Source organism: Microbacterium soli, assembly GCF_039539005.1.
In the GTDB taxonomy this organism is placed as follows: Bacteria; Actinomycetota; Actinomycetes; order Actinomycetales; family Microbacteriaceae; genus Microbacterium; species Microbacterium soli.
Genome location: NZ_BAABCP010000001.1, coordinates 2,330,238 through 2,386,323 on the forward strand (window position 1 = coordinate 2,330,238; position 56,086 = coordinate 2,386,323).

At 70.6% G+C, this 56,086-nt stretch carries 57 protein-coding genes and 1 tRNA gene (2 of these 58 only partly in view); 48 read left to right on the forward strand and 10 right to left on the reverse strand.

Going from position 1 to position 56,086, the window contains the following annotated elements; translation table 11 throughout:
* The 5 genes from ABD770_RS10990 to ABD770_RS11010 form a co-directional block, all read left to right on the forward strand.
* Positions 1–1,427, forward strand: the 3' portion of a protein-coding gene (locus ABD770_RS10990) for a glycoside hydrolase family 3 protein (RefSeq protein ID WP_344819602.1). The gene continues 76 nt to the left of window position 1, outside the view; 1,427 of the gene's 1,503 nt are visible here — the last part of the coding sequence; its start codon lies off the left edge, out of view; its stop codon occupies positions 1,425–1,427.
* 22 nt (positions 1,428–1,449) lie between these two features.
* Positions 1,450–2,304, forward strand: a complete 855-nt coding sequence (gene murI, locus ABD770_RS10995; RefSeq protein ID WP_344819603.1) for a glutamate racemase — start codon at positions 1,450–1,452, stop codon at positions 2,302–2,304.
* A gap of 43 nt (positions 2,305–2,347) precedes the next feature.
* The gene (gene rph, locus ABD770_RS11000; RefSeq protein ID WP_344819604.1) at positions 2,348–3,106 is read left to right on the forward strand and encodes a ribonuclease PH; all 759 of its coding nucleotides are present in this window, start codon (positions 2,348–2,350) and stop codon (positions 3,104–3,106) included.
* Positions 3,103–3,696 (forward strand): RdgB/HAM1 family non-canonical purine NTP pyrophosphatase, encoded by a 594-nt coding sequence (gene rdgB / locus ABD770_RS11005; protein WP_344819605.1) that lies wholly within the window; start codon positions 3,103–3,105, stop codon positions 3,694–3,696. Before rph ends, rdgB begins: the two co-directional genes overlap by 4 nt.
* Positions 3,697–3,792: 96 nt before the next feature.
* On the forward strand, positions 3,793–4,713 hold the full coding sequence (locus ABD770_RS11010; RefSeq protein ID WP_344819606.1) for a cation diffusion facilitator family transporter: 921 nt from the start codon (positions 3,793–3,795) through the stop codon (positions 4,711–4,713).
* Between the two features lie 12 nt (positions 4,714–4,725).
* Here ABD770_RS11010 and ABD770_RS11015 read toward each other — a convergent pair whose 3' ends face one another.
* Positions 4,726–7,134, reverse strand: a complete 2,409-nt coding sequence (locus ABD770_RS11015; protein WP_344819607.1) for an ATP-dependent DNA ligase — start codon at positions 7,132–7,134, stop codon at positions 4,726–4,728.
* A gap of 57 nt (positions 7,135–7,191) precedes the next feature.
* Between ABD770_RS11015 and ku the strand changes: the two genes are divergently transcribed.
* Positions 7,192–7,998: a non-homologous end joining protein Ku gene (gene ku / locus ABD770_RS11020; RefSeq protein WP_344819608.1), complete on the forward strand. Its 807-nt coding sequence runs from the start codon at positions 7,192–7,194 to the stop codon at positions 7,996–7,998.
* A 39-nt stretch (positions 7,999–8,037) separates the two neighbouring features.
* Here ku and ABD770_RS11025 read toward each other — a convergent pair whose 3' ends face one another.
* Both ABD770_RS11025 and ABD770_RS11030 read right to left on the reverse strand, forming a co-directional pair.
* Positions 8,038–8,817, reverse strand: coding sequence for a DedA family protein (locus ABD770_RS11025; protein ID WP_344819609.1), 780 nt, complete (start codon positions 8,815–8,817; stop codon positions 8,038–8,040).
* An 82-nt stretch (positions 8,818–8,899) separates the two neighbouring features.
* Positions 8,900–8,981: transfer RNA gene (locus ABD770_RS11030), tRNA-Leu, on the reverse strand.
* 110 nt (positions 8,982–9,091) lie between these two features.
* On the opposite strand from ABD770_RS11030, the gene ABD770_RS11035 reads away from it, so the two are divergent.
* The 7 genes from ABD770_RS11035 to ABD770_RS11065 are packed head-to-tail and all read left to right on the forward strand — an operon-like array spanning position 9,092 to position 13,524.
* Positions 9,092–10,234, forward strand: a complete 1,143-nt coding sequence (locus tag ABD770_RS11035; protein ID WP_344819610.1) for a TadA family conjugal transfer-associated ATPase — start codon at positions 9,092–9,094, stop codon at positions 10,232–10,234.
* Positions 10,231–11,091: a type II secretion system F family protein gene (locus ABD770_RS11040; RefSeq protein ID WP_344819611.1), complete on the forward strand. Its 861-nt coding sequence runs from the start codon at positions 10,231–10,233 to the stop codon at positions 11,089–11,091. Before ABD770_RS11035 ends, ABD770_RS11040 begins: the two co-directional genes overlap by 4 nt.
* Positions 11,088–12,026, forward strand: a complete 939-nt coding sequence (locus tag ABD770_RS11045) for a type II secretion system F family protein (RefSeq protein WP_344819612.1) — start codon at positions 11,088–11,090, stop codon at positions 12,024–12,026. Before ABD770_RS11040 ends, ABD770_RS11045 begins: the two co-directional genes overlap by 4 nt.
* 26 nt (positions 12,027–12,052) lie before the next feature.
* Complete coding sequence (locus ABD770_RS11050) at positions 12,053–12,238, forward strand: hypothetical protein (RefSeq protein WP_425562753.1); 186 nt, start codon at positions 12,053–12,055, stop codon at positions 12,236–12,238.
* A gap of 5 nt (positions 12,239–12,243) precedes the next feature.
* On the forward strand, positions 12,244–12,645 hold the full coding sequence (locus ABD770_RS11055) for a TadE/TadG family type IV pilus assembly protein (protein ID WP_344819613.1): 402 nt from the start codon (positions 12,244–12,246) through the stop codon (positions 12,643–12,645).
* Positions 12,638–13,093, forward strand: coding sequence for a TadE family protein (locus ABD770_RS11060; RefSeq protein ID WP_344819614.1), 456 nt, complete (start codon positions 12,638–12,640; stop codon positions 13,091–13,093). The genes ABD770_RS11055 and ABD770_RS11060 overlap by 8 nt, the downstream gene beginning before the upstream one ends.
* Positions 13,090–13,524: a pilus assembly protein TadG-related protein gene (locus ABD770_RS11065; protein WP_344819615.1), complete on the forward strand. Its 435-nt coding sequence runs from the start codon at positions 13,090–13,092 to the stop codon at positions 13,522–13,524. The genes ABD770_RS11060 and ABD770_RS11065 overlap by 4 nt, the downstream gene beginning before the upstream one ends.
* 28 nt (positions 13,525–13,552) lie before the next feature.
* Here ABD770_RS11065 and ABD770_RS11070 read toward each other — a convergent pair whose 3' ends face one another.
* On the reverse strand, positions 13,553–14,776 hold the full coding sequence (locus ABD770_RS11070) for an MFS transporter (RefSeq protein WP_344819914.1): 1,224 nt from the start codon (positions 14,774–14,776) through the stop codon (positions 13,553–13,555).
* A 102-nt stretch (positions 14,777–14,878) separates the two neighbouring features.
* Between ABD770_RS11070 and prfB the strand changes: the two genes are divergently transcribed.
* The 4 genes from prfB to smpB are packed head-to-tail and all read left to right on the forward strand — an operon-like array spanning position 14,879 to position 18,478.
* Positions 14,879–15,988, forward strand: a complete 1,110-nt coding sequence (gene prfB / locus ABD770_RS11075) for a peptide chain release factor 2 (RefSeq protein ID WP_344819616.1) — start codon at positions 14,879–14,881, stop codon at positions 15,986–15,988.
* 57 nt (positions 15,989–16,045) lie between these two features.
* Positions 16,046–17,041, forward strand: coding sequence for a cell division ATP-binding protein FtsE (ftsE, locus tag ABD770_RS11080; protein WP_344819617.1), 996 nt, complete (start codon positions 16,046–16,048; stop codon positions 17,039–17,041).
* The gene (gene ftsX, locus ABD770_RS11085; protein WP_344819618.1) at positions 17,038–17,952 is read left to right on the forward strand and encodes a permease-like cell division protein FtsX; all 915 of its coding nucleotides are present in this window, start codon (positions 17,038–17,040) and stop codon (positions 17,950–17,952) included. The genes ftsE and ftsX overlap by 4 nt, the downstream gene beginning before the upstream one ends.
* Positions 17,953–18,001: 49 nt before the next feature.
* Positions 18,002–18,478, forward strand: coding sequence for an SsrA-binding protein SmpB (gene smpB, locus ABD770_RS11090; protein ID WP_344819619.1), 477 nt, complete (start codon positions 18,002–18,004; stop codon positions 18,476–18,478).
* Between the two features lie 138 nt (positions 18,479–18,616).
* Here smpB and ABD770_RS11095 read toward each other — a convergent pair whose 3' ends face one another.
* Complete coding sequence (locus tag ABD770_RS11095) at positions 18,617–20,479, reverse strand: S9 family peptidase (protein ID WP_344819620.1); 1,863 nt, start codon at positions 20,477–20,479, stop codon at positions 18,617–18,619.
* A 141-nt stretch (positions 20,480–20,620) separates the two neighbouring features.
* Here ABD770_RS11095 and ABD770_RS11100 point away from each other — a divergent pair, with 141 nt between their 5' ends.
* Positions 20,621–21,571, forward strand: a complete 951-nt coding sequence (locus ABD770_RS11100; protein WP_344819622.1) for a methylenetetrahydrofolate reductase — start codon at positions 20,621–20,623, stop codon at positions 21,569–21,571.
* Entirely contained in the window at positions 21,568–23,880 is a 2,313-nt protein-coding gene (gene metE / locus ABD770_RS11105) for a 5-methyltetrahydropteroyltriglutamate--homocysteine S-methyltransferase (protein WP_344819623.1), read from the forward strand. The genes ABD770_RS11100 and metE overlap by 4 nt, the downstream gene beginning before the upstream one ends.
* A 67-nt stretch (positions 23,881–23,947) precedes the next feature.
* On the opposite strand, the gene lexA is transcribed toward metE, so the two are convergent.
* Positions 23,948–24,634 carry a transcriptional repressor LexA gene (gene lexA, locus ABD770_RS11110; RefSeq protein WP_344819624.1) on the reverse strand — a complete coding sequence of 229 codons (687 nt, stop codon included), beginning with the start codon at positions 24,632–24,634 and terminating at the stop codon, positions 23,948–23,950.
* A 304-nt stretch (positions 24,635–24,938) separates the two neighbouring features.
* On the opposite strand from lexA, the gene ABD770_RS11115 reads away from it, so the two are divergent.
* The 6 genes from ABD770_RS11115 (at position 24,939) to ABD770_RS11140 (ending at position 29,366) form a co-directional block, all read left to right on the forward strand.
* Positions 24,939–25,337, forward strand: coding sequence for a LysM peptidoglycan-binding domain-containing protein (locus tag ABD770_RS11115; protein WP_344819625.1), 399 nt, complete (start codon positions 24,939–24,941; stop codon positions 25,335–25,337).
* A 61-nt stretch (positions 25,338–25,398) separates the two neighbouring features.
* Positions 25,399–26,490: a histidinol-phosphate transaminase gene (locus ABD770_RS11120; protein WP_344819915.1), complete on the forward strand. Its 1,092-nt coding sequence runs from the start codon at positions 25,399–25,401 to the stop codon at positions 26,488–26,490.
* Entirely contained in the window at positions 26,487–27,110 is a 624-nt protein-coding gene (gene hisB / locus ABD770_RS11125) for an imidazoleglycerol-phosphate dehydratase HisB (protein ID WP_344819626.1), read from the forward strand. The genes ABD770_RS11120 and hisB overlap by 4 nt, the downstream gene beginning before the upstream one ends.
* A complete protein-coding gene (gene hisH, locus ABD770_RS11130; RefSeq protein ID WP_344819627.1) occupies positions 27,107–27,745 on the forward strand; it encodes an imidazole glycerol phosphate synthase subunit HisH in 639 nt (212 codons plus the stop codon). Before hisB ends, hisH begins: the two co-directional genes overlap by 4 nt.
* A gap of 102 nt (positions 27,746–27,847) precedes the next feature.
* On the forward strand, positions 27,848–28,594 hold the full coding sequence (gene priA, locus ABD770_RS11135; RefSeq protein WP_344819916.1) for a bifunctional 1-(5-phosphoribosyl)-5-((5-phosphoribosylamino)methylideneamino)imidazole-4-carboxamide isomerase/phosphoribosylanthranilate isomerase PriA: 747 nt from the start codon (positions 27,848–27,850) through the stop codon (positions 28,592–28,594).
* Positions 28,578–29,366: an SseB family protein gene (locus ABD770_RS11140; RefSeq protein WP_344819628.1), complete on the forward strand. Its 789-nt coding sequence runs from the start codon at positions 28,578–28,580 to the stop codon at positions 29,364–29,366. The genes priA and ABD770_RS11140 overlap by 17 nt, the downstream gene beginning before the upstream one ends.
* A gap of 10 nt (positions 29,367–29,376) precedes the next feature.
* Here the strand turns inward: ABD770_RS11140 and ABD770_RS11145 are convergent, their stop codons facing one another.
* Positions 29,377–29,766: a DUF1844 domain-containing protein gene (locus ABD770_RS11145; protein ID WP_344819629.1), complete on the reverse strand. Its 390-nt coding sequence runs from the start codon at positions 29,764–29,766 to the stop codon at positions 29,377–29,379.
* 210 nt (positions 29,767–29,976) lie between these two features.
* Here ABD770_RS11145 and infC point away from each other — a divergent pair, with 210 nt between their 5' ends.
* From infC to ABD770_RS11200, 11 genes are all read left to right on the forward strand, one after another.
* On the forward strand, positions 29,977–30,621 hold the full coding sequence (infC, locus tag ABD770_RS11150) for a translation initiation factor IF-3 (RefSeq protein WP_344819630.1): 645 nt from the start codon (positions 29,977–29,979) through the stop codon (positions 30,619–30,621).
* A gap of 86 nt (positions 30,622–30,707) precedes the next feature.
* Positions 30,708–30,905, forward strand: a complete 198-nt coding sequence (rpmI, locus tag ABD770_RS11155; RefSeq protein WP_087133207.1) for a 50S ribosomal protein L35 — start codon at positions 30,708–30,710, stop codon at positions 30,903–30,905.
* A 33-nt stretch (positions 30,906–30,938) separates the two neighbouring features.
* A complete protein-coding gene (gene rplT / locus ABD770_RS11160) occupies positions 30,939–31,325 on the forward strand; it encodes a 50S ribosomal protein L20 (protein WP_344819631.1) in 387 nt (128 codons plus the stop codon).
* 84 nt (positions 31,326–31,409) lie between these two features.
* Positions 31,410–32,216 (forward strand): TrmH family RNA methyltransferase, encoded by an 807-nt coding sequence (locus tag ABD770_RS11165; protein ID WP_344819632.1) that lies wholly within the window; start codon positions 31,410–31,412, stop codon positions 32,214–32,216.
* A 10-nt stretch (positions 32,217–32,226) separates the two neighbouring features.
* Positions 32,227–32,904, forward strand: a complete 678-nt coding sequence (locus tag ABD770_RS11170; protein WP_344819633.1) for a response regulator transcription factor — start codon at positions 32,227–32,229, stop codon at positions 32,902–32,904.
* 2 nt (positions 32,905–32,906) lie between these two features.
* Positions 32,907–34,283 (forward strand): sensor histidine kinase, encoded by a 1,377-nt coding sequence (locus ABD770_RS11175; RefSeq protein ID WP_344819634.1) that lies wholly within the window; start codon positions 32,907–32,909, stop codon positions 34,281–34,283.
* The gene (locus ABD770_RS11180; RefSeq protein ID WP_344819635.1) at positions 34,280–35,242 is read left to right on the forward strand and encodes a TAXI family TRAP transporter solute-binding subunit; all 963 of its coding nucleotides are present in this window, start codon (positions 34,280–34,282) and stop codon (positions 35,240–35,242) included. The genes ABD770_RS11175 and ABD770_RS11180 overlap by 4 nt, the downstream gene beginning before the upstream one ends.
* Positions 35,243–35,408: 166 nt before the next feature.
* Positions 35,409–36,155: an amino acid ABC transporter ATP-binding protein gene (locus tag ABD770_RS11185; RefSeq protein ID WP_425562754.1), complete on the forward strand. Its 747-nt coding sequence runs from the start codon at positions 35,409–35,411 to the stop codon at positions 36,153–36,155.
* Positions 36,156–36,200: 45 nt separating this feature from the next.
* Positions 36,201–37,097 carry a glutamate ABC transporter substrate-binding protein gene (locus ABD770_RS11190; RefSeq protein WP_344819636.1) on the forward strand — a complete coding sequence of 299 codons (897 nt, stop codon included), beginning with the start codon at positions 36,201–36,203 and terminating at the stop codon, positions 37,095–37,097.
* Positions 37,098–37,160: 63 nt separating this feature from the next.
* On the forward strand, positions 37,161–37,817 hold the full coding sequence (locus ABD770_RS11195; protein WP_344819638.1) for an amino acid ABC transporter permease: 657 nt from the start codon (positions 37,161–37,163) through the stop codon (positions 37,815–37,817).
* The gene (locus ABD770_RS11200; protein WP_344819640.1) at positions 37,814–38,734 is read left to right on the forward strand and encodes an amino acid ABC transporter permease; all 921 of its coding nucleotides are present in this window, start codon (positions 37,814–37,816) and stop codon (positions 38,732–38,734) included. The genes ABD770_RS11195 and ABD770_RS11200 overlap by 4 nt, the downstream gene beginning before the upstream one ends.
* A gap of 97 nt (positions 38,735–38,831) precedes the next feature.
* On the opposite strand, the gene ABD770_RS11205 is transcribed toward ABD770_RS11200, so the two are convergent.
* Complete coding sequence (locus ABD770_RS11205; protein ID WP_344819641.1) at positions 38,832–40,364, reverse strand: gluconokinase; 1,533 nt, start codon at positions 40,362–40,364, stop codon at positions 38,832–38,834.
* A gap of 79 nt (positions 40,365–40,443) precedes the next feature.
* Here ABD770_RS11205 and ABD770_RS11210 point away from each other — a divergent pair, with 79 nt between their 5' ends.
* The 9 genes from ABD770_RS11210 to argH all read left to right on the forward strand — a co-directional run bounded on the left by ABD770_RS11210 (position 40,444) and on the right by argH (position 52,418).
* On the forward strand, positions 40,444–41,847 hold the full coding sequence (locus tag ABD770_RS11210; RefSeq protein WP_344819642.1) for a GntP family permease: 1,404 nt from the start codon (positions 40,444–40,446) through the stop codon (positions 41,845–41,847).
* A 49-nt stretch (positions 41,848–41,896) separates the two neighbouring features.
* The gene (gene pheS, locus ABD770_RS11215; protein WP_344819643.1) at positions 41,897–42,946 is read left to right on the forward strand and encodes a phenylalanine--tRNA ligase subunit alpha; all 1,050 of its coding nucleotides are present in this window, start codon (positions 41,897–41,899) and stop codon (positions 42,944–42,946) included.
* Positions 42,946–45,453 (forward strand): phenylalanine--tRNA ligase subunit beta, encoded by a 2,508-nt coding sequence (gene pheT / locus ABD770_RS11220; protein ID WP_344819644.1) that lies wholly within the window; start codon positions 42,946–42,948, stop codon positions 45,451–45,453. Before pheS ends, pheT begins: the two co-directional genes overlap by 1 nt.
* Positions 45,454–45,763: 310 nt before the next feature.
* Positions 45,764–46,816: an N-acetyl-gamma-glutamyl-phosphate reductase gene (gene argC / locus ABD770_RS11225; RefSeq protein ID WP_344819645.1), complete on the forward strand. Its 1,053-nt coding sequence runs from the start codon at positions 45,764–45,766 to the stop codon at positions 46,814–46,816.
* A complete protein-coding gene (gene argJ / locus ABD770_RS11230; protein WP_344819646.1) occupies positions 46,813–47,970 on the forward strand; it encodes a bifunctional glutamate N-acetyltransferase/amino-acid acetyltransferase ArgJ in 1,158 nt (385 codons plus the stop codon). Before argC ends, argJ begins: the two co-directional genes overlap by 4 nt.
* The gene (gene argB / locus ABD770_RS11235) at positions 47,967–48,866 is read left to right on the forward strand and encodes an acetylglutamate kinase (RefSeq protein WP_344819648.1); all 900 of its coding nucleotides are present in this window, start codon (positions 47,967–47,969) and stop codon (positions 48,864–48,866) included. Before argJ ends, argB begins: the two co-directional genes overlap by 4 nt.
* A complete protein-coding gene (locus ABD770_RS11240; protein ID WP_344819649.1) occupies positions 48,863–50,068 on the forward strand; it encodes an acetylornithine transaminase in 1,206 nt (401 codons plus the stop codon). The genes argB and ABD770_RS11240 overlap by 4 nt, the downstream gene beginning before the upstream one ends.
* A complete protein-coding gene (gene argF / locus ABD770_RS11245; protein ID WP_344819650.1) occupies positions 50,065–50,997 on the forward strand; it encodes an ornithine carbamoyltransferase in 933 nt (310 codons plus the stop codon). Before ABD770_RS11240 ends, argF begins: the two co-directional genes overlap by 4 nt.
* Complete coding sequence (argH, locus tag ABD770_RS11250; protein WP_344819652.1) at positions 50,994–52,418, forward strand: argininosuccinate lyase; 1,425 nt, start codon at positions 50,994–50,996, stop codon at positions 52,416–52,418. The genes argF and argH overlap by 4 nt, the downstream gene beginning before the upstream one ends.
* Positions 52,419–52,433: 15 nt before the next feature.
* On the opposite strand, the gene ABD770_RS11255 is transcribed toward argH, so the two are convergent.
* Positions 52,434–53,024 (reverse strand): DNA-binding protein, encoded by a 591-nt coding sequence (locus ABD770_RS11255; RefSeq protein WP_344819653.1) that lies wholly within the window; start codon positions 53,022–53,024, stop codon positions 52,434–52,436.
* 78 nt (positions 53,025–53,102) lie between these two features.
* Between ABD770_RS11255 and ABD770_RS11260 the strand changes: the two genes are divergently transcribed.
* Positions 53,103–53,624: a Pycsar system effector family protein gene (locus ABD770_RS11260; protein WP_344819654.1), complete on the forward strand. Its 522-nt coding sequence runs from the start codon at positions 53,103–53,105 to the stop codon at positions 53,622–53,624.
* Between the two features lie 101 nt (positions 53,625–53,725).
* Here ABD770_RS11260 and ABD770_RS11265 read toward each other — a convergent pair whose 3' ends face one another.
* Positions 53,726–54,307 (reverse strand): hypothetical protein, encoded by a 582-nt coding sequence (locus tag ABD770_RS11265; protein WP_344819655.1) that lies wholly within the window; start codon positions 54,305–54,307, stop codon positions 53,726–53,728.
* Between the two features lie 74 nt (positions 54,308–54,381).
* On the opposite strand from ABD770_RS11265, the gene tyrS reads away from it, so the two are divergent.
* Positions 54,382–55,683 carry a tyrosine--tRNA ligase gene (gene tyrS, locus ABD770_RS11270; RefSeq protein WP_344819656.1) on the forward strand — a complete coding sequence of 434 codons (1,302 nt, stop codon included), beginning with the start codon at positions 54,382–54,384 and terminating at the stop codon, positions 55,681–55,683.
* A gap of 3 nt (positions 55,684–55,686) precedes the next feature.
* Positions 55,687–56,086, forward strand: the beginning of a protein-coding gene (locus tag ABD770_RS11275) for a DUF4184 family protein (protein WP_344819657.1). Its footprint extends 404 nt past the window's final position; only the first 400 of its 804 coding nucleotides appear in the window; its start codon is at positions 55,687–55,689; the stop codon falls past the right edge of the window.

Genomic DNA, 56,086 nt, shown 5'->3' on the forward strand with positions numbered 1-56,086 from the left:
GCTGGCTGGCCGACGCGCTGTCCGCGGGACTCGCCGGGGCGGTGTACTTCGCCCAGAACCTCGGCGGTGACACCGCCGCGCTCAGCGCGCGGATCCACGCCATCGCCCCGCACGCGCTGATCGGGATCGACGAGGAGGGCGGCAGCGTCACCCGGCTGGAGACGACGACGGGCTCGACCCTCCCCGGCGCGGCGGAGCTCGGCGCGCTGGACGATGTGGAGGCCACCCGCGCGACGGGATATGAGATCGGCCGCCGGGTGGACGCCATCGGCGCCGACGTCGTGCTCGCACCGGTCGCCGACGTCAACACCGACCCGCGCAACCCCGTCATCGGTGTGCGGTCCTTCGGCTCGACGCAGCAGCTCGTGTCCCGGCACGTGGCGGCCGCCGTGGAGGGCATCCAGGGCACCGGGCTCGCCGCCTGCGCCAAGCACTACCCGGGTCATGGCGACACGCACGTCGACTCGCACCACGGCCTGCCGAGTCTCGAGATCGGCCAGGACGAGATCGAGCGCGTGCATCTGCCGCCGTTCACCGCCGCCGTCCGCGCCGGGGTGCGGGCGATCATGACCGCACACATCCGCGCACCGCAGTGGGGACGCGACCCCGCCACGCTCAACCCGGCTGTGCTGGCGCGACTGCGCGACGCCGGATTCGACGGGGTGATCATCACCGACGCGCTGGACATGGCCGCGATCCGCGAGACCGTCGGGATCGGCGGGGGAGCCGTGCGCGCCCTCGCCGCCGGTGCCGACCTGCTGTGCATCGGCAATCCCACCAACCCCGGCGAGGCGATGCTGCCCGACCAGGACGAGCACGACTACCTCGAGGCCCGGGATGCCGTCGTCGCTGCCCTCCGCTCGGGTGCGCTGCCGCGTTCACGGGTGGAGGAGGCCGCGCGTCGCGTGGTGGAGCTGGCGGCGGTCGTGCGCTCCCGTGGCCCGGTCGCCGACCGTCCGTTCGACGGGGATGCCGTCTCCGGCCGTGCCCTCCGCGTCGACGGGGTGCTGCCGGCCTTCGCCGATGCGCCGACGGCCGTGCTGGACCTGCGCCGCGCCTCCAGCCTCGCGGTGGACAGCGCGGCCGCGCATGTCGCGCAGGCGCTCGCCGCCGGAGGGGAGATCATCCGGCTCCACGCCGACGACGCGTCGGACGCGTCCGAGGCCGAGATCACCGCAGCCGTCGACGCGACAGGGAACGGGCAGGCCGTGGCGCTCGTCGACCGCATCGACCCCGGCACCGCGCAGCGCGCCGTGCTGGACCACCTGCGCGTCCGGCTTCCGGGTCTGGTCGCCGTCAATGTGGGACTGGCGGCCGACGATCCGGGCCCCACCATCACCGCATCCGCGGCGAGCCTCGTCGCCGCCCGCGCCGCCCGCCGCGCGCTGACGCCCCGACCCGCGCTCGGTGCGGGCTCGGCCCGATAGCGGCCGAGTAGGCTGGGGGATCATGAACGACGCGCCGATCGGGATCTTCGACTCCGGAGTCGGAGGACTCACCGTCGCCAGGGCCATCCGCGCGCAGCTCCCGCGGGAGTCCTTCGTGTACGTGGGTGACACCGCCCATTCGCCGTACGGCTCCAAGCCCATCGCCGACGTCCGCCGATACAGCCTCGAGGTGCTCGACACGCTCGTCGACCAGGGCGTGAAGATGCTCGTGATCGCGTGCAACACGGCATCCGCCGCGATGCTGCGCGACGCGAGGGAGCGCTACGAGGTGCCCGTGGTGGAGGTGATCGGACCGGCGGTGCGCCGTGCCGTGTCGACCACGCGCAACGGCCGCATCGGCGTGATCGGCACCGTGGGGACCATCGGTTCGCGCGCGTACCAGGACATGTTCGAGGTCGACGAGCGGCTCGAGGTGTTCACCGCCGCCTGTCCGCGCTTCGTCGAGTTCGTGGAGGCCGGCATCACGGGCACCCCGGAGGTGCTCGCGACGGCCGAGGACTACCTGGCGCCGTTGCGGGACGCCGGCGTCGACACGCTCGTGCTCGGTTGCACGCACTATCCGTTCCTGCGCGGCGCGATCAGCTACGTCATGGGCGACGGCGTCTCCCTGGTCTCCAGTGACGACGAGACCGCCGCCGACGTGTACCGCCAGCTGGTGCGGCGCGACCAGCTGGCCTCGAGCACGGCCGTGGCGTCGTACACCTACGAGGCCACCGGTGCCTCCGCCGACGAGTTCACCGTGCTCGCCAACCGGCTCATGGGCCACGAGGTGCGCGACGTGCAGCTCGTGCAGACCGGCGTCATCACGCTGCCTGACCTGTCGGGCTTCGAGGACGTCGACGCACTGCGCCCCTGAACTCCCGAGAACCCGATCTCCAGACACTCTTCGAGAGGACACCATGTCAGACATCGTCCGGGCCGACGGCCGCCGCATCGACCAGCTCCGTCCGGTGACCATCGAACGCGGCTGGTCCGCCCATGCCGAGGGGTCGGCGCTGATCAGCTTCGGCGGCACGAGGGTGCTGTGCACGGCGTCGTTCACCAACGGCGTGCCGCGCTGGCTGACCGGCAAGGGCAAGGGCTGGGTGACGGCGGAGTACGCGATGCTGCCGCGCGCCACCAACTCCCGCAACGACCGGGAGAGCGTCAAGGGCCGCATCGGAGGGCGCACGCACGAGATCTCGCGCCTCATCGGCCGCGCGCTGCGCGCGGTCGTCGACACGAAGGCTCTCGGCGAGAACACCATCGTCATCGACTGCGACGTGCTGCAGGCCGACGGGGGCACCCGCACCGCCGCGATCACGGGAGCCTACGTCGCGCTGGCCGACGCCATCGAGTGGGGCAGGGAGAAGAAGTTCATCGGGAAGAACTCCACGCCGCTGCTCGACACCGTCGCCGCGGTCTCGGTCGGGATCATCGACGGGGAGCCCATGCTCGACCTGGCATACGTCGAGGACGTGCGCGCGGAGACCGACATGAACGTGGTCGTCACCGGTCGCGGACTGTTCGTCGAGGTGCAGGGCACCGCCGAGGGCGTGCCGTTCGACAAGCGGGAGCTGGATGCCCTGCTCGAGCTCGGCGTGAACGGCTGCGCGGAGCTCAAGGAGCATCAGCTGGGCGCGCTGGGGGCCGAGACGGATGCCGGGGGCCGGGCGTGAGGATCGTCCTCGCCACGCACAACCCGCACAAGGTCGCCGAGTTCCAGCAGATCGTCGCCGCCACCCGGCCCGATCTCGAGGTCGTCGGCTACGACGGCCCCGAACCCGTCGAGGACGGCGTGACGTTCGCCGCCAACGCGCTCATCAAGGCGCGTGCGGCCGCCGCGCACACCGGGCTGCCGGCGCTCGCCGACGACTCCGGCATCTGCGTCGATGTGCTGGGCGGCTCGCCCGGCGTCTTCTCGGCGTACTGGGCAGGACAGCGCAAGGACGCCGCGGCCAACCTCGAACTGCTCCTGGACCAGCTGCGCGACATCGCCGACCCGCACCGTTCCGCGCAGTTCCACTCCACGATCGCGCTGGTGGGCTCCGACGGCTCCGAGCGCACCGTCGAGGGCGTCTGGCCCGGGCGGCTCGCGCACGAGGCATCCGGATCGGGCGGCTTCGGCTACGACCCGATCTTCATCCCCGACGGCCAGGCGCCGGGAGTCGAGCGCACGGTCGGCGAGTTCACGGATGCCGAGAAGCAGTCGCAGTCGCACCGCGCCCGCGCCTTCCGCGCCCTGATCCCGCTGCTGGCGGAGCTCTAGCATCCGCTGTCTCCAGCCCCCGCTGTTGAGAACCGTTACCGTTCCCGACTGGGCAGAACCCGCGCGAGGGGCGTGCTTCCGGCCTAGCCTGGAGGCATGCACGATCACGCGCCCGCCGCAGGCGGCATCCGCGACGCCGCTCACCGGCGTCTGCTGGCGGTGTCGCTCGCGCTGACGGCCACGGTCATGGTCGTGCAGGTCGTCGGCGCCGTGCTGTCCGGCTCACTGGCACTGCTGGCCGATGCCGCGCACATGTTCACCGACGCCTCCGCCCTGGTGATCGCGCTGATCGCGACGGCCGTGGCCGCGCGGCCCGCCGATGACCGGCGAACGTTCGGCTACCAGCGCGCCGAGGTGTTCGGCGCGCTCGTGAACGCCATCATCCTCACCGTGCTCATGATCGTCGTCGCGGTCCAGGGCATCGGACGGCTGATCGACCCGGGCGAGGTCGAGGTGGCCGGGCCCCTCATGCTCACCGTCGCCGTGATCGGCATGATCGCCAACGCCGTCTCGATGTGGCTGCTCAGCAGGGCGCAGCGCACCAGCATCAACGTGCGCGGGGCCTACCTGGAGGTCATGGGCGATCTGATCGGCTCGGTCATGGTGATCGTCGCGGCCGTCGTCATCGTCGTCACAGGATGGATGCCCGCCGACGCCATCGCCTCGCTCGTGATCGCCGTGATGATCCTGCCGCGGGCGATCTCGCTGCTGCGGGAGGTCTTCTCGGTGCTCGCCGAGTCGGCGCCGAAGGGCACGTCGGTCGACGACATCCGCACGCACCTGAAGGCGTATGAGGGCGTCGTCGACGTGCATGACGTGCACGTGTGGCAGCTCACCCGCGGTGCCCCCGTGTTCACCGCGCACGTCACCGTCGAGGCGGCCGTGCTCGCCTCCGGCGGCTCCGCGCAGCTCCTGGCGAGACTGCAGGGGTGCCTCGTGGATCACTTCGACGTCGATCACTCCACCTTCCAGCTCGAGCCCGCCGGGCACGACGACTGCGAGGCCGCGCACGCCTGACCGCGCACGCGGTCACGCCTCCCGTCGCACCTCCTCGGGGGACTTGTCCGGCCGCAGGCCCCGCCAGCGGGAGTGACGGAGGATGCCGCCGGGTGTCCACCCGGCGAACTCCACCTCGCCGACCAGCTCGGGCCGCACCCACTGGGCGTCCGCGGCGTCGGCGGCCGGGACATCCCGCACGATCGGCTCATCGATGCGCAGCGGCTGCAGGCGTGCGGTCAGGTCGCGCAGCATCCGGTCGGTGAAACCCGTGCCGACCCTGCCGATGTAGCTCAGGCCCGGGACAGCCGGATCCGCGGCGCCCTGCTCGTGCACGGCCAGCAGCAGCGAGCCGAACGTGCCCGCACGGCCACCGTGGCCGGGACGGATGCCGACGATCACCACCTCCTGCATGCGGGTGTGCTTGATCTTCAACCAGGAGGAGGAGCGCTGCCCGGAGCGGTACGGCGACCGCGGGTCCTTCACGACGACGCCCTCCAGGCCGTACCGGGCGCTCGCCTCGAGGGCGGCATCGAGGTCGTCGAACACGGGCGGCACGAGGAGGGGCCGGTCGAGTCCGAGCGCCAGCTGCTCCAGCAGCTCGCGACGCCCGCGCAGCGGCATCCGCGTGAGATCCCGACCGTCCAGGCGCAGGAGGTCGAAGAGCACGTAGACGACGGGCGTGCGCGTCGCCTCCGCGCGGACCTCGTGCTCGCGCGTGAGGTGCATGCGGTCCTGCATGTGGGAGAAGCTGGGTCTGCCGCCGGAGTCGAAGGCCACGATCTCGCCGTCGACGACGGCGTCTGCCACGGGCAGGCGCGGCGCCCGGTCGGAGGCGATCTCCGGGTAGCGGGCGGTGATGTCGGTGCCGCTGCGCGCGCGAAGGCGCAGACGCCCGTCGGACCACGTGCCGATCGCGCGGACGCCGTCCCATTTGATCTCCGCCCACCCGTCCAGCCCGCGCGCGATGGCGGGGGTGGCGGGCTCGGCGAGCATGGCGGAGATCCGGGGCGGCGCCTCTCCGGCCGTGGGGGCGTCGACGGGCGCGGCGGGCTCCTTCATCCGGTGCAGCAGCCACTGCGACTTCTCGCCCTCGCCGTTCGTGCGGATGAGCGCGAGGCGCGCCGACCCCAGCCTGCCGCCGGGCTGTCCGGTGAACGTGCCGATCACCTCGTCGTCGCGCCATTTCTCCACCGCCACCGTGCCGGTGTCCCACACCGTCATCGACCCCGCGCCGTACTGTCCCCGGGGGATCTCGCCCTCGAACGACAGGTACTCCAACGGGTGCGGCTCGGTCATCACCGCCAGCCGATTGCGGGCGGGGGACTCCGGGACGCCCTTGGGGACCGCCCAGCACACCAGCACCCCGTCGCGCTCGATGCGCAGATCGAAGTGCAGGCTGCGGGCGTGGTGCTCGTGGATGACGAAGCGCGGCGGTCCGGCGGCACCGGCCACCGGAGCGGCCGCCGCGCCCGGCATCGGCTCGGGCGTGCGCCGTGCGTCGCGCTTGGCGAGGTAGGCCGCCAGCGCGGGGCTGGACGAGGCGAGGCTCGCCAGCGGGTCGATGCCGGCCGCGACCCGACCCAGCACCTCGTCGAGCTCCAGGTGCCGCAGGTCGGCATCCGCCAGCTCCGCCCAGGTGCGCGGTGCGGCGACCGTCGGGCGGGGGCGCCCCCGCAGCGAGTACGGGGCGACGGTGGTCTTCGAGGCGCTGTTCTGGCTCCAGTCGATGAACACCCGCCCGACGCGGGCGGACGCCGCCATGCTGGACGTGGCGAGGTCCGGATGGTCGGCCTCGATGTGGCGGGCGAGCTCGCGGGCGACGGCGGAGATCTCCTCGCTGGTGCGCAGCCCCGTGCCGTCGGGGGAGACCGGCAGGCGCGCGTACAGGTGGATGCCCTTGCTGCCGCTGGTCACGGGGATCGGGGCCAGCCCCATCCCGGTGAGGATGCCGCGCGCGATGCGCGCCACCTCCGCGCACTGCGCGAGGCCCGTGCCGGGGCCGGGATCCAGGTCCAGTACGAGCCGATCGGGCAGGCCCCGGCCGCCGGAGTGCGTGAACCGCCACTGCGGGACGTGCAGCTCCAGCGCCGCGATCTGCGCGAACCAGGCGAGGGATGCCGCATCGTCGGCCAGCGGATAGTCCTTGCTGGACCGGGAGTGCTCGATGGGCATCCGTCGCACCCAGTCCGGTGCGCCCTGATCGAGCTGCTTGGCGAAGAAGCCCTCAGCCGGGGCGTCCGCCGTGCCGACGCCGCCGACCCAGCGCCGCCGGGTGATCGGACGTCCGCGCAGGTGCGGCAGCATGACCGGCGCGATCTGCGCGTAGTACGCGATGATCTCGCCCTTGGTGGTCCCCGACTCCGGGTATACGACCTTCTCGAGGTTGGTCACGCGCAGGCGGCGTCCGTCGATCTGAACGACCTGCCCGCCCGTCACCATGGGGACAGAGTAGTCGGCCCTCTGGCCGTCATGGCGTTCACTGGTGATACTGGGGTGATGAGGAGCATCTGGAGGGGATCGGTCGCCTTCGGACTGGTGAACGTGCCGGTCAAGGTGTACTCGGCGACCGAGGACCACGACGTGCCGCTGCACCAGGTGCATGCGGCCGACGGCGGGCGCATCCGCTACCAGCGCACGTGCGAGGTGTGCGGGCAGACCGTGGCGTATGCGGACATCGACCGCGCCCACGTCGACGACGAGGGGCGCACCGTCGTGCTCACGAAGGACGACCTGGCGGCGCTGCCGGCCGAGAGGAGCCGTGAGATCGAGGTCGTCGAGTTCGTGCCCACCGATCAGATCGACCTCATGCTGCTCGACCGGCCCTACTACCTGGAACCCGACTCGACCTCGCCGAAGGCGTACGTGCTGCTGCGACGGACCCTCGAGCAGGCCGACCGCACCGCCATCGTGCGGTTCACGCTGCGGCAGAAGACCCGCCTGGCGGCGCTGCGCGTGCGCGGCGACGTGCTCGTGCTGCAGACGCTGCTGTGGGCGGACGAGGTGCGCGAGGCCGCATTCCCCGCCCTGGAGGACGACGTGGAGATCAGCGCGAAGGAGCTGGAGCTGGCCGGTGCCCTCGTGGACACCTACTCCGGCGACTTCGAGCCGGGGGCCTTCGTCGACGAGTACCAGGCGCAGCTGCGCATCCTCATCGACGCGAAGATCGAGGCGGGGGAGGCGTTCGACGCGACGGCGGCCTTCGCCGATGCCGGGGAGGATTCCGGAGGCGAGATCATCGACCTCATGGAGGCGCTGCGCGTCAGCGTGGAGCGCAGCAGGGCCGCCCGCACGGACACCGGTTAGGACGGGTCAGGACGGCTCGCGGTTTCATCGCTCCGCGCGTCAGGGCTTCTCGTGGCCGTGCCGACGGTGCCCCTGGTGCAGTGCCGGGGTGCCCGACTCGGCGGGCGCGGCACTCGGGCGGTCGGTCTGCGCATCCGGACCGGCGGCCGGGGCGTCCTCGCTCGCGGGCGCCTCCCGGAGCGATTTCCGACGCTCGGTCAGGTAGTGCCACAGCGCGATGAGCGCGGATCCGGCGACGGCGGCCAGCAGGATCAGGTCGATGTAGTTCTTGACGAAGTCGGCGACCGGGGGGATGTAGCCGATCACGTAGCCGAACATTGTCAGGCCGAAGCCCCACAGCACCGCGCCGATGAGGTTGTACAGCGAGTACCGCTTCCACGGCATGTGCCCCACACCCGCCGCGACGGGGGCGAAGGTGCGCACGACCGGCACGAAGCGGGCGAGGATGACGGTGATGCCGCCGAACCGCTCGAAGAACGCGTTCGTGCGCTCGACGTTCCTCCGACTGAACAGCCCGGACTCCTTGCGCTCGAACACGGCGGGGCCGCCCTTGTGGCCGATGAAGTAGCCGACCTCGCCGCCCACGAACGCCGCGACGCCGATCAGCAACGCGACGATCCAGACGCTCACTCCGAACACGCCGTGCGGGAACTGCTCGGTGCCGTGCGAGAGCAGTCCGGAGATGACCAGCAGTGTGTCGCCGGGGAAGAGGAATCCGATCAGCAGCCCGGTCTCGGCGAAGATGATGACGCACACGACCAGCAGCGCCCAGGCGCCCGCCCACCCGATGATGAAGGCGGGGCTGAGCCAGTCGGGCATCAGGTCGGTCGGTACGTGGAGGAGGGAGTGGAGCAAGGGGGATCCCGTCGTCTGTCGGTCGGCGGTCAGAGATGCGGCTGCGTGCGGGAGATGGGACTTGAACCCACACGCTCGAAAGCACAGGAACCTAAATCCTGCGTGTCTACCAATTCCACCACTCCCGCGCGAGTTCGAGTCTAGCGAGCGGAGCCCTCGGGTTTCCCGTACATCTGCCGAGCATCCGGGCTGTGGATAACTTCGACGCGGCGATCGCGGATTCTGTCAAGATGCCCGCGTGAGTCATCCGTCCCTCGTCGTCGCCGAACGGGTGCGCAGGCGCCTTCGCCTGGAGCGCACCGATCCCGCATCGCACCCCGACGAGGCCAGGCGCATCGCCCAGACGGAGGTCCGCCGCCACAACGATCTCGCCCTCCAGCGCGGCGAGGCCATGATCGACGACGAGGCGTCGCTGGTGCGCGACGTGCTGGCAGCCGTGTCCGGATTCGGGGTCCTGCAGCCGCTGCTGGACGACCCCGCGATCGAGGAGATCTGGCTCAACGGCCCCGACCGCGTCTTCGTCGCGCGCGGCGGCGCGACGGAACGGGTGGATCTGCGACTGACGGATGCCGGGTTGCGCGACCTCGTCGAGCGCATGCTGCAGTCCACCGGCAGGCGGGTGGACATCAGCCAGCCGTTCGTCGACGCCTCCCTGCCCGACGGCTCCCGTCTGCACGTGGCCATCGCGGACATCGTCCGCGGATCGTGGGCAGTCAACATCCGCAAGTTCCTCCCGCAGCATCGCACCCTGCAGTCCCTCGTCGCGCAGGGCTCCGTACCTGCGCATATCGCCGACCTGCTGCACCGGGCCCTGCGCGACGGCCGCAGCATCCTCGTCTCCGGCGCCACGCACGCGGGGAAGACGACGCTGCTGGGAGCCCTGCTGGCATCGGTGGCCGACACCCAGCGGATCATCACGGTGGAGGAGACCTTCGAGCTGGCCGTCGAGGGCCCGGACGTGGTGGCGCTGCAGGGGCGACAGGCGAGTCTGGAGGGCGGCGGCGGGATCACCCTCCGGCGTCTCGTCAAAGAGGCGCTGCGCATGCGGCCGGATCGCATCGTGGTCGGGGAGGTGCGCGATGCCGAGGCGCTCGACCTCGTGCTCGCGCTGAACACCGGTGTGCCCTCGGCGGGCACCATCCACGCCAACTCCGCCGACGAGGCTCTCGAGAAGCTCGCTCTGCTGCCGCTGCTGGCGGGCCGCAACATCGACAGGGCGTTCATCGCCCCGGCCATCGCCTCCGCGATCTCCTACGTCGTGCACTGCCGACGCGAGCCGGACGGATCGCGCCATGTCGCCGAGGTCGTCGCCCCGACGGGAGAGGTGGACGGCGTCCGCATCCTGACCGCTCCCGTGCACCTCGCCGGTGGCGCGGCATGACCCTGCTGCTGGGCTCTCTGCTGGGAGCGGGCCTGCTGCTGGGCGCGGCCCCCTGGCTGTGGCCTCCCCGCCCGGATCGCGCGCCACGTCCGATGCGTCGGGGCCGGCTCCGACGCCTGCTGGAGGAGGCCGGAATGTCCCGGATCTCCACGCGCGCACTCGTGGTGGCGATGACCGCAGCGGGAGCAGTCGCGGCATCCGTCGTCTGGCTCATCACGGCGTTGCCCGTCCTGGCGGTCCTCGCGGCGCTGGCCGCCGCGGCGGCACCCGTACTGCATCTGCGGGGTCGCAGACTGCGACTGCGCAGGGCCAGGCGGCAGTTGTGGCCCGACGTGTGCGACCTGCTCGTGGCCGCCATCCGTGTCGGGCTCTCGTTGCCGGATGCCGTCGCGAGCCTCGCCGACTCCGCACCGCCCGCCGTGCGCCCCGCCTTCTCGATGTTCGCTCGCGACCTGCACGCGACCGGACGGTTCGAGTCGAGTCTTGATCGTCTCAAGACGGCACTGGCCGACCCGATCGCCGATCGCATCGCGGAGACGCTGCGGATGGCCAGGCAGGTCGGCGGCACGGAGCTGACCGGGGTGCTGCGGGCACTGTCCGCCTCGGTGCGGGCGGATGCCGCACTGCGCGGGGAGGTCGAGGCGCGGCAGTCGTGGATCCGCGGCGCGGCCGTGCTGGGGGCGGTGGCCCCCTGGGTGATCCTGGGCCTGTTGGTGATGCGCCCCGAGGGGCGGGACGCATACGCGAGCGGGGAGGGCGTCATCGTCATCATCGTCGGCGCCGCGGTGTCGACGTTCGCCCATCGCATCATGCTGCGCATCGGCCGGCTTCCCGAACCCGAGCGGTGGTTCGGGTGAGTCCGGCGACCCATCTCGCGCTGTCCGTGCTCCTGGGCGGCTCGTTCGGGCTGGGCCTGCTGGGGGTGCTCTCCGCTCTGCCGCGCTGGGGCGCGCTGCCGCTGGATCGTCGCATCGCGCCGTACCTGCGGGACGTTCTGCCGGAGGAGGTGGTTCCCGCCGGCGTCCTGCCGATGGTCGGAGCCCTGCCCGTGCAGGGACGGGCGCTCGGCGAACGACTGCGGGCAGCCTTCGAGCGGTTGCTGGGCGGTGGTGAGGCGCTTGCGCTGCGACTGGCGCAGGCGGGCGCGTCGCTGACGCCCTCGGCGTTCCGCGGGCGTCAGCTGGGTTGGAGTGTGGCGGGACTGATCATCGGCGCCGTGCTGGCGGTCGCTCTCGCGCTGTCCAGCCGTCCCACGCCGCCTCTGCTGCTGCTGCCGATCCTCGCGGCGGCGACGGGCGCTGTCGGCTACGACATGCAGCTCGGCGCCCGGGCCAAGAGCAGACGCACGCGACTGGCGGACGAGCTGCCCACCACCCTCGAGTTCCTGGCGCTGTGCCTGTCGGCGGGCGAATCCCTCCTGGATGCGCTGCGGCGGGTCTCGGCGATCGGCACGGGGGAGCTGACCGGCGAGCTCCGTCAGGCCGTGCTCGCCGTGCACACCGGGTCGCCGCTGGCGGATGCGCTCGGCGAGACCGCCACACGGCTGCAGCTGCCGGGGCTCTCCCGTGCCGTCGATCAGATCGTCGCAGCCCTCGAGCACGGCTCGCCCCTGGCCGGGGTGCTGCACTCGCAGGCGGCGGATGCCAGGGACGAGGCCAAGCGCGTGCTCATCGAGCAGGCCGGGCGCAAGGAGATCCTCATGCTCCTCCCACTGGTCTTCCTTATCCTGCCGCTGTCCGTGCTGTACGCGGTCTACCCCGGTCTCTTCATCCTCCGGCTCGGCCTCGGCTGAGCCCCGACACAGAAACGGTCACGAACATGATGATGCGTACAAGACGGTTCATCGCGGGCAGGAAGCTCGTCCAGGACGAGAGGGGAGACGTGCCCGGATGGGTGCTGGTCACTCTGATGACCGCAGGGCTCGTGGTCGTGATCTGGGCCGTCGCCGGCCCCGCACTGGTGGGCCTGTTCGAGCAGGCGATCTCCCGCGTGTCGGGCATGTGACGCGCATGCGCCCACCGGCACGGCTCCGCGACGACCACGGCTCGAGCACCGTCGAGTTCGTGCTCGTCGGTGCGCTGCTGACGGCTCTGGTGCTGTCGGTGCTGCAACTGGCGTTCGCCGTGTACGTGCGCAACGTGGTTCACGACGCGGCCGTGGAGGGCGCGCACTATGCGGCACTGGCCGACACCGCGCTCGGCGACGGGGCGCAGCGTACGCGCGCGGTCATCAGCCGCGCGGTGGGGAGCGCCTACGCGGAGGATGTGTCCGTCGGCCGGGATCGCCGTCTCGGGCATGAGAGCGTCGTCGTGCGGGTGCGCACCACGCTGCCCGTGATGGGGCTGGTCGGGGTGCCGCACGGGATGGAGGTGGAGGCCCGTGCCCCTGTCGAGTCCTTCGACGATGACTGAGCGTCCGCGCCGGTGGTCGGACGAGTCCGGCACGGCGGCGCTGGAGTTCGTCACGCTCGGCGTGCTGCTGCTGGTGCCGCTGGTCTACCTCGTGCTGATCCTCGGCGCCGTGCAGGAGCAGACCCTCGGCGCGGAGGCCGCCGCACGGCACACCGCGCGGGTGATCGGGCAGGCGCCGGATGCGGAGGCCGCGGCCGAGCGCGGCGACGCCGTGCTGCGCAGCGTCGTGCGCGAGTACGGGATGGACGCCGACACCGTGCAGGTGGGCATCGACTGCCGCCCGGCGCGCACCCCGTGCCCCGCAGCGGGCAGCACCGTGATCGTCACCGTCAGCACACGGGTGAGCCTGCCGTTCCTGCCGCCGCTGTTCGGGCTCGACCGGATCGCGGCGATCCCCGTGCAGGCCCAGGCCGCGCAGCGGACGTCGAGGCTCTGGGGCAGCGGATGAGCATCCGGCGCACGATCCACCGCCTCGAGCACGACGAGGACGGCACGGTCCTGCCGCTGATCCTCGGCTACCTGCTGCTGGCGATCGCGATCATCCTCGTCTGCGTGAGCGCCACCGACCTGTACATCGCGCAGAAGCGGCTGGACTCCCTCGCCGACGCCGCGGCTCTCGCCGGCGCCGACGGATTCACCCTCGAGGTCGCCGTCGGCGGCGTGCACGCCGAGCTCACCGACGAGAAGGTGCGGGAGCAGGCGGATGCCGTCGTCGCGGCCGTCGCGCAGGAGGCGCGCATGGTGTCGGCGGGCACACCCGACGGGGTGTCCGCACGGGTGACGATCGCGGCGGACTGGCATCCGCCGGTGTTCTCGCCGTTCGTCCCCGACGGTGTGCCGCTGCAGGCGACAGCGACCACGCGCACGGCGCTGCGGTGAGGCGGGGAGCAGGGCGGTGCGGCCAGGATCAGTCGCGCGTGCGCGGCAGGTAGCGCGGCGTCCAGCGCAGGAAGCCCGCGGCGCCGACCAGCGCCACCAGGCCCATCAGCCCCGTCGCCAGCGACAGCGATGCGGCGGCGGCGATCGCGGAGACCACCACCGGGGCGGCCGCACCGCCGGCGTCCGTCAGGGTCCGCCAGGAACCCAGGAACGCGGCGGGGTCGCGCTCGGGGGCGAGATCCGCGCCGAAGGTCAGCAGGATGCCGCTGGAGAGCCCGTTGCCGACGCCGAGGGCGGCGGCCAGTGCGCCGTACCACAGCAGGGCGGAATCGACGTCGTGCGTGACCGACAGGGCCGTGAACCCCAGCCCCATCATCAGCAGCGCCGGGATCACGGCCCAGATCCGACCGAACCTGTCCATCACCTGCCCACTGGCGTAGAACAGGGCGAAGTCGATCGCCCCGGACACGCCGACCACGAGCGAGATGGTCGTCGCATCCAGTCCCAGTGAGACGCCCCACAGCGGCAGGATGACCTGCTTCGCCGAGCGGACGGCCGACAGGCACGCGGCCGCCGAGCCGAGCCGGGACAGCACCCGGCGGTACGCCCACATCGTCTGGAACACCCCGCGCTGGTCCGCCACGGGGATGGAGCCGGTGACCACCTCACCGGAGTCCTCCGCGACGGCGGCGCCGGTGGGCTTGAGCAGCACGGGGATGGTGCGCTCCGGATCGGGCCCGAACGTCACCACGAGCACGAGTGCCGCCACGCAGCCCATCAAGAACCAGACGGTGGACAGCTCGGTGCCCGTCAGGCTGATCAGCACGGCGGCGACGAACGGGCCCACGAACACGCCGAACCGGAAGCATCCGCCCAGCAGCGACAGCAGGCGAGCGCGGTACCGGATGGGAACGCGGGTGGTCATGAGCGAATGCCGGGCCAGCCCGAACGTGGCCGCGCAGAACCCCAGCACGAACACGGCGCCCGTCAGCAGTGCCAGTGAGGACGCCAGGAGCATCCCGACGCCCGCCACCATCGCCGCGAGCCCCGCGTAGATCATCGCGAGCCGTTCGCCGACCTTCGCCACCAGCCAGCCCGAGGGCATGTTCCCGCACAGCTGGCCCACCACGAGGGCCGAGGCCACCAGCGCGGCCAGCGGCACGTCCGCGCCCAGCTCGGCGGCGAAGACCGGGATCAGCGGGATCACCGCCCCCTCGCCGAGGGCGAACAGCAGGGCTGGGATGTACACCATGGGCCCGAACCGTCTGATGACACTGCCCACGCCGTCGCTCACAACCTCACGCTATCGCGCACGGGACGGAAGCGCGCATGCGGCACGATAAGCTGGACTGCCATGTTCGAACTCGATCTCTCCGCCGACATCCAGGCCCTGCGTCACACCTACGGCGACATCCGCGAGGTCGTGGACGTCGACACGCTGCGTGCGGACATCGCCCGCCTGAGCGAGGAGGCCGGCGCTCCCGACCTGTGGGGCGACCCCGAGCAGGCGCAGAAGGTCACGAGCGCCCTCAGCCACAAGCAGGCCGACCTCAAGCGCGTCCTCGACGTCGAGCGCCGCCTCGACGACCTCGAGGTGCTCATCGAACTGGCCAACGAGATGCAGGATGAGGATTCCGCCGAGGAGGCCCGCAAGGAGCTGGCCGCGCTGACGGCCACCATCAATCAGCTCGAGGTGCAGACGCTGCTGGACGGCGAGTACGACGACCGCAACGCGATCATCACCATCCGCTCCGGCGCCGGCGGCGACGACGCCACCGACTTCGCCGAGATGCTCATGCGCATGTATCTGCGCTGGGCCGAGCACCACGGCTATCCCGCCAAGGTCCTGGACACCTCTTATGCGGAGGGCGCCGGCATCAAGTCCGCGACCTTCGAGATCACCGCCCCCTACGCGTTCGGCACGCTGTCCGTCGAGGCCGGGACGCACCGACTGGCCCGCATCAGCCCGTTCGGCTCCGCCGACAAGAGGCAGACCTCCTTCGCGGCCGTCGAGGTCATCCCGCTGATGGAGGAGGCCACTGAGGTGGAGATCCCGGAGAACGACATCCGTGTGGACGTCTTCCGCTCCTCCGGGCCCGGCGGTCAGTCCGTCAACACGACCGACTCCGCCGTGCGCATCACGCACCTGCCCACCGGGATCGTCATCTCGATGCAGAACGAGAAGTCGCAGATCCAGAACCGCGCCGCGGCCATGAGACTGCTGCAGACCCGCCTGCTGCTGCTGCAGAAGGAGGAGGAGGCGGCGAAGAAGAAGGAGCTCGCCGGCACCATCACCGCCAGCTGGGGCGACCAGATGCGCTCCTACTTCCTGTACGGCCAGCAGCTGGTCAAGGACCTCCGCACGGGCCACGAGTCCGGCAACCCGGACCGGGTGTTCGACGGCGACCTCGACGACTTCATCTCCGCGGGCATCCGCTGGCGCAAGCGCCGCGAAGAGGACTGAGCACGGGGGAGTGTCGCTGAACCGGCCGAAGCCCTCCGCACTTAGGCTCGAATGGCCATGATCCGGTTCGAGAACGTCACCAAACGCTATCGCGGCACCAAGCGCCCCGCACTGTCCGAGGTCGACTTCAACGTCGAAGCCGGCGAGTTCGTGTTCCTCGTCGGTGCTTCGGGCTCCGGCAAGTCGAGCTGCCTGCGGCTCATCCTCCGTGAAGACGTCCCCAGCGCGGGCCGTGTCGCCGTGCTCGGTCGCGACCTGCGCTCGCTCCCCAATCGCAAGGTCCCGTACTTCCGCCGCCACATCGGCTCCGTCTTCCAGGACTTCCGGCTGCTGTCATCGAAGACCGTCTATCAGAACGTGGCGTTCTCGCTGCAGGTCATCGGCTCCTCCCGCGGGTTCATCCAGCAGGCCGTGCCGGAGGCGCTCGCCCTGGTCGGACTGGACGGCAAGGCCAAGCGGATGCCGCACGAGCTGTCCGGCGGCGAGCAGCAGCGCGTCGCGATCGCGCGCGCCATCGTGAACCGTCCCAAGGTGCTGCTCGCCGATGAACCGACCGGGAACCTCGACCCCGCGACCTCCGTCGACATCATGCAGCTGCTGGCCCGCATCAACGCCGGCGGGACGACGGTGGTGATGGCCACGCACGAGGCGTCCTTCGTCGACCAGATGCAGCGGCGCGTCATCGAGCTCAAGGAGGGGGAGATGGTGCGCGACGAGCTGGGCGGCGGGTACGGGGACACCTCCGGCATCCCCCGTCTGCACCCGGAGGCCGTCCGCGGTGCGGCGGCCACGGCCGCGCTCACCGCCGTGCGGGAGGCGCAGCGGGAGACATCCGCCGTGCCTGCGATCGCCCCGGATGCCGGGCAGCAGCCCGTCCAACCCGACCCGGATGTCCGAGTCGACCCATCCGCCCGGCCCGACCCGGAGCCGCAGCCCGCACCGACCCCGCGCACGAACCCCATCGTCATCCCCGACGTGCAGGTCGATGAGCTCGGCGTGGCCGACCGCCTGGGGCTCTCCGGCGACGACGAGGAAGTGGGGCCGACCTCGTGAACCCCGGACTCATCATCGGTGAGGCGCTGCTGGGGCTGCGCCGCAACCTCTCCATGGTCATCTCCGTGGTGCTCGTCACCTTCGTCTCGCTGACCTTCGTCGGCGCGGCCATCCTCATGCAGACCCAGATCAGCACCATGCGCGGCTACTGGGGCGAGAAGGCCGAAGTGACGGTGTACATGTGCTCGCCGCTGTCGACGACCGACACGTGCGTGGGCGGCGAGGCGGACCAGGAGCAGATCGACAAGGTCGAGAAGACTCTGTCCGGCGACGCCTTCGCACCGCTGATCAGCGAGGTGCGCCTCCAGAGCAAGGAGGAGGCATACCAGGACATCGTCGATCAGCTCGGGGAGGAGCAGGCCAGCGTGATCGGGGTGGAGAACACGTCGGTCGACTTCCGCATCACCATGAAGGACCCGCGGCAGTCGGAGGTGATCACCGAGGCGTTCGCCGGCGAGGCCGGCGTGGAGGCCGTCAAGGACCAGCGCAAACTGCTGGACCCGCTGTTCTCGGCCCTGACGGTCGCGACCTACATCGCCGTCGGCGTGGCCGCGCTCATGCTCATCGCCGCCGTGCTGCTGATCGCCACCACCATCCGGCTGTCGGCCTACGCGCGGCGCAAGGAGATCGGGATCATGCGCCTGGTCGGCGCGTCCAACGGCTCCATCCAGACGCCTTTCGTGCTCGAAGGGGTCTTCGCGGCCTTCCTGGGATCGGTGCTCGCGGGCGCGGCGGTGCTCGCCGGAGTCCATTTCGGTGTGGAGGGCTACCTCGCCGAACGCGTGCCGTTCATGCGTCCTCTGGTCGGGATGCAGGACGCCGCCTTCGTCGTGCCGGTGCTCGTCGTCATCGGCATCGTGCTGTCGGCCCTCTCGGCGGGCTTCGCGATCCGTCGCTGGCTGCGCACCTGAGATAAACTGATCCGCCGGCCCGGCACGGGCCGATCGGACAGGAGAGAACATGCCCAGGGAACGCGGTGAGAAGGCCATCGCGACCAACCGTCGCGCGCGTCACGACTACAACCTCGAGAAATCCTACGAGGCCGGACTCGTGCTCACCGGCACGGAGGTCAAGTCGCTGCGCCAGGGCCGGGCGAACCTCACCGACGGCTACGCGTACATCAAGGGCGGGGAGGCGTTCCTCGACGCCGTGCACATCCCCGAGTACTCCCAGGGGCACTGGACCAACCACTCCGCCAAGCGTGTCCGCAAACTGCTGCTGCACCGTGACGAGATCCGCAGGCTCGAGCACGCCGTCGCCGCCGGCGGCTACACGATCATCCCGCTGCGGCTGTACTTCTCCGACGGCAGGGCGAAGGTCGAGATCGCGCTCGCGAAGGGCAAGCGCGAATACGACAAGCGTCAGACGCTGCGCGAGCGGCAGGACGCCCGCGAGGCCGAACGCGCCATGCGCACCCGCAACCGCCTCGGGGAGTGAGCGCTCCGGCGTCGCGCAGCTCCCGCTGGAGAAGCTCGCCCCTCTGATCGCGCGGCAGCTCCTCGATGAACCGGACGGCCTTGGCTCCGGGCCGTGCAGTGCGTCGTTCACCGGGAGGTGGACGAGACCGGCGCGGTGTCACGCCGGGGTGAATCCGAACGTGCGCGCGAGGAACTCCAGCTCGGTCGTCAACGACGAGATGATCGTTTCCGCGCGCCGGAAGCCGTGCCCTTCACCGGGGTACAGCACGTACTCGTGGGGGACCCCCCTGGCGGCCAGTGCGTCGCGGATCGCCTCGGACTGCGAAGGCGGCACGACCCGGTCCTCCGCTCCCTGCAGCAGCAGCACCGGCACGTCGATGCAGTCGGTGTGGGTGAGCGGCGAGCGGGCGATGTAGACGTCCTCGGCCTCGGGGAGCGGACCGACCAGCCCGTCCAGGTAGAACTTCTCGAAGTCGTGCGTGTCAGCGGCCAGCATCCGCAGATCGGAGACGCCATAGCGGCTGATACCGGCCGCGAACGTGCCGCCGCGCACGAGCGCGCTGAGCACCGTCCATCCGCCCGCCGATCCTCCGCGGATGGCGATGCGGTCGGGATCGGCCAGGCCCGCCTCGGCCAGCCCGCGCGCCGCGGCGATCACATCGTCGACGTCGACGATGCCCCACTGGCCGTTCAGACGCTCGCGGTAGGCGCGGCCGTACCCCGTCGAGCCGCCGTAGTTCACATCGAGCACGCCGATGCCGCGACTGGTCCAGAACGCCGCGGCGAGGGATGCCGCCCCCGACACATGCGAGGTGGGGCCGCCGTGCACGAGGACGACGTACGGCGGCAGCTCCCCGTCGGGCGCCTGCGCCTGCGGATGGGTGGGACGGTAGTCGAAGGCGTGCACGGGGCCGTGCGCGCCGCGGAAGGTCACCGGGCGGGCGACGGGGATCCAGTCCGTGTCGACCCGGTCGCCGCCGCGGATCGCCGTGGCCTCGCCGGCGTCGACGTCCACGCACCACAGCCCGCGGTCGACGTCCGCGCCGCTGCCGGAGACCAGCACCCGGACGCCCGAGACGTCGTCGACGCACAACTCGCCCGTGGCGGCCACCTCCAGCCGTCGCTCGGCACCCGTGGCGGGATCGATCAGCCACAGTTCGTCGGTGCCGTTCGTGCGCACCGCGACGATCCGTCCGTCCGCGAGCACACCGTACCAGCGGTCGCCCAGCACCCACAGCCCGCCGCCGGTGTCGGCATCCGCCGACGCGACGGTTTCGCGTCCGCGCACCGCGAGCCCGTCCAGCCGCAGCCGCTGCAGGTTCCAGCGGCCGGAGGGATCGTCCAGGTGCAGCAGCTCGTCGTCGGAGATCCACTCCGGCTGCAGCGCCGCGCGGGCACCGGTCTCGGCGAACACGTCGCCGCCGACCTCGACCACGTTCAGCAGGGCGTGATCCCACGGCATCGAACGGCCCGTCCACTCCACGAACGCCAGCCGCGTGCCGTCGGGGGACAGCGCGGGATGCGCGAAGAACGCCGATCCCTGGACGTGCACACGGACCGCGGACTCGTCCCGCGCGGCCGAGCCGTCCGTGGGGATCTCCACGATCGCCCGCAGATGCGGGTCGGGACGCAGATCCTCCCGCACCGCGAGCAGCCTGCCGCGCTGCAGCGACAGGCCGCCGTACTGCGCGCCGGCGGCGGTGATCGGCTCGGGGACGCCGCCCCTCCGCATCCGGTGCACCCGCTGATCGTCCCCGTGCACGAAGTACAGGGTCCCCTCGGCATCCGCCGTCCACGCGCCGCCGCCGTACTCGTGCACCCGCGACCGCGCGCTCCAGGGAGCAGGCAGCACCGTCGCGCCGGACGAGCTGCGCACGGCGATCCGGCCGCCCTCGGCGGGGACGGACTCGCCCCACCAGATCTCGTCCCCGACGAAGCGCGCGCCGTCGATCCGGGGAGCGGAAGCGGACACGTCGGCGGGGGAGAACGGCGAGGGCCAGGAGCCGTAGGGCATGGTCATGCCTCGAGCCTAGCCGCGCCTTGCCGGCACCCTTCCGACGCCGGCTCCGGGCGACACACGACGTCACACAGTGTGCGTCGGGCGGCCCGCCCGTTCTACCGTGCTGAGGCGCCCCCGGTCCGCGGCAGAGAGGAGACAGTCATGACGCGCGTGCCGTTCTCCTTCGAGCTGTATCCGCCGCGTTCGGCGGCCAGCGCGCACGCCCTGCACGACACCATCGACAGGCTCGCCGAGGTCGGCCCCGAGTTCCTCTCCGTCACCTACGGCGCCGGTGGCTCGACGGGCGGACGATCCCTGGAGGTGCTGCGGCACATCCGCACCCGTACCGCCGTCGAGCCGCTCGCCCACCTCACGTGCGTCGGCAACACCTACGCCGGTGCGGCCCGGCTCATCCGGGAGTTCCTGGATGCCGGGATCCTCAGCTTCCTCGCGCTGCGCGGCGACCCGCCGGCGGGAAGCACTGAGGGCGACTCCTTCCTCGGCGATCTGGAGAGCTCCGCCCAGCTGGTGCAGCTCATCGATCGCGTGCAGGCCGAGCGTGCGCCGTACGAGGAGTCGCCGGTTCCCGGCCATCCGGACGCCGTGCGCGTGTCGCCGCGGCGGAAGGTCAGCATCGCCGTGGCGGCCTTCCCCAACGGGCACCCCCGTTCGGCGTACAGCGGCCAGCACGTCGATGCGCTGCTGGCCAAGCAGGCGGCCGGCGCCACCCTCGCGATAACACAGCTGTTCTTCCACGCCGACCATTACCTGGCCTTCGTCGAGCGCGCCCGCCGGGCGGGCGTGACCATTCCGATCCTGCCCGGGATCATGCCGATCACCTCGCCCGCACGCCTGGCCCGCGTGCTGGAGCTGACCGGCGAGGAGCTCCCCGGAGAGCTCTCCATCGCCCTCGAGGTCGAGCCCACCGTCGAGGGGCGCCGGCAGATCGGCATCGCCTGGGCCGCCGACCTCGCCCGCGCTGTCGTGGCGGGCGGTGCGCCGGGAGTCCACCTGTACGCCTTCAACCAGCACGAGACCGTGCTGGACGTCCTCGCGCACGCCGGAATCCTCTCCGCGCCGCAGCTCTCCTCCGCATCGAAAGGAACCTCATGACCGCTTTCCCCGCCGGGACGATCCTCGGCTATCCCCGGATCGGACGCCGCCGAGAGCTGAAGAGGGCCGTCGAGGCGTTCTGGGCCGGCCGCATCGATGAGGCGGAGCTGGAGGCCACCGCCGCCCGGCTGCGCGCGGCGAACCGCTCGCGACTGATCGAGCTGGGGCTGGGGCGCGACGACTCCTCGATCCCGGAATCGTTCTCGTACTACGACCAGGTGCTGGACGCCGCCGTCACGGTCGGCGCCCTGCCGACGCGCTTCGAGGATCTCCGCGACGCGGACGGCACGATCGGGCTGCCCGCCTACTTCACCGCCGCGCGGGGCGAGGGCGATCGCGCGCCGCTGGAGATGACCAAGTGGTTCGACTCCAACTACCACTACCTCGTGCCCGAGATCGGTCCGGAGACGGTGTTCTCGCTCTCCAGCGACCGGCTGGTGCGCGAGCTCGAGGAGGCCGTCGCCGCGGGGCTGCGCACGCGGCCGGTCATCGTCGGACCCGTCACGCTGCTGGCACTGGCCAAGCCGTCGGACGCCGCAGGGGAGGGCTTCGACCCGCTCTCGCGCCTGGACGACGTGGTGCCGGTCTACGCCGAGCTGCTGGCGAAGCTGAAGGCCGCCGGCGCGGAGTGGGTGCAGCTGGACGAGCCGGCCCTGGTCAGCGAGACGCTGCCGGCCGACAGCGCGGCGCTGGCGGATGCGGCCCGTCGCTCGCTGACCGTGCTCGGCGGCTCCGACGACCGCCCGGCCATCCTCGTCGCGGCTCCCTATGCCGATCTGGGCACGGCGCTGCCGGTGCTCGCCTCCGCGCCCGTCGAGGCCATCGCCGTGGACCTCGTGCGCGGGGCGGTGCCCGCCGCGCTCCCGGAGCTCGAGGGCAAGACCCTCGTGGGCGGCGTGATCGACGGACGCAACATCTGGCGTGGAGACCTCGCCGCGGCGTTCGCGAAGCTCGAAGCGCTGCGCGACCTCGGCGCCCGGCGGGTCGCGGCGTCCACCTCGACCTCCCTGCTGCATGTTCCCCACGACGTCGAGGACGAGACGAAGCTCGACGCGCGGCTGGTGTCCTGGTTGGCGTTCGCCGACCAGAAGGTCGGGCAGATCGTCACCCTCGCCCGTGGCCTCGCGGAGGGGCGGTCCGTGATCCGGGCCGAGCTCGATGCGGCATCCGCGGCTCTCTCCGATCGCCGTGACGCGCCGGGCGTGCGCGACGGGGCGGTGCGCGGCCGCGCGCTGTCCGAGGCGGACTTCGTCCGTGCGCCCTACCAGGACCGCGAGCGCGCGCAGCGCGCGCTGGATCTGCCCGTGCTGCCGCTGACGACCATCGGGTCCTTCCCGCAGACCGCCGAGATCCGGCGCGCTCGTGCGCGGTTCAGCCGCGGCGAGGTGCCTCAGGACGACTACGAGGCCTTCCTGCGCTCGGAGATCGACCGTGTCGTGGCGCTGCAGGAGGGCCTGGGGCTGGACGTGCTGGTGCACGGCGAGGCCGAGCGCAACGACATGGTGCAGTACTTCGCGGAGAACCTCGACGGGTTCGCGGTGACCGAACACGGCTGGGTGCAGTCGTACGGTTCTCGCGCCACCCGTCCGTCGATCCTGTGGGGGGATGTGTCGCGGCCCGCGCCCATCACGGTGTCGTGGGCGTCCTACGCGCAGTCGCTGAGCACAAAGCACGTCAAGGGCATGCTCACCGGGCCGGTGACCATCCTGGCCTGGTCGTTCGTGCGAGACGACCAGCCGCTCTCGGAGACGGCGAACCAGGTCGCCCTGGCGCTGCGCGAGGAGATCGCCGATCTCGAGGCCGCGGGCATCGCCATCATCCAGGTCGACGAGCCCGCGCTGCGGGAGCTGCTGCCGCTGAAGAAGGCCGATCACGCGGACTACCTCGACTGGTCGGTCGGGTCGTTCCGTCTGGCGACCGGCGGGGCGGCCGCCGCGACGCAGGTGCACACCCATCTGTGCTACTCGGAGTTCGGCGTGGTCATCGACGCGATCCGCGCGCTGGACGCCGACGTCACCTCGATCGAGGCGGCCCGCAGCCGCATGGAGGTCGTCGGCGACATCAAGGGCAGTGGCTTCGATCACGGCATCGGGCCGGGCGTCTACGACATCCACTCGCCGCGCGTCCCCGGCGTCGCCGAGATCGAGGCCCTCCTGCGCCGGGCGACCGCCGAACTGCCACTGAGCCGACTGTGGGTGAACCCGGACTGCGGTCTGAAGACCCGCGGGTACGAGGAGACCGTCGCCTCGCTGCGCAACATCGTGGAGGCCACGCGACGCGTCCGTGAGGACGTGTCGGTCCCGGCCTGAGCCGGATCGCGGACGAGGCGCTCCTCCCCGGTCGGGGAGGAGCGCCTCAGCCGTCAGGGGCGCGGGCTCAGACCGCGCGAAGCACCGCCACGACCTTGCCCAGCACGACGGCCTCATCACCGAGGATCGGCTCGAAGGCGGAGTTGCGAGGCAGCAGCCAGGTGTGCCCGTCGCGGCGCCGGAACGTCTTCACGGTCGCCTCGCCGTCCAGCATGGCCGCGACGATCTCACCGTTCTCCGCGGTGTTCTGCGCGCGGATGACGACCCAGTCGCCGTCGCAGATGGCCGCGTCGATCATCGACTCGCCGTTGACCTTCAGCATGAACAGATCGCCCTTGCCGACGAGTTGCCGCGGCAGTGGGAAGATCTCCTCCACCTGCTGGTCGGCCGTGATCGGCACGCCCGCGGCGATCTGGCCGACCAATGGCACGAGGGCGGCGTCTCCGACCGCGGGAGCGGTGTCGGCGGGATTCTCCGTGCCGGTCCCGGGCAGATCGATGAGCACCTCCATGGCCCGTGTCTTGCCCGGATCGCGGCGCAGGTAGCCGCTCAGCTCCAGCTGGCCGAGCTGGTGCGTGACGCTGGAGAGCGACCTGAGCCCCACGGCATCGCCGATCTCGCGCATGCTGGGCGGGTAGCCGTGCTGGGCGATCGAGGTCTGGATGACCTCGAGGATCGCCTGCTGTTTCGCGCTGAGGCTCTTGCGCCGACGGGTGCGCGGCGGCTCGGATGCGGGGGCTGGCTGGTCGCTCATCGGTGCTCCTCCTGAATCGGCCGACCGGTGGGGACCGCTCCTTCGCGGACGTCCGGTTCGAATGTCGGTGGCCCGTGATGGGCTGTCGTCATCGAAACCGTATCCGATAATCGCCGGGAAACGGAAGATTCGTTCGAGCGTGTCGGCGTTGAACAAGATCCGGTTTCGAAGAATCCTTGACAGATGTTCGATATCGAAGATATATTCGGAACGTAGCTTCGCATCCGGCGTCCCCGGCCGGATGCCGGATGCGAAAGCTGCCCCACTCCCGCCGGACCTCGGCGGGCGGAGACAGGAGCCCCTCATGAGCACCATCAGCATCCAGAGCCCCGCGTTCGTCCGCGCCGCCGGTGTCGCGGTCGGCTCGCAGCGCAGCCGGACCGCGCGTGGCACGAGGCTCCGTCTGACCGTGCGCGGTCGTCGGGTGCTGGCGGCGATCGTCGCCGCTCCTCTCGTCGTCGGGATCGTGCTGTCGGTCCTCGCGGGAGGCACCGCACTCGCGTCGGCCCGCCTGAGCGAGCCGGTGCCCTTCCAGACGGTCTCCGTGCTGCCGGGGGATTCGCTGTGGTCCATCGCGGGCGAGATCGCCCCTGAGGTCGATCCGCGGGTGGTCATCGACGACATCGTGCGGCTGAACAACCTCAGCAGCGGCGCGATCCAGGCAGGCGCCGAACTGGCGATCCCGGCTCGGTACTCGCGCTGATCCCGGGTTCCTCACCGGGCGGGGCGTCATGCGCGCGAGACCCCGGGCGCTGCGCTCTACCATGGGAAGAGTGACCTCTCTCGACGAGCTGCCCCTCCGCGATGATCTTCGCGGACTCACCCCGTACGGTGCGCCACAGGCACCCCTGCCCGTGGCGCTCAACGTCAACGAGAACGCTCATCCAGTCCCGGAGGCGGTGATCGAGGACATCCTCGCCGACGTCGCCGTGGCGCTCGACGGCGTCAACCGATACCCCGACAGGGAATTCACCGGACTGCGGGAGGCGCTGGCCGACTATCTCGGCCACGGGCTCGCAGCCGACCAGATCTGGGCGGGCAACGGCTCCAACGAGGTGCTGCAGCACCTCATGCAGGCTTTCGCCGGCCCCGGCCGCACGGCGTTCGGCTTCGCACCCACCTACTCCATGTACCCGCTGATCACCCAGGGCACCGGTGCCACCTGGGTCGCCGGCACCCGAGAGGACGACTACCGCATCACCCCCGAGGACGCGGCGGCGCAGGTGGCCGCCGCGGATCCGGATGTCGTGCTGCTGTGCTCGCCGAACAACCCCACCGGCACACCGCTGGGCCTCGACGTCGTCGAAGCCGTGCACGACGCCGCCCGTGGGATCATCGTGGTCGACGAGGCCTATCAGGAGTTCGCCCCGAAGGATGCGGCCTCCGCACTGACGCTGCTGCCCGGCCGCCCCCGACTGGCCGTCTCCCGCACCATGAGCAAGGCCTTCGCCTTCGCCGGCGCGCGGGTGGGCTATCTCGCCGCGGACCCGGCGCTGATCGACGCGCTGCGGCTGGTGCGCCTGCCGTATCACCTCAGCGCCCTCACGCAGGCCGCCGCGACCGCCGCGCTGCGCAACTCCCGCACCATGCTGCGGATGGTCGACGAGATCGTCGAGCAGCGCGACCGCATCTCGGCCACACTGGAGGCGCTGGGCTACGCACCGCATCCGTCCTGGTCGAACTTCGTGCTGTTCGGCGGCGTCGACGACCCGAAGCACGTCTGGCAGGAGCTGTACGACCGCGGCGTGCTGATCCGCGACGTCGGCATCCCCGGCCACCTGCGGGTCACCGCGGGCACGGAGGCGGAGACCACGGCGTTCCTGGAGGCCCTCGCCTCGATAGGATCGGCTTCATGAGCGACCCCCGCAGCGCACGGCCCGTCCGGACCGCGAAGCGCACCCGCAGCACGTCGGAGTCCACGGTCGAGGTCGAGGTGAACCTCGACGGCACCGGCCGCAGCGACATCAGTACGTCCGTGCCGTTCTTCGACCACATGCTCACGGCATTCGCGAAGCACTCCCTGACCGACCTGACCGTCCGTGCCACCGGTGACACGCACATCGACGCGCACCACACCGTCGAGGACATCGCCATCGTCCTCGGTCAGGCGATCCGCGAGGCGCTCGGCGACAAGTCGGGCATCGGCCGATACGGTGACGCGCTGGTGCCGCTGGATGAGGCCCTGGCGCAGGCCGTCGTCGACATCTCCGGCCGTCCGTTCCTCGTGCACGACGGTGAGCCCGTCGGCTTCGAGATGCACCTCATCGGCGGCCACTTCACGGGTTCCCTCGTGCGCCACGTGTTCGAGGCCATCTCCTTCAACGCCGCGCTGACCGTGCACGTGCGCGTGCTGGGCGGGCGAGACCCGCACCACATCGCCGAGGCCGAGTTCAAGGCCTTCGCCCGTGCCTTCCGGCAGGCCAAGTCCCCGGATCCCCTCGTGGAGGGCATCCCATCGACCAAGGGCGCGCTGTGACCACGAGCCCGCGCGTCGTGGTCTTCGACTACGAGTCGGGCAACGTGCACTCCGCAGCCAAGGCCCTCGCGGCCGCCGGCGCCGAGGTCGAGCTCACCCGCGACCGCGACCGCGCGATCGAAGCCGACGGCCTCGTCGTCCCCGGCGTGGGAGCGTTCGCCGCGGTGCGGGACGCGCTGCTCGCGCACGGCGGCGATGAGATCATCGACCGGCGGTTGGCAGGAGGTCGCGCGGTCCTGGGCATCTGCGTCGGCATGCAGGTGCTGTTCGAGCGCGGTGTCGAGCGCGCACAGCCGGCCGAGGGTCTCGGGGAGTGGCCGGGGACGATCACCGAGCTGGAGGCGCCGGTGCTGCCGCACATGGGCTGGAACACCGTCGAGGCGGGCGTGGGCAGCGTGCTGTTCCGCGGCGTCGAGCAGGAGCGCTTCTACTTCGTGCACTCGTTCGCCGCCAAGAGCTGGGGGCTCGACGTGCAGGCGCCGTTCCCGCAGCCGACCCTGACCTGGGCCACGCACGGCGAGCGCTTCCTCGCGGCGGTGGAGAACGGACCGCTCTCCGCCACGCAGTTCCACCCGGAGAAGTCCGGTGATGCGGGCATCCGGCTCCTGACGAACTGGGTGGATGCACTGGCATGACCGGCCCGTCACGGCGAGACGCCCGTGTTGAACCGCGCCCGTGCGCGGACTAATCTCGATTCTCGTGTTCGCACGATGCGGATCCCCCGAACCAAGGACGTCATGAACGACTTCGCGCAGTCACCCTCGCTGATCCTCCTTCCCGCCGTGGATGTCGCCGGCGGCAAGGCCGTGCGCCTGACCCGCGGCGAGGCCGGCACCGAGACCAACTACGGCGATCCGATCGACGCGGCCGGCGAGTGGGTCGACCAGGGTGCGCAGTGGATCCACCTCGTGGACCTCGATGCCGCGTTCGGGCGCGGCAGCAACGCCGGCATCCTGCGCAAGGTCATCAAGCAGTACCGCGGGGTGAGCATCGAGCTCTCCGGCGGCATCCGCGACGATGCGAGCCTGGAGGACGCCCTGGAGTCCGGTGCGAACCGCATCAACCTCGGCACCGCCGCGCTGGAGAACCCCGAGTGGGCGGCCGACGTCATCAGCCGGTACGGCGAGGCCGTCGCGGTCGGCCTCGACGTGCGTGGCACGACCCTCGCCGCGCGCGGCTGGACCGAGGAGGGCGGCGACATCTGGGAGGTGCTGGAGCGCCTGGAGGACGCCGGGTGCAGCCGCTACGTCGTCACCGACGTCACGAAGGACGGCACCCTGCGCGGCCCGAACCTGGATCTGCTGCGCGAGATCACCTCCCGCACGCCCAAACCGGTCATCGCCTCCGGCGGCGTCTCCAGCCTCGACGACATCGCTGCGCTGCGAGACCTCGTCCCGCTGGGCGTGGAGGGGGCCATCGTCGGCAAGGCGCTCTACGCCGGGCAGTTCACCCTGGCGGAGGCGCTGGATGTCGCCGGCGACTGACGACGCCCGCCATCGCCCGAACACCGCGGACTCGGCGGGAGTCCCCTGGGCGGGGCGCCGCTTCGCTGAGAACCCCAACTCGGGTGACGACGGGTCCGCCGACCCCGTGCTGCTGCACGCGCTGCACGCCTTCCGCGCCGGGACGGGATCGCAGACCGCCGTGGCGGACGCCCTCCGCACGGCGCGTGTCCTCGTCCCGCTGGTCGCGGAGAAGGGCGACGAGGGGGTCGCGCCGAGCGGGCTGAGGGTCGACAAGACGCAGGAGCTCTCCATCGTCACCGTCGCCGCCCCGGACGGCAGGCGCGTGCAGCCCGCGTTCACCTCCGTGGACACCATGCGCAGCTGGGATGCCCGGGCGAGACCGATTCCCGTCGAGGCCATCCGCGTGGCGCTGTCCGCGGCGGGCGAGGAGACCGATCTGATCGTGCTGGACCCGGGGTCCGACACGGAGTTCGTGCTCCGCCGGCCCGCCGTGTGGGCCATCGCCCAGGGGCGGCCCTGGGAACCGAGCTTCCTCTCGCCCGAGGTGTTCGTGGCGCTGCGCGAGAGCATCGCGCACGAGATGGCCGTCATCGACGTGGCCGTGGCGGCGGGGGATCCGGATGCCAGGATGCGGGGCCCCGAGCTGATCGTGACGCTCGAGCTCATCGACGGCCTGAACCGCGAGACGCTGGACGCCGTGCTCGCGCGGCTCGCCCAGCGGTGGGCCGCCGACGACCGCATGGCGGTGCTGGTCGACTCGCTGACCGTGAAGCTCATCCGCTCGGCGTGATCCGCCGAAGTCAGGTGACCGGGCCGGTCCACTTCTCGCCGGGGCCCTTGCCGATCGGGTCCTGGATGGGGGAGGCCTCCCGGAAGGCCAGCTGAAGGGAGCGCAGGCCGTCGCGGAGCGGGCTGGCGTGCGCACTGCTGATCTCCGGCGCGCCGGCGGTGATGAGCCCGGCGAGCGCGTTGATGAGCTTGCGCGCCTCGTCGAGGTCGAGCTGCGCCTCCGGATCGTCGGCGAGGCCGAGCTTCACCGCGGCCGCGCTCATCAGGTGCACGGCCGTCGTGGTGATCACTTCGACGGCGGGGACATCGGCGATATCGCGTGTGGCGGTGGACGCCGCCGCCCGCTCCTGCTGCGCCCAGCGCTCGTGGCGGAGATCGGCCTGCTCGTCGGGAGTCGTCACTTCAGGGTGCTTTCTGGTAGACTTCTGCGGGCTCCGGAGCTTTCCGCTCCGGCACGAAAGAGGATTCATTCCCACCCGCGCTTGCCGTTCCAGGCTACCGGGTTCCGCGCCCCGCCGGATTCCGGTGGAAAGGGTGCGACAAGCCGGTGCTTCGCGCGTGCCGGCGGGTGGGGGGACTCCGATTTCGCCCGAGATGCACACCGCATCCCGGTGGCCGAAACCACGTCTAAGGAGTTCCGCATCAGCGATCCCCGTACCAATGAGCGCATCCGCGTCCCCGAGGTCCGCCTCGTCGGCCCCGCGGGTGAGCAGATCGGCGTCGTCCGCATCGAAGCGGCGCTGCGTCTGGCCCAGGAAGCAGACCTCGATCTCGTCGAGGTGGCCCCGAATTCCAAGCCGCCCGTGGTCAAGATCATGGACTACGGCAAGTTCAAGTACGAAGCCGCGCAGAAGGCGAAGGAAGCCCGTCGCAACCAGGCGAACACCATCCTCAAGGAGGTGCGGTTCCGCCTGAAGATCGAGGCGCACGACTACACGACCAAGCTCAAGCGCGCGGAGAACTTCCTCAAGTCCGGTGACAAGGTCAAGGCCATGATCCTGTTCCGCGGCCGCGAGCAGTCGCGTCCGGAGCAGGGCGTGCGCCTGCTCCGGAAATTCGCCGAGGACGTCGCCGAGTTCGGCACGGTCGAGTCGAATCCGACCATCGACGGACGCAACATGGTGATGGTCATCGCGCCGCTGAAGAACAAGTCCGAGGCCAAGGCCGAACAGAACGCGGCCCGCACCGCCCACAAGCAGGCGGTCCGGGATGCGAAGTCCGCTGCCGCGCACGCGAAGGACGACTCCGCGGCCTGAGCCGCCCGTACGCTCCCGCCATCGCCTCCACGGCAGGGCGGGTCATCCACCAGCATCCGAATGGATGCCACACGAAGGAAGAGAAGATGCCGAAGCAGAAGACCCACTCGGGGGCGAAGAAGCGCTTCAAGATCACCGGCAGCGGGAAGCTGAAGAAGCAGCAGGCCGGTATGCGCCACAACCTCGAGCACAAGTCGAGCCGCCGCACGCGTCGCCTGAACCAGGACCAGGTCCTCTCGAAGGCCGACACGAAGGTCGCGAACAAGCTCCTCGGCCGCGGCTGAGACCGACGAACGCACGAATAGGAATCCAGGAAAATGGCTAGAGTCAAGCGCGCGGTCAACGCGCACAAGAAGCGTCGCGTCGTCCTCGACCGCGCCTCGGGTTACCGCGGTCAGCGTTCGCGTCTGTACCGCAAGGCGAAGGAGCAGGTCACTCATTCCCTCGTCTACGCGTACCGCGATCGTCGCAAGCGCAAGGGCGACTTCCGTCGCCTGTGGATCCAGCGCATCAACGCCGCCGCCCGCCAGAACGGCATCACCTACAACCGGTTCATCCAGGGCCTCGGCCTCGCCGGCGTCCAGGTCGACCGTCGCATGCTCGCCGAGCTCGCGGTGACCGACGCGGCCGCGTTCGCATCGCTCGTGGAGACCGCGAAGAAGGCGCTCCCCTCGGACGTCAACGCTCCCAAGGCCGCCGCCTGAGCGGAATCCGAGCAGTCGGGAACGGGCGCCTCCCCCAGGGGGAGGCGCCCGTTCCGCGTCATGTGAGCACCCTAGACTGGGATCGTGCTCGAGAATCCCCGTTCACCCCGAGTCCGTGCCGTCGCCAAGCTCACCAAACGCAGCGCGCGCACCGAGACCGGGCTGTTCCTGCTGGAGGGGCCGCAGGCCGTCCGTGAGGCGCTGACGTGTCTGCCGCAGTCCATCGTGGAACTGTTCGCGACGCCGACGGCATGGGAGAAGCATGCCGATGTGCGCATGCTCGCCGGTGAGCGCGGCATCGACGTGCAGTACGTCACCGAGAGCGTGCTCGCGGCCATGGCAGACACCGTCACGCCCCAGGGGCTCGTCGCGGTTGCCCGTCAGACCCCCGCGTCCGTGCGCGACATCTTCGCGGCATCACCGCGGCTGATCGCGATCTGCGAGGAGGTGCGCGACCCCGGCAACCTCGGCACGATCGTCCGTGCGGCCGATGCCGCAGGGGCGGATGCCGTGGTGCTCACCGGCCGGACCGTGGACCCTTACAACCCCAAGGTCGTCCGCTCCACCACGGGCTCTCTGTTCCACCTGCCGCTGTCCGTGGGCGGCGAGCTGACGGACGTCGTCGAGCGTGCCCGTGCGGCGGGCATGCAGGTGCTGGCGGCGGACGTGAAGGGCGATGATCTGCTGCGGGCCCGCGCCGAGGGCGTCCTGGAGCGGCCCACCGCATGGCTGTTCGGCAACGAGGCCCGGGGGCTGGGCGATGACCTGCTGGCGCTGGCCGACCGTGCGCTGAGACTGCCGATCTACGGCAGGGCCGAGTCGCTCAACCTCGCCACCGCAGCCAGCGTGTGCCTGTACGAGAGCGCCTTCGCCCAGCGCGAGGGCCGATGAGCGTGATCCCGTGCGCATCCTGATCGTCGAGGACGACGACCGTGTCGCCGATGCCCTCGGCGCCTTCCTCAGCCGCTCGGGCTACGCGACGGTCCGTGCCGTCGACGGCGCACAGGCCTTGGAGCTGATCGGCTCGGACACCGAGCTCGTGCTGCTGGATCTCGGTCTGCCGGACATGGACGGCATCGACGTGTGCCGCCGGATCCGAGCGCAGAGCGGAGTGCCCGTCATCATCGCCACCGCGCGCAGCGAGGTCCAGGAGCGCATCCGGGGTCTGCGCGCGGGGGCCGACGACTTCGTCGTCAAGCCGTACGACGTACGGGAGCTGCTGGCGCGCATCGAGGCGGTCACCAGGCGGTTGCATCCGCTGGACGGGCTGGATGGGGCATCCGGCGACCGCGCACTGGTCGAGGTCGACGGAGTCAGCATCGATCTCGTCGCGCGCCGGGTGACCGTCGACGACGAGAACGTCGAGTTGACGCGGAAGGAGTTCGACATCGTCGCGGCACTGGCCAGGTATCCGGGCGTCGCCGTGCCCCGTGAACGGCTGATCCGCGAGGTGTGGAACACCGACTGGCAGAGCTTCGCCCGCTCGCTCGAGGTGCATGTCGCCTCCATCCGCCGCAAGATCGGCCGGCCCTCGCTGATCGAGACGGTCCGCGGCGTCGGGTACCGGCTGGAGGGCTGAGGATGCGACGTCGGCTCATCGTCGTGTTCCTGGTACCGCTGGTGCTCGTGCTGACCGTGCTCGGCGGAGGCTACGCGTGGAGCACGGCGCGGGGCGTGCAGCAGGAGTTCTACGCCGAGCAGCTCGGCGACCTCGGCTACTTCGTCACCACGGCGCGCCAGGCCCTGCTCACCGGCAGCAGCGACATGTTCGAGGGGGAGGTCCGCCGGTACCGGGAGCTCTACGGCACCCGGGTCATGGTGGTCGACCGCACCGGGCACGCCTGGGCCCCCCGGAGCGCGGACCCGATGCTGGATCGTCCCGAGGTGGACGCGCAGATCCGCCTCGCGCTCTCCGGTCGGCGCGGCGAGCTGCCGCAGAATGCACTGCCGTGGCAGTTCAGCGACCTCTCGCTCGTGGAGCCCGTGTTCGACGGCGGCGACGTCATCGGCGCGGTCGTGATGTCGGCGAGCGTCGACGTGCCGCGGGCCGAGATCGGTCGGCAGTGGTTTCTGATCGCCGCCGTTGCGGCTGTCGTGATCGCCGCGGGTCTGCTGATCGTGTTCCGCCTCGCCGGGTGGGTGCTGCGCCCGGTGCGCCGCCTGGATCGGGCGATGGAGGCCATCGAGCGCGGCGACATGGACGCACGGATCCGCGACGAGACCGGGCCGCCGGAGCTGCATCGGATGATCCTGATGTTCAACAGGATGGCCGATGAGATCGAGCGGGTCGTGGCCAGGCAGCAGGAGTTCGCGCTGAACGCCTCGCACGAGCTGCGCAACCCCCTCAACGCCCTGCTGCTGCGGGTGGAGGTACTCGCGGCCGACGTGGGGGCTGCCGGCGCAGCCGATGTGGAGAAGATCCGCGAAGAGGGGGAGCGGATGACCCGCATCCTCGACACGCTGCTGGGCTTCGCCCGCGGATCCGTGAGCGAGTCCGACTTCGAGGATGTCGACTTGACGGCACTGGTCGCGCGTCGTTCACGGGCGTGGCAGGATGTGGCGGCCCGGAAGGCGATCGTCTTCACCGTCGACGGGGGCGGCCCTATCCTGAGCCATGTGGACGAGGCAGTCGTGGAGAGTGCGCTGGACGCCGTGATCGACAACGCCGTCAAGTTCTCGCCGCACGGCGGGCGCGTCGAGCTGAGCGTGCGTCCGAGCGACGAGCGCACGCGCATCGTCGTGCGCGATCATGGCCCGGGAATGGAAGCGGAGGAGCTCGAGCAGGCGGCTGACAGGTTCTGGCGCAGTACCCGGAACCAGAACATCCCCGGATCCGGACTGGGCCTCGCGATCGCCATGGATCTCCTGCGCTCCGTGGGCGGACGGCTGGCGGTCCAGTCCCCGCAGGGCGGCGGACTGAGCGTGATCTTCGATCTTCCGGGGGCGAATCCGCGATGAGGAGATCCGCACGCCTGCTGGTCGCCCTGCTCGCCGCCTCGGCGGTGCTGCTGAGCCTGGTGTCGTGCGCGCCGGACCGGCCGGCATGGGCGCAGCGTCCGCTGCGGATCGCGGGCGGGGGCGCCGCCGGCGTGTATCACGACTACGGGGCGGGTCTGGTCGAGGTGCTCTCACGGGACTTCGACATGGATGCCGAGGTCATCGAGACCAACGGTTCGGTCGACAACCTGCGTCTCATCGGCGAAGGATCCGCCCAGCTGGGCTTCGCGCAGAGCGATGCCGTCGCGGATGCCGTCACCGGGACGGGCGACTTCGACGCCCCGCTCCCGATCCGTGCCGTCGCCCGGCTGTATGACGAGTACGTGCATGTCGTCGTGCGGGCGGACTCGGGCATCCGGGACATCTCCGATCTCGCCGGGCGCACCGTCTCCCTCGGCGGTCAGGGCTCCGGGGTGAGCGTGGTCGCACGTCGCGTGCTGGAGGCCTCCGATGTGCCCGTCGACGCCGTGCACGACGCGGGGCTCGGCCTGGACGCCTCCATCCTCGCCCTGGTGGACTCCCGCATCGACGCGCTGTTCTGGGTCGGCGGGCTGCCGACCCCGGGCGTCCTGGGATTGGCGGAGCGCACGCCCATCCGTCTGCTGTCGATCGATGCCGACGTGGTGGCCAGGGCGGATGCCGTGCACGCGGGCGTGTACCGCTCCGCGGAGTTCCCGGTGGGAATGTACGGCAGCGACGAGCCGACGCTGGCGATGACCGTGCCGAACTACCTGGTCACGGCGGAGCAGGTCCCCGACGACCTGGTGCGGGACGTGCTGGCGGAACTGTTCCGCACCAGTACGGAGATCTCCCGGAACGTGCCCACGGCGGCGCTGTTGGATCGTCGGCTGGCGATCTTCACCGACCCGATCATGCTGCACCCCGGCGCGGAGGAGTACTACCGTCGGGCCCGTCGCTGACCTGCGGTGGAGGCAGCTCGCGGGCTGCCCGTCGCACACTCAAGAAACACTCAAGAGCCTGGCCCGCACCGTGGCGGGTGCCTAGCCTGAGGGGGTCAGCGGTTTCGACGGGGATCCCCGACAGCTTCGGTGCTCCCCATGACCGGCAGGTTCTGAGGGAGGCAGCATGAGCACAGCCGAGTCGCTGGTCGTCGTCGAGAACGTCCAGAAGCACTATGGCGAGTTCCACGCGCTCAAGGACGTCAATCTCACCGTCGAGCGGGGTGAGGTCGTCGTCGTCATCGGCCCCTCCGGTTCCGGCAAGTCCACGCTGTGCCGCACGATCAACCGGCTGGAGACCATCACCAGCGGTTCGATCAGGATCGACGGCGAACCGTTGCCTGCCGAGGGCAGAGCGCTCGCCAGGCTGCGCGCCGAGGTCGGCATGGTGTTCCAGTCGTTCAACCTCTTCGCGCACCTCACGATCCTCGAGAACGTCACGCTCGGCCCGATCAGGGTGCGCGGCGTGAAGAAGGCCGACGCCGAGAAGGAGGCCATGGCGCTCCTGGAGCGCGTGGGCGTCGCTCAGCAGGCGCAGAAGCTGCCCGCTCAGCTCTCCGGAGGACAGCAGCAGCGCGTCGCCATCGCCCGCGCCCTGGCCATGCACCCCAAGGTCATGCTCTTCGACGAGCCCACCAGCGCCCTGGACCCCGAGATGATCAACGAGGTCCTCGACGTCATGGTCGAGCTCGCCAAGGAGGGCATGACGATGATCGTCGTCACCCATGAGATGGGCTTCGCGCGGAAGGCCGCCAATCGCGTGGTCTTCATGGCCGACGGCCAGATCGTCGAGGAGGCGGCGCCCGAGGAGTTCTTCACCAACCCGAAGAGCGATCGGGCCAAGGACTTCCTCTCCAAGCTCCTCACCCACTGAGCACCCATCCCTGTACCACCAACACAGCAAGCAAGGAGATCCCTCATGCGACGCACCAAGATCCTGGCAGCCGCAGGCATCGCCACCACCGCTCTTCTCGCCCTCACGGCGTGCAACAGCGGCAGTCCGAACACGCCCGCCGGAGGCGACGCGCCCGAGCCGGAGGTCGCCGAAGACGTGGCGCTGGAGGGCAGCCCCACCTACGACGCCATGGTGGAGCGCGGCGGACCGATCATCGGTGTGAAGGAGGACCAGCCCAACCTCGGCTTCCTCGACGCCACCACCGGTGAGCGCAGCGGCTTCGACATCGACATCGCCCGCTGGATCGCCGCCGAGCTCGGATTCTCCGAGGACGACATCACCTACGAGCCCATCGCCTCCGCCAACCGTGAGCAGGCACTGGTCAACGGCGACATCGACTACTACGTCGGCACGTACTCGATCACCGACAACCGCAAGGAGCAGATCGACTTCGCCGGTCCCTACTTCGTGACCGGCCAGGGCTTCCTCGTCTCCGCCGACAGCGACATGACCGAGGTGACCGACGTCTCCGACTTCAACGGCATGACCGTGTGCTCGGCGACCGGCTCCACGCCGATCCAGAACATCAAGGACAACTACCCCGAGATCGCCACCGAGGAGTACGACATCTACTCGGCGTGCGTCGACGACCTGCTCAACGGCAAGGTCGACGCCGTGACGACGGACGCCGCGATCCTCATCGGGTACGCCGCGCAGTACCCCGACGAGCTCAAGGTGCTGGACGGCCTGTTCACCGAGGAGCGCTACGGCGTGGGCATCCCCAAGGGCGACACCGCCCTGCAGGAGTTCATCAACACGCTGTTCACCGACGGCCACGACACCTGGCAGGAGATCTTCGACGCGACGCTGGGCCGCTCCGGCATCACGGTCGAGCAGCCGGCGGTCGACCCGGTCGGCTGACACTCGAGCAGCGGGGGACCGGCGGCATCCGGTCCCCCGCCCCACCTGACGGAAGGAGGGCGCATGGACGCCATCTTCGGCAACCTCGACCTCTGGGGCGAGGGCATCACCTACACACTGCTGGTGTTCGTCTTCGGCGGGCTGATCGCGCTCGTGCTGGGCACGATCATCGGGGCGATGCGCGTCTCGCCCGTGCCGATCGCCCGCGCCGTCGGGACGGCGTACGTCAACCTCGTGCGCAACACCCCGCTCACGCTGGTCTTCTTCTTCTTCGTCTTCGGGTACAGCGCGCTGGCGCTGCCCAAGCTCTCCAACACCGTGCTGGGCATCATGGCGATCGGCGTGTACACGGCGACCTACGTCGCCGAGACCCTGCGGGCCGGCATCAACACCGTCCCGGTCGGTCAGGCCGAGGCCGCCCGCGCGATCGGACTCCCGTTCGGCCAGGTGATGACGCAGGTGGTGCTGCCGCAGGCGTTCCGCTCCGTCGTCCCGCCGATGATGAGCGTGTTCATCGCCCTGCTGAAGAACACCACCGTCGCCGCCGGATTCTCCGTCGCCGTGCTGCCTCAGCTGCAGTCCACGATCTCCAACTCGCACAACCGCACCGGCACCCCCATGGAGGTGCTGCTGTGGGTGGCGCTGATCTTCGTCGCACTGGTGATGCTGCTGACCTGGCTGCAGCGCACCCTCGAGAACCGCTGGAGGATCGCGCGATGACTTCCGTCCTCTACGATGTCCCGGGCCCCCGGGCCCGCCGGCGCAACAGCATCCTCGCCGTGCTGACCGTCGCGGTCGTGATCGCCGCGATCGCCTTCGTGATCTGGCGGTTCGCGCTGACCGGGCAGTTCACCGCCGAGAAGTGGTACGTCTTCACCTTCACGACGGTGTGGACGTCCATCGGCGAGATGCTGCTGAACACACTCTCGGCGTTCGCGCTGGCCGCCGTGCTCAGCCTCGCGCTCGGCTTCGTGCTGGCCATCGGGCGGCTCTCCGACCACGCCTGGGTGCGCATCCCCGCGATGGTGATCACGGAGCTGTTCCGGGCGATCCCGGTGCTCGTGTTCATGATGATCATGTACTACGGGCTCCCATCGCTGGGCTTCAAGGTGAGCCCGTACTGGGCGGTCGTGATCGCTCTCATGGTCTACAACGGCTCGGTGCTCGCCGAGGCGCTGCGCGCGGGGATCGAATCACTGCCCAAGGGGCAGAAGGAGGCCGGCTACGCGATCGGCCTGCGCAAGAGCGGCGTGATGATCCTGATCCTGCTGCCGCAGGCGATCCGAGCGATGCTGCCGGTGATCGTCGCGCAACTCGTCGTCGCGATGAAGGACACCGCTCTGGGGTTCATCATCACGTACCATGAACTCCTCTACTACGCCAAGCTGCTGAGCTCGCAGCAGGGGCGTCCCATTCTTCAGTCGGCACTGATCATCGGTGGAATATACATCGTGATGTGCCTGATACTCTCCGGCGTGGCCAAGTGGCTGGAGGAGCGGTCTCGCCGGGCGCCGAAACTGGGGGGCGGCGCAGCTGACGCGGGTCATGACCCGCGTACGCATGAGGGGTCGACGGTCACCGAGCTGATCGCGACCCAGCAGTCCGGGGGGAAGAACGGCGGAGCAGCGGGGCTCTGACTCCGTCCGGCGCCGGGAGAGGGCACGCACTCGGGGGAGAGTGCCCTCTCCCGGCGCATCTCCCCCGTCGAGGCCCCGGGGTGCCGCAGACCGTGGCTCAGCCCGTGATGACGGCGTCGTAGACGCTGTCGAAGCGGGCGCGCAGGTCGTCGAAGTACGGCCGTTGCGCGGGATCGGGCACCGTGAGGCCCGTCTGCGGGATCGTCGCGAGCGGCCGATCGGGTTGCAGCACCGACAGCGCGAACGCCGCGGCGCCGCGCATCGTCATGCGCTTGACGTCCACGACCTGGACGGGGAATCCCAGGGCGTTCGAGACGGGGACCATGAACGACGGGTACGCGCCGGTCACGCCGCCGGAGGCGATGACGCGCGTGATGCCCGGATCCACCTCGAGCAGCTGCTCGAACACGCGGGCGTAGGACACCGCGATGCCCTCCGCCGCGCCGCGCCACAGCTCCCTCGGGCCGGAGGACGAGGACACGCCGGTCAGCACGGCCCGCGCCTCGCCCGCCCATCCCGTGGAGCGCTCGCCGGTGAGGAAGGGCAGCACGAGTGGCGTGCCCTCGGATGGCTCCGCACGCAGCAGCTCGTCGATCTCCTCGTAGGACAGCGGCGCCAGAGTGCCCTGCAGCCACAGGGTGACACGGCCGACGTCGTTGAGCGCACCGCCCACGATCGACTGCGTGCGCGAGACCCGGTACGCCCACAGGCCCGCGGGCAGCTCGTCCGGGGTGCCGTCGACGATGACACGGATCGCGCCCGAGGTCGCGGCGGACAGGGCTGCGGCGGCGGGGCTGTCCGCTCCCACACCGAGATTCGACGCGAAGCCGTCGGGGACGGCCGGGAACCAGGCCGCGCCCTGCAGCGCCGGCCAGCGGGTGAGCGCTGGGGCGGACACCTCGGTGATGGGCTCGTCGGGGTCGATGATCGGCGCGAACCTGCTGCGGTCCACGCCCACGGCGGCCAGGAGCTCCTCGTCGAGCTCGCAGGTGTGCCGGTTCAGGATGCCGGCCCACGCCATCGTCGAGGTCGCGGCGCCCTCGATGCCCGCCAGCCTGGCGTACACGTACTCGCCGAGCGAGAGGAACTTCGCCGTCTTCGCGAAGACCTCGGGGAACTCGTCCCGCAGCCACAGCAGCCGCGGGGGATGGTAGCTCGTGTGCAGCCGCGTGCCGGTGCGCTGGTGCACGGCGGTCTCGTCCAGCTGCGACCGCAGCCGGGCCAGCTGCGCCCAGGATCGGGAATCGGCGTACGTGAAGCACGGGGTCAGCGCATCGCCGGCCTCGTCCACGCACACCAGTGAGGAGGCGAAGGTGTCCATGACGACGGCCCTGACCAGTCCCGGCCCGATCCCCGTCAGTGCGCCGTCGATGACCTCGGCGACCTCGCGCACCACCTGATCGGCATCCACCTCCGCCGTGCCGTCGGCCGCTTCGACGAACGCGTGCTCGGCCTTGAACAGGTGCTTCTTGACCGGGCGGGCGTAGGCGTCGTAGAGGCATCCGCGGGTCGATCCCGAGCCGATGTCGATCGCCAGCACGTACGGCGCCGGTGCGGCATCGAGCGGGATGCTCTGCGTCGTGGGGATGCTCTCGTCCGTCATATTCGGGTACCTCGTCCTGTCTTCCATCCCCGAAGATCCTACTGGCGAGTAACGTGACCGGGGCGACCGCATGACCACAGCACGGCCGCGGAATCAGGAGCTGCACATGAATGCGCTGTCAGCGCCGACCCCCGTGATCCACGGGGTGCTCGCCGCGGCCACCACCCCGGCGGCGGGCACCCCGCAACTGATCACGGCCGCCGTCGTCTCGATCGCGCTGATCATCGTGCTGATCGTCTGGGTGAAGATGCATCCGTTCTTCGCCCTCATGCTCGGCGCCGCCGTGATGGCCGTCACGGCCGACATGGGCTTCGAGAACGCCTTCGGCTCCTTCTCGAAGGGGCTCGGCGAGACGGTCGGCGGCGTCGGCGTGCTGATCGTCCTGGGTGCGGTCATCGGCCGGTTCCTCACCGAATCCGGGGGTGCCGATGAGATCGTCGACACCATCCTCGCCAAGACCCCCCTCCAGCGACTGGGCTGGGCGATGGCGCTCGCCGCCTTCATCGTCGGCATCCCGCTGTTCTTCGAGGTCGGCGTCGTGCTGCTCATCCCGATCGTCATGCTGGCGGCCAAGCGCGCGAGGCTCCCTGTCGTGCTGATCGGCATCCCCGCGCTCGCCGGACTGTCGGCGCTGCACGGATTCGTGCCGCCGCACCCCGGCCCGCTCATCGCGATCGACGCGCTGCATGCCGATCTCGGGCTCACCCTCGGCCTCGGGCTGCTGGTCGCCGTTCCCGCCGTCGCGGTGGCCGGTCCTCTGATCTCGAAGCCGATGGCCCGCTGGGTCCCGGTGATGGCCTCCGACACGCTGCTGGCACCGGTCGGAGAGCGCGAGCAGGGACGTCGCCCCGCCTTCGGCGTCGCGCTCTCCGTCGTGCTGCTGCCGGTCGTGCTGATGCTGCTGATGACGGTGGTCAAGTCCGTGGGGCTGGTGGGGAGTCCGATCGGCCAGATCCTGATCTGGATCGGCACCCCGCTGCAGGCCCTGCTGATCACGTCGCTGTACGCCATGATCGTGCTGGGCACCGCGCTCGGACGCTCCATGGGCGAAGTCGCGAAGATCACCGGCGAGTCGTTCGCCCCCATCGCCTCGATCCTGCTCATCGTCGGCGCGGGCGGCGGTTTCAAGCAGACGCTGGTCGACTCCGGCGTCGGAGAGGTCATCGGCAACGGGATCGCCGGATCGGGGATGCCGCTGCTGCTGGCCGGCTGGATCGTCGCGGTGCTCATCCGCCTGGCCACGGGCTCGGCGACGGTGGCCACCATCACCGCCGCCGGCATCATGGCCCCGCTGGTCGGGGACCTCAGCAGCACGCACGTCGCGCTCATGGTCCTCGTGATCGGTGCGGGCTCCGTGTTCCTCTCGCACGTCAACGACGCGGGCTTCTGGCTCGTCAAGGAGTACTTCGGCCTCACCGTCGGGCAGACCTTCAAGACATGGAGCCTCATGGAGTGCGCGGTCTCCGTCGTCGGACTGGTGGGCGCCCTGGTGCTGGGCCTGATCATCTGAGCCGTCCACCGGGCGGGGCCCTGCTCCCGCCCCGGTAGACTCGACTCTCGTGTCAGAGTCTCCTGAATCACCCCAGATCACCCCGGAGGCGGTGGAGTCCGCCGTCGATGCCGCGCTCGCGGCGATCACCGCAGCATCCGATACCGCGCAGCTCAAGGCCGCCCGCGCCGCGCATATCGCCGAGGGGTCGCCTCTGGCCGCGCTGAACGCGGGCATGCGACGTGTCGCCCCCGAGGACAAGGCGGTCTTCGGAAAGCTCATCGGCCAGGGACGGGGCAGGGTCGCCCAGGCGTTCGCCGCACGGGAGACGGAGCTCGTCGAGGCGGAGACCGCCGCGCGGCTGGAGGCCGAGCGCGTGGACATCACCGCGGTCGCCTCGCGCGCGCGCGTCGGCGCTCGGCATCCGCTGACACTCCTGCAGGAGCAGGTCTGCGATGTCTTCGTCGGCATGGGGTGGGAGATCGCGGAGGGACCGGAGCTCGAGCACGAGTGGTTCAACTTCGACGCGTTGAACTTCGACGAGGATCATCCCGCCCGTCAGGAGCAGGACACGTTCTACGTCGATCCTGCATCGCGCCACCTCGTGATGCGTACGCACACGAGCCCCGTGCAGGTGCGCTCCATGCTCGACCGGGAGCTGCCCATCTATGTGCTGTGCCCGGGACGGACATACCGCACGGATGAGTTCGACGCGACGCACCTGCCGGTATTCAGCCAGTTCGAGGGACTCGTGGTCGACAAGGGCATCACGATGGCGCACCTGAAGGGTACGCTCGACCACTTCGCGCGGCAGATGTTCGGGCCGGAGGCGAAGACCCGGCTGCGCACCAACTACTTCCCGTTCACCGAGCCGTCGGCGGAGCTGGACCTGTGGCACCCGACCTTCAAGGGCGGCGCCCGCTGGATCGAGTGGGGCGGCTGCGGCATGGTCAACGCGAATGTGCTGCGCGCCGCGGGGATCGACCCCGAGGTGTACAGCGGATTCGCCTTCGGGATGGGGATCGAGCGGACGCTGATGTTCCGCAGCGATGTGCAGGACATGCGGGACATGGCCGAAGGTGATGTCCGCTTCAGCGAGCAGTTCGGGATGGTGGTGTGATGCGCGTTCCGCTTTCCTGGCTGCGCGAGTTCGTCGAGGTCGCAGAGGGCGCGACGGCGGAGGATGTTCTGGCCTCTCTGGTGTCGGTCGGCTTCGAGGAGGAGGACATCCACCGCTTCGAGATCACGGGCCCCGTGGTGGTCGGGCAGGTGCTGGAGTTCACCCCCGAGCCGCAGAAGAACGGCAAGACCATCAACTGGTGCCAGGTGGACGTCGGCGAGGCGAACGGCGGCGTGCGCGGAATCGTCTGCGGCGCGCACAACTTCGCCGTCGGGGACAAGGTCGTGGTGACCCTGCCCGGCTCGGTGCTGCCGGGGCCGTTCCCCATCGCCGCGCGCAAGACGTACGGGCATGTCTCGGATGGCATGATCGCGTCCGCGCGCGAGCTGGGACTGGGCGACGATCACGAGGGCATCATCGTCCTGTCGACCCTGGGCCTGGACCCCGAGGTGGGCGAGGACGCCATCGCGCTGCTGGGCCTGGACGATGTCGCGATCGACGTCAACGTCACCCCGGACCGCGGGTACGCGTTCTCGGTGCGCGGCATCGCCCGCGAGTACTCGCATGCGACGGGGGCGGAGTTCCGCGACCCCGGCATCCGGCCCTGGGGCGAGCTGCAGCAGCCGACGACGGGCTTCTCCGTCGCCGTCGACGATGCCGCCCCGATCCGGGGGAACATCGGTGCGCGGGAGTTCGCGGTCCGCGTCGTGCGCGGCGTGGACCCCAGCCGGCCCACACCCCCGTGGATGGTGTCGCGTCTGCTTCTGGCGGGCATGCGCTCTCTGGGCGTGCTCATCGACATCACGAACTACGTCATGCTCGAACTCGGCAACCCGATCCACGGCTACGACCTGGACACCCTCACGGGCGGCATCACCGTGCGCCGCGCGCACGAGGGGGAGCACCTCCGGACCCTGGACGGGCAGGACCGCGCGCTGAGCACCGAGGACCTGCTGATCACGGACGACTCCGGTCCCATCGGCCTCGCCGGCGTGATGGGCGGCGGCCCGACCGAGATGACGGCGAGCACCCGCAACGTGCTCATCGAGGCCGCCGTCTTCGACACGACGACGATCGCGCGCACCGCCCGCAGGCACAGGCTGCCCAGCGAGGCCTCCAAGCGCTTCGAGCGCGGAGTCGACCCGCTCATCCCGTTCGTCGCCGCACGGCGCGTGGCCGACCTGATGGTCGAGCTCGCGGGCGGTGAGCTCGCGGACGAGGGCGGCGCGCTGTTCGCCACGGTCTCGCAGAGCGCCATCCTGCTGCCGAGAGGCTTCGCGGCCGGTGTCGTCGGCGTCGAGTACGAGGAGGCCGAGATCACGGGAGCGCTGGAGACGATCGGCGCCTCCGTGGATGCCGCTGATGACGGCTGGTGGGTGACCCCGCCCAGTTGGCGCCCGGACCTCACCGACAAGTGGACCCTCGTGGAGGAGATCGCGCGCCTCCACGGCCTCGACCGCATTCCCTCCGTGCTGCCGGTCCCGCCGTCGGGCCGCGGCTACACCGCGCTGCAGCAGGGTCGGCGGCGGGTGTCCGACGCGCTCGCCGCGGCGGGCCTGGTGGAGACCCCGGCGTTCCCGTTCACCACCCAGGAGCACAACGACCTGCACGGTTCAGCCAGCGGGGAGCCGCTTCCCGGCATCCGCTTGGCCAACGCGCTCGACGGACACGCGTCCTTCCTGCGCCGCTCGCTGATCCCCGGCCTGCTGCAGACGGCGCACCGCAACATCGCACGCGGTCTGGTGGATCTGGCGATCTTCGAGACCGGCCTGGTGTTCGCCCCTGAGCCGGGGGAGGCCTACGGGACCGACTTCATCCCGCCGCTGGGGCAGAAGCCCTCCGATGAGACGCTGGCGGCGTTGAACGCCTCGATCCCACCGCAGCCGCGCCACGTCGCGGTGCTGCTGACGGGGAACCTTACCCCGCGCCAGCCCGGCCATCCGGCCGTGCCTGCGGGTCTGGGAGACGCGCTGGACGCCGTGCGCGTCATCGGCGCGGCAGCGGGCGTGGAGATCGAGGTGACCCAGACGCGGCGCGCGGCTCTGCACCCGGGCCGAGCCGGTGCGCTGACCGTCGCCGGCGAGGAGATCGGGTACGTCGGGGAGCTGCATCCGCAGGTCTCCGCGGATGCCGATCTGCCGGGCCGCGCCGTGGTCGCCGAACTCGATCTGGACCGCCTGCTGACGCTGGCCGGCGAGAGGGTGGTGGCGGCCTCGCTGTCGACCTTCCCCGCAGCCACGCAGGACGTCTCCCTGGTCGTGGGCGTCGACGTTCCGGCCGCCGAGGTGCGGGCGGCACTCGTCGAGGGCGCCGGTGACCTGCTGGAGTCGGCGGCCCTGGTCGACGACTACCGCGGCGAGGGCGTCGAGGTCGGTCGCAAGAGCCTCAGCTACGCCCTGCGCTTCCGTGCCCCCGACCGCACGCTCACCGCGGCCGAGGCGACCGAGGCGAAGCTCGCCGGTGTGGCCGTGGCGGCGGAGAGGTTCGGAGCCACGATCCGGGACTGAGCGCTCCATACCCGCGGCGGAGCATGAGCGGGCCTTCTTCGACCTGCGCTGAGGCCCGCCGCACGAGCGACTGTGACGGCGCGGATTTGCAGATGCCCGGGACGGGGCGCTACTGTCGCGTCATGCCTTCGGCCGCACCCCTCCCGACGACGTTCACCGAGAACGCCGTCCTCGTGCGCCGACGCCGTCCCGGCCGCCGACTCTAGGCGACTCCGCGCAGCCCCGTTCCGCCGTGGTCCGGGCCCGGTGCCGGTGTCGCCGCCCTGGCCCAAGCCCGTCATCGGGCGCACCCGACCGTTAAGGTAGAACCATGACGTACTCCGTCGCCGTCTCCGGCGCATCCGGTTATGCGGGAGGCGAGATCCTGCGGCTGCTCGAGGCTCATCCCGACATCGAGATCCGCACTGTCACCGCGCACTCCAACGCGGGTCAGCCGCTGGTCGACCACCAGCCGCATCTGCGCTCGCTCGCCCACCTGACTCTGCAGGACACGACCCCCGAGATCCTCGCGGGCCACGACATCGTGTTCCTCGCCCTGCCGCACGGCCAGTCCGGCCAGTACACCGACGCGCTGGGGGAGGTCCCGCTCGTCATCGACGCAGGGGCCGACCACAGGCTCGCCTCCGCTGCGGCATGGGACGCCTTCTACGGCGGCCCCTTCCACGAGCCCTGGACGTACGGCGTCCCCGAGCTGCTCGTCGACGGCCGAAAGCAGCGCGAGACCCTGCGCGGCACGACCCGCATCGCCGCCCCGGGCTGCAACGCCTCCACCGTCAGCCTCAGCCTCGCCCCCGGCGCCGCCGCGGGCGTCATCGACACGTCCGACATCGTCAGCGTCCTCGCCGTCGGCCCGTCCGGCGCGGGCAAGAGCCTCAAGCCGCACCTGCTGGGCAGTGAGCTGCTGGGCACCGCCAACCCCTACGCGGTCGGCGGCACGCATCGGCACATCCCCGAGATCCGGCAGGCCCTCGCGGAGGCGTCGGGGGCGGCACCGGAGGGCATCCGCATCTCCTTCACCCCGGTGATCGTGCCGATGGCCCGCGGCATCCTCGCCACCTCGTCGGCTCCCATCGCCGACGGCGTCACGGATGCGCAGATCCGGGACGCCTGGGCATCCGCCTACGACGGCGAGACGTTCGTGCAGCTGCTGCCCGAGGGGCGCTTCCCGCGCACGGCCGACGTGCTGGGCGCGAACACCGCGCTGATGGGTCTCGCGGTCGACCGTGCGGCGAACCGCGTGACCGTGGTCACCGCCGTCGACAATCTCGTCAAGGGGACCGCCGGCGCCGCTGTGCAGTCCATGAACCTCGCGCTGGGCCTCCCCGAGGACCGCGCCCTCACTGTGAACGGAGTGGCGCCGTGAGCGTGACCGCACCTCAGGGATTCGAAGCCGCCGGCGTCGCCGCAGGACTGAAGAGCACCGGCAGGCCGGACGTGGCCGTGGTCGTCAACCGGGGGCCCCGCAAGGTCGGCGCCGCCGTGTTCACGAGCAATCGCGCCAAGGCCAACCCGATCCTGTGGTCGCAGCAGGTCATCGCCGACCGCATCGTCGAGGCCATCGTGCTCAACTCCGGCGGGGCGAACTGCTTCACGGGCTCCTTCGGCTTCCAGACCAGCCACCTCACCGCCGAGAAGGCGGCCGAGCTGCTGGAGGTGAGCGCGGGCGACATCCTGGTCTGCTCCACCGGGTTGATCGGCACCGGTGACGAGGTGTTCCGCGGCAAGGTGCTCGACGGCGTCGAGCGGGGCATCGCGAGCCTGAGCGCCGACGGCGGGCAGGTCGCCGCGGAGGCCATCATGACCACCGACACCGTCTCGAAGACAGCGGTGGTCGCCCGCGACGGCTGGACCATCGGAGCGATGGCGAAGGGCGCGGGCATGCTCGCGCCGGGCCTGGCCACCATGCTCGTGGTCATCACCACGGATGCCGACCTCGAGGCGTCCGAGGCCGATGCCGCGCTGCGCCGCGCGACGAGCGTCAGCTTCGACCGGCTCGACTCGGACGGCTGCATGTCCACCAACGACCAGGTCACGCTGCTCGTGAGCGGCGCGAGCGGCATCCGCCCCGACCTCGACGACTTCGATGCCGCACTCGCCGAGCTGTGCCTGGAGCTCGCGCGGAAGCTGCAAGGCGACGCGGAGGGCGCAAGTCACGACATCACGATCGAGGTCGTGAACGCGGCGACGGAGGTCGATGCGGTCGAGGTCGGCCGCTCGGTCGCCCGCAACAACCTCTTCAAAGCCGCGATCTTCGGCAACGACCCGAACTGGGGGCGCGTGCTGGCGGCCATCGGCACCACTCGCGCGGAGTTCGACCCCTACGCCGTCGACGTCACGATGAACGGCATCCGCGTCTGCTCGGACGGCGGGCCGGACCGGCCGCGCGAGGAGGTCGACCTGACCCCGCGCGCGACGCACCTGCTGATCGACCTGAAGGCGGGCTCCGCCACCGCGACGATCCTCACCAACGACCTCACCCACGACTACGTGCACGAGAACAGCGCGTACGCCTCATGACCCGGCTCCAGGACACCCCGCCCGAGGAAGCCGCCTACAAGGCGGCCACCCTCATCGAGTCGCTGCCGTGGCTGAAGAAGTTCCGCGACCAGATCGTCGTGGTCAAGTACGGCGGCAACGCCATGGTCAGCGACGAGCTGCAGGACGCCTTCGCACAGGACATCGCCTACCTCCGGTACGTCGGCGTGCAGCCGGTCGTGGTGCACGGCGGTGGACCGCAGATCTCCAGCATGCTCGACCGGCTCGACATCCCCAGCGAGTTCAAGGGCGGATACCGGGTCACCAACACCGAGGCCATCAGCGTCGTGCGGATGGTGCTCACCGGACAGGTCAACCCGCAGCTGGTCGGCAAGATCAACTCGCACGGCCCGATCGCGACGGGTATCAGCGGTGAGGACGCCGGACTGTTCGGAGGGCGCCGACGCGGCGTCGTCATCGACGGCGAGGAGATCGATCTCGGTCGCGTGGGCGATGTCGTCCAGGTCGATCCGACTCCGGTGCTCGACCATCTCGCGGCAGGGCGCATACCCGTGGTCTCCTCGATCGCGCCGGATCTGGATCACCCCGGACAGTCGCTCAACGTGAACGCGGACGCCGCCGCGGCGGCGCTCGCCGTCGCCCTCGGCGCGCGCAAGCTCGTCATCCTCACCGATGTCGCGGGCCTGTACGCCGACTGGCCGAACCGTGACTCGCTCGTCTCGCACATCACCGCCGGCGCGCTCACCGACATGCTGCCGAAGCTGGAGTCGGGGATGATCCCGAAGATGCGCGCCTGCCTGGACGCCGTGCAGGGCGGAGTCGACGCGGCGGCCATCATCGACGGACGGGTGCCGCACTCGGTGCTCGTGGAGTTGTTCACCAGCAAGGGGATCGGTACGGAAGTGGTCGCATCATGAACGACTGGAACGACGACGCATCACGCGACCTCATGAGCCTGGGCGGGCGGCTCGCGCTGCTGACCCGCGGCGAGGGCTCCTGGGTGTGGGATGCCGACGGCAAGCGCTACCTCGACTTCCTGGGCGGGATCGCCGTGAACTGCCTCGGGCATGCGCATCCGGTGTTCGTGGAGGCCGTCTCGAGGCAGGCCGCCGTGCTCGCGCACGTGTCGAACTACTTCGCCTCGCCGGCGCAGCTCGAGCTGGCGGCGCGGCTGAAGCGGCTCGCCGGCACGGGGGAGCAGGGGCGGGTGTTCCTCGCGAACTCCGGCACCGAGGCCAACGAGACGGCCATCAAGCTCGCCCGACTGCACGGCATGCCGTCGGGGCGCAGCACGATCCTCGTCGTGGACGGCGCCTTCCACGGCCGCACGATGGGTGCGCTCTCGCTCACCCCGAAGGCCACGTACCGCGACCCGTTCCTGCCCGCCGTGCCCGACGTGGTCACCGTGCAGCGCTCGGTGGCGAGCCTGGAGGCCGCGTTCGCGGCCGGCGGCGTCGCGGCCCTGTTCGTCGAGCCCATCCAGGGGGAGGCCGGCGTCGTCGAGCTGCCCGAGGGGTTCCTCACCAGGGCGCGCGAGCTGACCGCCGAGCACGACGCGCTGCTGATCCTCGACGAGGTGCAGACCGGGTCCGGGCGCACGGGCGACTGGTTCGCCTTCCAACACGAGGGGATCATCCCGGATGCCGTGACGCTGGCCAAGGGGATCGGCGCGGGCTTCCCGCTCGGGGCGCTCATCACCTTCGGAGCCACCAGCGAGCTGTTCTACCCCAGCACCCACAACTCGACCTTCGGCGGCAACCCGCTGGCGAGCGCCGTGTCGAACGCCGTCCTCGACCACATCGAGAAGGAGCATCTGCTGGAGAACGTGAACGCCAGGGGCGCGCAGCTGCGCGCGGGCGTCGCAGAACTCCCCCTGGTGGCCGGCACGAGCGGGGCGGGGCTGCTCATCGGCATCCGACTCTCGCGTCCCGTCGCCGCCGAGGTGCGTGAGGCCGCCCACGAACGCGGCCTGATCGTCAACGCCCCCACCGAGGACGTCATCCGCATCGCTCCCGCCTACACGATCGGCGATTCCGAGGTCGCGGAGTTCCTCACCCAGTTCCGCGCGGCGCTGGCCGCCGTCGCATCCTCACACGAGACCATGGAGACCCCCGCATGACGCGCCACCTGCTTCGCGATGACGACCTGACTCCCGCAGAGCAGAGCGAGATCCTCGACCTCGCGGTCCAACTGAAGAAGGACCGCTGGTCCAGTCGGGCGCTGGCGGGCCCGCAGACCGTCGCGGTCATCTTCGACAAGTCCTCCACGCGCACGCGCGTGTCCTTCGCGGTGGGCATCGCCGATCTGGGCGGTTCGCCGCTGATCATTGCGACGGCCAACAGTCAGCTCGGCGGCAAGGAGACCCCGGCCGACACCGCACGGGTGCTCGAGCGCCAGGTCGCCGCCATCGTCTGGCGCACCTATGCGCAGTCCGGTCTGGAGGAGATGGCGCGCGGCACGCGCGTGCCGGTCATCAACGCGCTCTCCGACGACTTCCATCCCTGCCAGCTGCTGGCCGACCTGCTCACCATCCGCGAGCACAAGGGTGAGCTCGCAGGGCTCACGCTGACGTTCTTCGGCGACGGGCGTAGCAACATGGCGCACTCCTACGTGCTGGCCTGCGTCACGGCGGGCATGCACGTGCGCATCGCCTCGCCCATCGCCTACCGGCCCCGGGCCGACGTCGTGGCGGCGGCGGAGCGGCGCGCGGCCGAGACCGGCGGTTCGATCACCCTGCTCACCGACCCCCGCGAGGCGGCCCTGGGCGCGGACGTCATCGTCACCGACACCTGGGTGTCGATGGGCAAGGAGGAGGAGAAGATCGAGCGCCTCCGCGATCTGGGCGGTTACAAGGTGACCACGGAGATCATGGCGCTCGCCGATCCGGCGGCCATCTTCATCCACTGCCTGCCCGCCGACCGCGGCTATGAGGTGGACTCGGACGTCATCGACGGGCCGCAGAGCGTCGTGTGGGACGAGGCCGAGAACCGGCTGCACGCGCAGAAGGCGCTGCTGGTGTGGCTGCTGGAGCGGCAGGAGGCGGCGTGAGCGGCGCGCACGGTACCAACGACGGCGCGCTGTGGGGCGCCCGCTTCGCCGGCGGTCCCTCGCCGGAGCTGGCGGAACTGAGCCGCTCCACCCATTTCGACTGGGCCCTCGCCCTCTACGACATCGCCGGTTCCCACGCGCACGCGCGTGCGTTGGAGGCGGCGGGCTATCTGGAGGCGGAGGAGGCGCGCATCATGCACGCGGGCCTCGACGTGCTCGCCGCGAGGATCGCCGACGGCACCCTGCAGCCGGACCCGGGCGACGAGGATGTGCACGGTGCGTTGGAGAAGGCGCTCATCGCCGAGGTCGGCGCGGAGGTGGGCGGGCGGCTGCGCGCCGGACGCAGCCGCAACGATCAGATCGCGACGCTCGTGCGGATGTATCTCATCGACCACGCCGCGGTGATCGCCCGTGATCTGCTGCGGGTCATCGACGCTCTCGTGGCGCAGGCCGAGGAGCATCCGGATGCCATCCTCCCCGGCCGCACGCATCTGCAGCACGCCCAGCCGGTGCTGCTCGCGCACCACCTGCAGGCGCACGCGTGGCCGCTGGTGCGCGAGCTGGAGCGGCTGGTGGACTGGCGTCGGCGGGCGGGGACCTCCCCGTACGGCGGGGGAGCGCTCGCGGGTTCCACGCTGGGCCTCGACCCGGCCCTGGTGGCACGGGAGCTGGGGCTGGACCGTCCGGCGGAGAACTCTCTGGACGGCACAGCGGCGCGCGATGTGGTGGCCGAGTTCGCCTTCATCGCCGCGATGACGGGCATCGACCTGTCCCGCCTGTCGGAGGAGATCATCCTCTGGAACACCCGCGAGTTCGGCTTCGTCACGCTCGATGACGCGTATTCGACGGGCTCCAGCATCATGCCGCAGAAGAAGAACCCCGACATCGCGGAGCTCGCCCGGGGAAAGTCCGGCAGGCTGATCGGCAACCTGACCGGACTGCTGGCCACGCTCAAGGGCCTCCCGCTCGCCTACAACCGCGACCTGCAGGAGGACAAGGAGCCGGTCTTCGACTCCGTGCGCACGCTCGAGATGGTACTCCCGGCGTTCGCGGGCATGGTCGCCACGCTGCGCTTCGACACGGCGCGCATGGCCGAGCTCGCCCCGCAGGGCTTCTCGCTGGCGACCGATGTCGCCGAGTGGCTCGTCAAGCAGCGTGTGCCGTTCCGCGACGCGCACGAGATCTCCGGTGCGCTGGTGCGGGCGTGTGAGGAACACGGGATCGGGCTGGAGGACGCCGATGACGAGCTGCTGCGCTCGGTCTCGGAGCACCTGACGCCCGCCGTGCGCGATGTGCTCTCGATCGAGGGCTCCGTGGCCTCTCGGACGGGCGTCGGCGGCACGGCACCCGCGCGGGTCGCCGAGCAGCGTGCCGAGCTCGTCGCGCGCGCCCGGGCCGCCGCGGCCGCGCTCGAGCTCTGAACCCGGCGGAGGGTTTCACGCCGACGCATCAGCATCCGCGCGGGCCAGCGCGTTCTCGAGGGCGGGCAGAGCCTGCTCCTCCAGGTGCAGGCGCGCGGCGCTGACCCGAAGACTCACCGCTGCCGGAGTGATGCCCAGCCGCCGGGCGGCCTCGCGCTGGGTGACGTTCTCGGCGAGCACGTCGTAGACCTCCCAGCCCTTCTCGGACCTGCGGTCGCGCAGCTCGATGAGCAGTCGGACCAGCGATTGGGCGTGCTCGGCGTGCACATCGCCGTTGATCGACAGGCGCGTCGGCTCGCTCTTGGCCGATTCGACGGCGTCGCGGGCGTGGATGAGCGCTTCTCCGCGCGCTTCCCGGATGCTCGGGGGAAGCGGTGCCTCCACCGTGCCGACGCCGACGCCGACGCTCCAGACGCCGCGGCGAGTGAGGTGGAGGATCAGGCGCAGAGCGGTGCGCGCCTCGGCGGTCAGGAGTTGGAACTCGTCGCCGACGGTGCGCTCCGGTCCCAGGAGGAGGCCGTCGTGGACGCGGAGCTCCGCCAGCTCCTCGGCGACCAGATCCGACCCCGTTCTGCTGGACTTCTGGTCCACGGTCAGTGCGAACATGAGATTAGTCTACAGGCTTATATTGTAAGAGTTAAGCCTTGAGTATCATGTTTCCGTGAGGTTCGATAGCATGCAGGAATGAGCACAGAGCCCGGTGCGAGAGAGAACCAGATGCTGCAGGAAGCCCGTGATGACGTTCAGCATGCCGACCAGAAGGCATCACTGCTGCTGGCCACAGCAGGGGTCGGTTTCGGTGTCGTCGTCGGCGGTCAGATGTCCTCCCCCTGGCGAGCCGACCAGATGCTCTCCCCGATCGGCCAGATCCTCTGGTGGGCGGGGATCGTCGCGGCCGTCGCCTCCGTCGTCGCCGCCGCCGTCGCGGTCTGGCCCCGTTACCGGCTGGAGGTGATGCCGCGTTACGGCATCACGTACTGGGGACATGTCGCCGCATTCAGGGACCCCCGCAGTCTCGGCAAGGCCATGACCAAGGCCGGTTCGGACCGCAAGGGCGCCGGACGCGACCGGGCGCTGCACCAGCTGTGGAGCCTGTCACGGATCGTGTTGAAGAAATACCGGTGGATCAGGGCATCCCTCGTTCTGGCCGGATGCGCCGTGCTCGGGCTGAGTCTTGCCGTGGTCATCTTCCCCGCAGTCCCATGAGCACGGACGGCTCGAACGCCGACGACGCGGCGGAGAGCGCCTCGGCGGTGGCGGTGACGCTGACATCGTCGGCTCGCGGCCACGACCGTCATCGCTGAGGCTCACATCAGCACGAGCCGGACGATCGCGGCGACCGAGCCCGCCCACAGCAGGCTCGCGAGCGTGCCGATGATGAACCGCTCCCTGGCCTCGGACTCGGCGAGCTCGGGGAACCGGCCGATCCCCTTGACCGCGACGATCACCGCGAGGGCCTCGGGAAATCCCACCACGATGGCGACCGCCGTGCAGACGCGCTCCAGGTAGCCGATGACCGTGCCGCCGCGCATGAGGGTCCGTGCGCGCGCCGGGTCGGCGTCGTGCGCGGCGAGGATCACGATGCCGCCGTCCTCGGTCTCGCGCACGCGGCTGCCTGCCGCGATCTCGAGCGCCCTGCGGGTGAACGGGTTGCCGCCGACGGAAGCCGCCGCGACCCCCAGCGCGGCCAGGGGGATGCCCAGGGCCGGGACCGCGACGGGGCGGGTGACCACGACGATCGTGATCGCGCCGACCACCAGCGCACCGCCGATCACGGCGACGGCGGTGGTCGGGCGCCGCAGCGCCGTCAGCGACAGCACGAGTACGACGAGCAGGATCGCGACGATCACGCCGGAGAGGATGACCGAGGCGGGTTCGACGGGCGCCATGCCGCCAGCATGGCACGGGCATCCGACGTCACGCCGGAGCGGAGTGCGCGATCCGCGCTGATAACCTGTAGCGCGTGCCGAATACCGCTCTGACGACCGCCCCCGTGGCGCTCGACCCCACGTTCGAGAACGTGTGGGACGAGCTGCTGTGGCGCGGGCTGGTCCACGTGTCCACCGATCAGGAGGCGCTGCGCGCCCTTCTCGGCGGGGACCCGATCACGTACTACTGCGGCTTCGACCCGACCGCTCCCAGCCTGCATCTGGGCAATCTCGTGCAGTTGCTGCTGCTGCGCCGCCTGCAGCTGGCCGGCCACAGACCCCTCGGGCTCGTCGGCGGTTCCACGGGTCTCATCGGCGACCCGCGTCCCACTGCGGAGCGCACGCTCAACACGAGGGAGACGGTCGAGGAGTGGGTCGGGCGCCTGCGCGCCCAGGTCGAGCGCTTCCTCAGCTTCGAGGGCGACAACGCGGCGCGCATCGTCAACAACCTCGACTGGACGGCGCCGTTGAGCGCCATCGACTTCCTGCGGGAGATTGGCAAGCACTACCGGGTCGGCACGATGCTGAAGAAGGACGCCGTCGCCGCCCGGTTGAACTCCGACGCGGGAATCAGCTACACCGAGTTCAGTTACCAGATCCTGCAGGGGATGGACTTCCTCGAGCTGTACCGGCAGTACGGCTGCGTGCTGCAGACCGGCGGATCGGATCAGTGGGGCAACCTCACCAGTGGCACCGATCTCATCCACAGGGTGGAGGGCGTCTCCGCGCACGCCATCGGGACTCCGTTGATCACCAACAGCGACGGGACCAAGTTCGGCAAGAGCGAGGGCAACGCCATCTGGCTGGATGCCGAGATGTGCAGCCCGTACCGGATGTACCAGTTCTGGCTGGGCACGACGGACGCCGATGTCATCGACCGGCTGAAGGTCTTCACCTTCCTGACCCGTGCCGAGATCGAGGAGTACGCGGCCCTCGTGGAGTCGGAGCCGTTCCGCCGCGCCGCCCAGAAGCGTCTCGCGATGGAGGTGTGCGTCACGGTGCACGGTGTCGAGGCGACGGAGGCCGTCATCGCGGCATCCGAGGCACTGTTCGGGCGGGGCGATCTGTCGAGTCTGGACGCGACCACGTTGCGCAGCGCGCTGGAGGAGCTGCCGAATGCGACGGTGCCCGCGGGAACCGGAGTGGTCGACGCCCTCGTGGCGACGGGACTCGTCACCAGCGGGGGAGAAGCGCGTCGTGCGATCTCCCAGGGCGGGGTCACTCTCGACGGCGTCCGGGTCGCCGACGACTCGGCGACCGTGCGGGGATCGCTCCCTGGCGGGGTGAGCGTGCTGCGCCGCGGCAAGAAGACCCTCGCGGGCGTCTTCCTCGCTTGAGGCATGCCGTTCACTGCGAGCCACGCGCTGGTCGCGCTGCCGTTCGTGCGCACCCCGCTGGTGCCCGCGGCGATCGCGATCGGCGCGATGACCCCGGATCTCCCGCTGTTCACACACGGGATCGGAGCGTCGTACGGCTTCACGCACTCGGCGTCCAACACGGTGTGGACGGCACTGATCGCGCTGGGGCTGCTGGTCGTGTGGCGGACGGCGCTGCGGCCGGCACTCGTGCTGCTGGCGCCGGATGCCGTGGCCGCGCGGCTTCCGGGGTCCTGGCGTCGCACGGGCCTCGCCGCCGTGGCCGAGCTGTTCGCCCCGCGCGGGACGGGGCCCGTCCGCGTCGCGCTCGCGGGGCTCCTGCTGGCGGTCTCGCTCCTGCTGGGGGTGCTCTCGCACATCGTCT

Coding starts and splice junctions, on each gene's coding strand:
- argF (WP_344819650.1), top strand. CDS start 50,065: ATGACGCGCCACCTGCTTCGCGATGACGACCTGACTCCCGCAGAGCAG.
- priA (WP_344819916.1), top strand. CDS start 27,848: ATGAACGACTTCGCGCAGTCACCCTCGCTGATCCTCCTTCCCGCCGTG.
- ABD770_RS11140 (WP_344819628.1), top strand. CDS start 28,578: ATGTCGCCGGCGACTGACGACGCCCGCCATCGCCCGAACACCGCGGAC.
- ABD770_RS11180 (WP_344819635.1), top strand. CDS start 34,280: ATGAGGAGATCCGCACGCCTGCTGGTCGCCCTGCTCGCCGCCTCGGCG.
- ABD770_RS11015 (WP_344819607.1), bottom strand. CDS start 7,134: ATGGTGACGGGCGGGCAGGTCGTTCAGATCGACGGACGCCGCCTGCGC.
- ABD770_RS11210 (WP_344819642.1), top strand. CDS start 40,444: ATGAATGCGCTGTCAGCGCCGACCCCCGTGATCCACGGGGTGCTCGCC.
- rplT (WP_344819631.1), top strand. CDS start 30,939: ATGGCTAGAGTCAAGCGCGCGGTCAACGCGCACAAGAAGCGTCGCGTC.
- ftsE (WP_344819617.1), top strand. CDS start 16,046: ATGATCCGGTTCGAGAACGTCACCAAACGCTATCGCGGCACCAAGCGC.
- ABD770_RS11050 (WP_425562753.1), top strand. CDS start 12,053: ATGATGATGCGTACAAGACGGTTCATCGCGGGCAGGAAGCTCGTCCAG.
- rpmI (WP_087133207.1), top strand. CDS start 30,708: ATGCCGAAGCAGAAGACCCACTCGGGGGCGAAGAAGCGCTTCAAGATC.
- prfB (WP_344819616.1), top strand. CDS start 14,879: ATGTTCGAACTCGATCTCTCCGCCGACATCCAGGCCCTGCGTCACACC.
- ABD770_RS11010 (WP_344819606.1), top strand. CDS start 3,793: ATGCACGATCACGCGCCCGCCGCAGGCGGCATCCGCGACGCCGCTCAC.
- ABD770_RS11115 (WP_344819625.1), top strand. CDS start 24,939: ATGAGCACCATCAGCATCCAGAGCCCCGCGTTCGTCCGCGCCGCCGGT.
- ABD770_RS11240 (WP_344819649.1), top strand. CDS start 48,863: ATGAACGACTGGAACGACGACGCATCACGCGACCTCATGAGCCTGGGC.
- ABD770_RS11260 (WP_344819654.1), top strand. CDS start 53,103: ATGAGCACAGAGCCCGGTGCGAGAGAGAACCAGATGCTGCAGGAAGCC.
- ABD770_RS11120 (WP_344819915.1), top strand. CDS start 25,399: ATGGGAAGAGTGACCTCTCTCGACGAGCTGCCCCTCCGCGATGATCTT.
- murI (WP_344819603.1), top strand. CDS start 1,450: ATGAACGACGCGCCGATCGGGATCTTCGACTCCGGAGTCGGAGGACTC.
- ABD770_RS11175 (WP_344819634.1), top strand. CDS start 32,907: ATGCGACGTCGGCTCATCGTCGTGTTCCTGGTACCGCTGGTGCTCGTG.
- rph (WP_344819604.1), top strand. CDS start 2,348: ATGTCAGACATCGTCCGGGCCGACGGCCGCCGCATCGACCAGCTCCGT.
- ABD770_RS11040 (WP_344819611.1), top strand. CDS start 10,231: ATGACCCTGCTGCTGGGCTCTCTGCTGGGAGCGGGCCTGCTGCTGGGC.
- metE (WP_344819623.1), top strand. CDS start 21,568: ATGACCGCTTTCCCCGCCGGGACGATCCTCGGCTATCCCCGGATCGGA.
- ABD770_RS11055 (WP_344819613.1), top strand. CDS start 12,244: ATGCGCCCACCGGCACGGCTCCGCGACGACCACGGCTCGAGCACCGTC.
- ABD770_RS11060 (WP_344819614.1), top strand. CDS start 12,638: ATGACTGAGCGTCCGCGCCGGTGGTCGGACGAGTCCGGCACGGCGGCG.
- ABD770_RS11205 (WP_344819641.1), bottom strand. CDS start 40,364: ATGGAAGACAGGACGAGGTACCCGAATATGACGGACGAGAGCATCCCC.
- ABD770_RS11070 (WP_344819914.1), bottom strand. CDS start 14,776: ATGGTGTACATCCCAGCCCTGCTGTTCGCCCTCGGCGAGGGGGCGGTG.
- ku (WP_344819608.1), top strand. CDS start 7,192: ATGAGGAGCATCTGGAGGGGATCGGTCGCCTTCGGACTGGTGAACGTG.
- pheT (WP_344819644.1), top strand. CDS start 42,946: ATGCGCGTTCCGCTTTCCTGGCTGCGCGAGTTCGTCGAGGTCGCAGAG.
- ABD770_RS11195 (WP_344819638.1), top strand. CDS start 37,161: ATGGACGCCATCTTCGGCAACCTCGACCTCTGGGGCGAGGGCATCACC.
- ABD770_RS11200 (WP_344819640.1), top strand. CDS start 37,814: ATGACTTCCGTCCTCTACGATGTCCCGGGCCCCCGGGCCCGCCGGCGC.
- ABD770_RS11185 (WP_425562754.1), top strand. CDS start 35,409: ATGAGCACAGCCGAGTCGCTGGTCGTCGTCGAGAACGTCCAGAAGCAC.
- argB (WP_344819648.1), top strand. CDS start 47,967: ATGACCCGGCTCCAGGACACCCCGCCCGAGGAAGCCGCCTACAAGGCG.
- argC (WP_344819645.1), top strand. CDS start 45,764: ATGACGTACTCCGTCGCCGTCTCCGGCGCATCCGGTTATGCGGGAGGC.
- ABD770_RS11095 (WP_344819620.1), bottom strand. CDS start 20,479: ATGACCATGCCCTACGGCTCCTGGCCCTCGCCGTTCTCCCCCGCCGAC.
- ABD770_RS11265 (WP_344819655.1), bottom strand. CDS start 54,307: ATGGCGCCCGTCGAACCCGCCTCGGTCATCCTCTCCGGCGTGATCGTC.
- ABD770_RS11190 (WP_344819636.1), top strand. CDS start 36,201: ATGCGACGCACCAAGATCCTGGCAGCCGCAGGCATCGCCACCACCGCT.
- ABD770_RS11255 (WP_344819653.1), bottom strand. CDS start 53,024: ATGTTCGCACTGACCGTGGACCAGAAGTCCAGCAGAACGGGGTCGGAT.
- ABD770_RS11065 (WP_344819615.1), top strand. CDS start 13,090: ATGAGCATCCGGCGCACGATCCACCGCCTCGAGCACGACGAGGACGGC.
- ABD770_RS11100 (WP_344819622.1), top strand. CDS start 20,621: ATGACGCGCGTGCCGTTCTCCTTCGAGCTGTATCCGCCGCGTTCGGCG.
- smpB (WP_344819619.1), top strand. CDS start 18,002: ATGCCCAGGGAACGCGGTGAGAAGGCCATCGCGACCAACCGTCGCGCG.
- ABD770_RS11025 (WP_344819609.1), bottom strand. CDS start 8,817: ATGCCCGACTGGCTCAGCCCCGCCTTCATCATCGGGTGGGCGGGCGCC.
- lexA (WP_344819624.1), bottom strand. CDS start 24,634: ATGAGCGACCAGCCAGCCCCCGCATCCGAGCCGCCGCGCACCCGTCGG.
- hisB (WP_344819626.1), top strand. CDS start 26,487: ATGAGCGACCCCCGCAGCGCACGGCCCGTCCGGACCGCGAAGCGCACC.